Origin of the sequence: Bradyrhizobium betae (genome assembly GCF_004123905.1) — a bacterium.
Lineage (GTDB): Bacteria > Pseudomonadota > Alphaproteobacteria > Rhizobiales > Xanthobacteraceae > Bradyrhizobium > Bradyrhizobium betae_A.
The window spans coordinates 1-57386 of record NZ_MZXW01000020.1 but is presented as its reverse complement, the minus strand read 5'-3'; the positions used below and the strand labels follow the sequence as shown (position 1 = coordinate 57386).

The 57386-nt window shown below is 65.1% G+C and carries 51 protein-coding genes (1 of these 51 running past the window's edge); 24 read left to right on the top strand and 27 right to left on the bottom strand.

Annotation, left to right across the window (positions count from 1 at the left end):
* Window positions 1–1725: the 3' portion of a bifunctional diguanylate cyclase/phosphodiesterase gene (locus B5V03_RS17520; protein WP_164988107.1), read on the top strand. The gene continues 1008 nt to the left of window position 1, outside the view; 1725 of the gene's 2733 nt are visible here — the last part of the coding sequence; its start codon lies beyond the left edge, outside the window; its stop codon occupies window positions 1723–1725.
* A 317-nt stretch (window positions 1726–2042) separates the two neighbouring features.
* Window positions 2043–2798 carry an SDR family oxidoreductase gene (locus tag B5V03_RS17515; RefSeq protein ID WP_129271654.1) on the top strand — a complete coding sequence of 252 codons (756 nt, stop codon included), beginning with the start codon at window positions 2043–2045 and terminating at the stop codon, window positions 2796–2798.
* A 75-nt stretch (window positions 2799–2873) separates the two neighbouring features.
* Here the strand turns inward: B5V03_RS17515 and B5V03_RS17510 are convergent, their stop codons facing one another.
* Window positions 2874–4211 (bottom strand): S41 family peptidase, encoded by a 1338-nt coding sequence (locus B5V03_RS17510; RefSeq protein WP_129271653.1) that lies wholly within the window; start codon window positions 4209–4211, stop codon window positions 2874–2876.
* A 307-nt stretch (window positions 4212–4518) separates the two neighbouring features.
* On the opposite strand from B5V03_RS17510, the gene B5V03_RS17505 reads away from it, so the two are divergent.
* From B5V03_RS17505 to B5V03_RS17470, 8 genes are all read left to right on the top strand, one after another.
* Window positions 4519–5652 carry an alpha-hydroxy acid oxidase gene (locus B5V03_RS17505; RefSeq protein ID WP_129271652.1) on the top strand — a complete coding sequence of 378 codons (1134 nt, stop codon included), beginning with the start codon at window positions 4519–4521 and terminating at the stop codon, window positions 5650–5652.
* A gap of 8 nt (window positions 5653–5660) precedes the next feature.
* The gene (locus tag B5V03_RS17500; protein WP_164988089.1) at window positions 5661–6293 is read left to right on the top strand and encodes an HAD family hydrolase; all 633 of its coding nucleotides are present in this window, start codon (window positions 5661–5663) and stop codon (window positions 6291–6293) included.
* A 147-nt stretch (window positions 6294–6440) separates the two neighbouring features.
* The gene (locus B5V03_RS17495; RefSeq protein ID WP_129271651.1) at window positions 6441–6623 is read left to right on the top strand and encodes a hypothetical protein; all 183 of its coding nucleotides are present in this window, start codon (window positions 6441–6443) and stop codon (window positions 6621–6623) included.
* Window positions 6624–6864: 241 nt separating this feature from the next.
* Complete coding sequence (locus B5V03_RS17490; RefSeq protein WP_129271650.1) at window positions 6865–8076, top strand: molybdopterin molybdotransferase MoeA; 1212 nt, start codon at window positions 6865–6867, stop codon at window positions 8074–8076.
* A gap of 176 nt (window positions 8077–8252) precedes the next feature.
* Entirely contained in the window at window positions 8253–8954 is a 702-nt protein-coding gene (lexA, locus tag B5V03_RS17485; RefSeq protein ID WP_129271649.1) for a transcriptional repressor LexA, read from the top strand.
* A gap of 183 nt (window positions 8955–9137) precedes the next feature.
* Window positions 9138–9341, top strand: coding sequence for a hypothetical protein (locus B5V03_RS17480; protein WP_129271648.1), 204 nt, complete (start codon window positions 9138–9140; stop codon window positions 9339–9341).
* 200 nt (window positions 9342–9541) lie between these two features.
* On the top strand, window positions 9542–9973 hold the full coding sequence (locus tag B5V03_RS41505; RefSeq protein ID WP_164988088.1) for a hypothetical protein: 432 nt from the start codon (window positions 9542–9544) through the stop codon (window positions 9971–9973).
* Window positions 9974–10186: 213 nt separating this feature from the next.
* A complete protein-coding gene (locus B5V03_RS17470) occupies window positions 10187–11146 on the top strand; it encodes a GAF domain-containing protein (protein WP_129271647.1) in 960 nt (319 codons plus the stop codon).
* A gap of 9 nt (window positions 11147–11155) precedes the next feature.
* Here the strand turns inward: B5V03_RS17470 and B5V03_RS17465 are convergent, their stop codons facing one another.
* From B5V03_RS17465 to B5V03_RS17450, 4 genes are all read right to left on the bottom strand, one after another.
* Window positions 11156–13435 carry a ComEC/Rec2 family competence protein gene (locus B5V03_RS17465; RefSeq protein WP_129271646.1) on the bottom strand — a complete coding sequence of 760 codons (2280 nt, stop codon included), beginning with the start codon at window positions 13433–13435 and terminating at the stop codon, window positions 11156–11158.
* 95 nt (window positions 13436–13530) lie between these two features.
* Window positions 13531–13764, bottom strand: a complete 234-nt coding sequence (locus tag B5V03_RS17460; protein WP_129271645.1) for a DUF2171 domain-containing protein — start codon at window positions 13762–13764, stop codon at window positions 13531–13533.
* Between the two features lie 88 nt (window positions 13765–13852).
* The gene (locus B5V03_RS17455) at window positions 13853–14239 is read right to left on the bottom strand and encodes a nuclear transport factor 2 family protein (protein WP_129271644.1); all 387 of its coding nucleotides are present in this window, start codon (window positions 14237–14239) and stop codon (window positions 13853–13855) included.
* 10 nt (window positions 14240–14249) lie between these two features.
* Window positions 14250–15926, bottom strand: coding sequence for a glutamine--tRNA ligase/YqeY domain fusion protein (locus B5V03_RS17450; RefSeq protein ID WP_129271643.1), 1677 nt, complete (start codon window positions 15924–15926; stop codon window positions 14250–14252).
* A gap of 143 nt (window positions 15927–16069) precedes the next feature.
* Between B5V03_RS17450 and gltX the strand changes: the two genes are divergently transcribed.
* From gltX to B5V03_RS17405, 9 genes are all read left to right on the top strand, one after another.
* Window positions 16070–17497, top strand: a complete 1428-nt coding sequence (gene gltX / locus B5V03_RS17445) for a glutamate--tRNA ligase (RefSeq protein ID WP_129271642.1) — start codon at window positions 16070–16072, stop codon at window positions 17495–17497.
* A gap of 167 nt (window positions 17498–17664) precedes the next feature.
* The gene (gene gltA, locus B5V03_RS17440) at window positions 17665–18969 is read left to right on the top strand and encodes a citrate synthase (protein ID WP_129271641.1); all 1305 of its coding nucleotides are present in this window, start codon (window positions 17665–17667) and stop codon (window positions 18967–18969) included.
* A gap of 90 nt (window positions 18970–19059) precedes the next feature.
* On the top strand, window positions 19060–19464 hold the full coding sequence (locus tag B5V03_RS17435) for a GFA family protein (RefSeq protein ID WP_129271640.1): 405 nt from the start codon (window positions 19060–19062) through the stop codon (window positions 19462–19464).
* 120 nt (window positions 19465–19584) lie between these two features.
* A complete protein-coding gene (locus B5V03_RS17430; RefSeq protein WP_206736160.1) occupies window positions 19585–20763 on the top strand; it encodes an ROK family transcriptional regulator in 1179 nt (392 codons plus the stop codon).
* A 59-nt stretch (window positions 20764–20822) separates the two neighbouring features.
* On the top strand, window positions 20823–22109 hold the full coding sequence (locus B5V03_RS17425) for an ABC transporter substrate-binding protein (protein WP_129271638.1): 1287 nt from the start codon (window positions 20823–20825) through the stop codon (window positions 22107–22109).
* Complete coding sequence (locus B5V03_RS17420) at window positions 22106–23026, top strand: carbohydrate ABC transporter permease (protein WP_164988087.1); 921 nt, start codon at window positions 22106–22108, stop codon at window positions 23024–23026. The genes B5V03_RS17425 and B5V03_RS17420 overlap by 4 nt, the downstream gene beginning before the upstream one ends.
* Window positions 23019–23876 (top strand): carbohydrate ABC transporter permease, encoded by an 858-nt coding sequence (locus B5V03_RS17415; protein WP_164988086.1) that lies wholly within the window; start codon window positions 23019–23021, stop codon window positions 23874–23876. The genes B5V03_RS17420 and B5V03_RS17415 overlap by 8 nt, the downstream gene beginning before the upstream one ends.
* Before the next feature lie 10 nt (window positions 23877–23886).
* A complete protein-coding gene (locus B5V03_RS17410; RefSeq protein ID WP_129271636.1) occupies window positions 23887–24996 on the top strand; it encodes an ABC transporter ATP-binding protein in 1110 nt (369 codons plus the stop codon).
* Window positions 24993–25760, top strand: coding sequence for an SDR family NAD(P)-dependent oxidoreductase (locus tag B5V03_RS17405; RefSeq protein WP_129271635.1), 768 nt, complete (start codon window positions 24993–24995; stop codon window positions 25758–25760). The genes B5V03_RS17410 and B5V03_RS17405 overlap by 4 nt, the downstream gene beginning before the upstream one ends.
* Window positions 25761–25845: 85 nt before the next feature.
* Here the strand turns inward: B5V03_RS17405 and lpxB are convergent, their stop codons facing one another.
* The 18 genes from lpxB to B5V03_RS17315 all read right to left on the bottom strand — a co-directional run bounded on the left by lpxB (window position 25846) and on the right by B5V03_RS17315 (window position 49470).
* Complete coding sequence (gene lpxB, locus B5V03_RS17400; protein WP_129271634.1) at window positions 25846–27033, bottom strand: lipid-A-disaccharide synthase; 1188 nt, start codon at window positions 27031–27033, stop codon at window positions 25846–25848.
* Complete coding sequence (locus tag B5V03_RS17395; protein WP_164988085.1) at window positions 27030–27887, bottom strand: LpxI family protein; 858 nt, start codon at window positions 27885–27887, stop codon at window positions 27030–27032. The genes lpxB and B5V03_RS17395 overlap by 4 nt, the downstream gene beginning before the upstream one ends.
* 19 nt (window positions 27888–27906) lie before the next feature.
* On the bottom strand, window positions 27907–28701 hold the full coding sequence (lpxA, locus tag B5V03_RS17390) for an acyl-ACP--UDP-N-acetylglucosamine O-acyltransferase (RefSeq protein ID WP_129271632.1): 795 nt from the start codon (window positions 28699–28701) through the stop codon (window positions 27907–27909).
* Between the two features lie 169 nt (window positions 28702–28870).
* Window positions 28871–29332, bottom strand: coding sequence for a 3-hydroxyacyl-ACP dehydratase FabZ (gene fabZ, locus B5V03_RS17385; RefSeq protein ID WP_008131325.1), 462 nt, complete (start codon window positions 29330–29332; stop codon window positions 28871–28873).
* The gene (gene lpxD / locus B5V03_RS17380) at window positions 29329–30396 is read right to left on the bottom strand and encodes a UDP-3-O-(3-hydroxymyristoyl)glucosamine N-acyltransferase (protein WP_129271631.1); all 1068 of its coding nucleotides are present in this window, start codon (window positions 30394–30396) and stop codon (window positions 29329–29331) included. The genes fabZ and lpxD overlap by 4 nt, the downstream gene beginning before the upstream one ends.
* 137 nt (window positions 30397–30533) lie before the next feature.
* Entirely contained in the window at window positions 30534–33071 is a 2538-nt protein-coding gene (gene bamA, locus B5V03_RS17375) for an outer membrane protein assembly factor BamA (protein WP_129271630.1), read from the bottom strand.
* A gap of 175 nt (window positions 33072–33246) precedes the next feature.
* On the bottom strand, window positions 33247–34398 hold the full coding sequence (gene rseP, locus B5V03_RS17370; protein ID WP_129271629.1) for an RIP metalloprotease RseP: 1152 nt from the start codon (window positions 34396–34398) through the stop codon (window positions 33247–33249).
* 43 nt (window positions 34399–34441) lie between these two features.
* Window positions 34442–35665: a 1-deoxy-D-xylulose-5-phosphate reductoisomerase gene (gene dxr, locus B5V03_RS17365; RefSeq protein ID WP_129271628.1), complete on the bottom strand. Its 1224-nt coding sequence runs from the start codon at window positions 35663–35665 to the stop codon at window positions 34442–34444.
* Between the two features lie 4 nt (window positions 35666–35669).
* On the bottom strand, window positions 35670–36512 hold the full coding sequence (locus B5V03_RS17360) for a phosphatidate cytidylyltransferase (protein WP_129271627.1): 843 nt from the start codon (window positions 36510–36512) through the stop codon (window positions 35670–35672).
* On the bottom strand, window positions 36509–37267 hold the full coding sequence (locus tag B5V03_RS17355; RefSeq protein WP_129271626.1) for an isoprenyl transferase: 759 nt from the start codon (window positions 37265–37267) through the stop codon (window positions 36509–36511). Before B5V03_RS17355 ends, B5V03_RS17360 begins: the two co-directional genes overlap by 4 nt.
* A 10-nt stretch (window positions 37268–37277) precedes the next feature.
* A complete protein-coding gene (frr, locus tag B5V03_RS17350; protein WP_129271625.1) occupies window positions 37278–37841 on the bottom strand; it encodes a ribosome recycling factor in 564 nt (187 codons plus the stop codon).
* A gap of 67 nt (window positions 37842–37908) precedes the next feature.
* The gene (gene pyrH / locus B5V03_RS17345) at window positions 37909–38625 is read right to left on the bottom strand and encodes a UMP kinase (RefSeq protein ID WP_129271624.1); all 717 of its coding nucleotides are present in this window, start codon (window positions 38623–38625) and stop codon (window positions 37909–37911) included.
* A 60-nt stretch (window positions 38626–38685) separates the two neighbouring features.
* Entirely contained in the window at window positions 38686–39609 is a 924-nt protein-coding gene (gene tsf / locus B5V03_RS17340; protein WP_129271623.1) for a translation elongation factor Ts, read from the bottom strand.
* Window positions 39610–39745: 136 nt separating this feature from the next.
* Window positions 39746–40738 (bottom strand): 30S ribosomal protein S2, encoded by a 993-nt coding sequence (locus tag B5V03_RS17335; RefSeq protein WP_129271622.1) that lies wholly within the window; start codon window positions 40736–40738, stop codon window positions 39746–39748.
* A gap of 208 nt (window positions 40739–40946) precedes the next feature.
* Window positions 40947–43514, bottom strand: coding sequence for a caspase family protein (locus tag B5V03_RS17330; protein ID WP_129271621.1), 2568 nt, complete (start codon window positions 43512–43514; stop codon window positions 40947–40949).
* Window positions 43515–43698: 184 nt separating this feature from the next.
* Entirely contained in the window at window positions 43699–44469 is a 771-nt protein-coding gene (locus B5V03_RS17325; RefSeq protein WP_129271620.1) for a carbonic anhydrase, read from the bottom strand.
* 309 nt (window positions 44470–44778) lie between these two features.
* The gene (dnaE, locus tag B5V03_RS17320; RefSeq protein WP_129271619.1) at window positions 44779–48282 is read right to left on the bottom strand and encodes a DNA polymerase III subunit alpha; all 3504 of its coding nucleotides are present in this window, start codon (window positions 48280–48282) and stop codon (window positions 44779–44781) included.
* Window positions 48283–48744: 462 nt separating this feature from the next.
* Complete coding sequence (locus B5V03_RS17315) at window positions 48745–49470, bottom strand: outer membrane protein (protein ID WP_129271618.1); 726 nt, start codon at window positions 49468–49470, stop codon at window positions 48745–48747.
* A gap of 254 nt (window positions 49471–49724) precedes the next feature.
* Here B5V03_RS17315 and B5V03_RS17310 point away from each other — a divergent pair, with 254 nt between their 5' ends.
* The 3 genes from B5V03_RS17310 to B5V03_RS17300 all read left to right on the top strand — a co-directional run bounded on the left by B5V03_RS17310 (window position 49725) and on the right by B5V03_RS17300 (window position 51752).
* Window positions 49725–50033, top strand: a complete 309-nt coding sequence (locus B5V03_RS17310) for a DUF3551 domain-containing protein (RefSeq protein WP_129271617.1) — start codon at window positions 49725–49727, stop codon at window positions 50031–50033.
* Between the two features lies 1 nt (window position 50034).
* Complete coding sequence (locus B5V03_RS17305) at window positions 50035–50283, top strand: DUF3551 domain-containing protein (protein ID WP_129271616.1); 249 nt, start codon at window positions 50035–50037, stop codon at window positions 50281–50283.
* 155 nt (window positions 50284–50438) lie between these two features.
* A complete protein-coding gene (locus tag B5V03_RS17300) occupies window positions 50439–51752 on the top strand; it encodes an MFS transporter (protein WP_164988084.1) in 1314 nt (437 codons plus the stop codon).
* Window positions 51753–51760: 8 nt separating this feature from the next.
* Here B5V03_RS17300 and B5V03_RS17295 read toward each other — a convergent pair whose 3' ends face one another.
* Both B5V03_RS17295 and B5V03_RS17290 read right to left on the bottom strand, forming a co-directional pair.
* Entirely contained in the window at window positions 51761–52399 is a 639-nt protein-coding gene (locus B5V03_RS17295; protein ID WP_129271614.1) for an HD domain-containing protein, read from the bottom strand.
* Between the two features lie 46 nt (window positions 52400–52445).
* Window positions 52446–52907, bottom strand: coding sequence for a carboxymuconolactone decarboxylase family protein (locus tag B5V03_RS17290; RefSeq protein WP_129271613.1), 462 nt, complete (start codon window positions 52905–52907; stop codon window positions 52446–52448).
* A 118-nt stretch (window positions 52908–53025) separates the two neighbouring features.
* On the opposite strand from B5V03_RS17290, the gene B5V03_RS17285 reads away from it, so the two are divergent.
* The gene (locus B5V03_RS17285; RefSeq protein ID WP_164988083.1) at window positions 53026–54432 is read left to right on the top strand and encodes a PLP-dependent aminotransferase family protein; all 1407 of its coding nucleotides are present in this window, start codon (window positions 53026–53028) and stop codon (window positions 54430–54432) included.
* Window positions 54433–54481: 49 nt separating this feature from the next.
* Here the strand turns inward: B5V03_RS17285 and map are convergent, their stop codons facing one another.
* Complete coding sequence (map, locus tag B5V03_RS17280; RefSeq protein WP_129271611.1) at window positions 54482–55231, bottom strand: type I methionyl aminopeptidase; 750 nt, start codon at window positions 55229–55231, stop codon at window positions 54482–54484.
* A gap of 69 nt (window positions 55232–55300) precedes the next feature.
* Window positions 55301–56119, bottom strand: coding sequence for a transglutaminase-like domain-containing protein (locus B5V03_RS17275; RefSeq protein WP_129271610.1), 819 nt, complete (start codon window positions 56117–56119; stop codon window positions 55301–55303).
* A gap of 299 nt (window positions 56120–56418) precedes the next feature.
* Here B5V03_RS17275 and B5V03_RS17270 point away from each other — a divergent pair, with 299 nt between their 5' ends.
* Window positions 56419–57381 carry a hypothetical protein gene (locus B5V03_RS17270; protein ID WP_129271609.1) on the top strand — a complete coding sequence of 321 codons (963 nt, stop codon included), beginning with the start codon at window positions 56419–56421 and terminating at the stop codon, window positions 57379–57381.
* The last annotated feature ends 5 nt before the right edge of the window (window positions 57382–57386 follow it).

Sequence of the window (57386 nt, the reverse complement as noted above, 5' to 3'; positions counted from 1 at the left end):
CGGGAGCGGCTGACGCTGGAAAAGCTGCGCCTGGACCGTGCCGTCAACAACATGACCCAGGGCCTGTTGCTGTTCGACGCCGAGCGGCGGCTCGTCGTGTGCAATCACCGCTACATCGAGATGTACGGCCTGTCGCCCGACGTGGTGAGGCCCGGCTCGAGCTTCCGCGACATCATCGCCCATCGCAAGACGACGGGATCGTTCACCGGCGACATCGACGACTATGTCGTTCGTGTGCTGCGCGACATCCATGTCCGCAACTCCATGGTGGTCGACACCTCGGACGGGCGCTCGATCCAGATCCTCAACGAACCGCTCGCGGACGGCGGCTGGGTGGCGACGCACGAAGACATCACCGAGCGCAGGCGCATCGAGGAGCGCATCACCCACCTCGCCCATTACGACGCGCTGACCGACCTGCCCAACCGCGCCATGTTCCACGAGCATCTGCGGCAGGAGCTGGCCGCCATCGCCGGCGGCGAAGAGATCGCGGTGCATTACATCGACATCGACGAGTTCAAGGGCGTCAACGACGCGCTCGGCCATCTCGTCGGCGACGAGCTCCTGAAGTCGGTCGCGGAGAAGCTCAGCTCCTGCGCGGGCCCGGGGGATTTCGTGGCGCGGCTCGGCGGCGACGAATTTGCCGTCGTGCAGAGCGCGGTGACGTCGCAGGACCAGGTCAACGATCTCGTCGCCCGGGTCTTCCACGCCATTCGCACGCCGTTCGACTGCATGGGTCACCATCTCACCATCGACGCCAGTATCGGCATCGCGCTGGCGCCGGGACACGGCACGGTGCTGGACCAGATCCTGAAGAACGCTGATATGGCGATGTACGCCGCCAAGGCCGCCGGTCGCCGCACCTACCGCTTCTTCGAGCCGGAGATGGATGCCAAGGTGCGCGAGCGGCGGCAGCTCGAGATCGACCTGCGCCACGCCATCGCCCGAGGCGGGCTCGAAGGCGGCCTCGAGGTCTATTACCAGCCTTGCCTCGGCCTGAAGGACGACCGCATCACCGGCTGCGAGGCGCTGGTGCGCTGGCACCATCCAGAACGCGGCATGGTCTCGCCGGCCGAATTCATCCCGATCGCCGAGGACACCGGCCTGATCAACGAGATCGGCGAATGGGTGCTGGCGACCGCCTGCCGCGACGCCGCGAACTGGCCCGACGACATCCGCCTCGCCGTCAACGTCTCGCCGGTGCAGTTCAAGAGCGGCACGCTGGCACTCAAGATCATGTCGGCGCTCGCCGCGTCCAATTTGCCGGCGAGCCGGCTCGAGCTCGAGATCACCGAGGCGGTGCTGATCCGCGACGACGACACGGCATTGGCGATCCTGCACCAGCTTCGCGCCATCGGCGTGCGCATCGCGCTCGACGATTTCGGCACCGGCTATTCCTCGCTGAGCTACCTGCACCGCTTCCCGTTCGACAAGATCAAGATCGACCGCTGCTTCGTCAACGACATCGCCGGCCCCGACGGTTCCGCCAGCATCGTGCAGGCCGTCGTCAATCTGGCGGCCGCCCGCCGCATGACCACCACGGCCGAGGGCGTCGAGACCGAGGAGCAGCAGCGCCTGCTGCGCGCACTCGGCTGTTCCGAGATGCAGGGCTATCTGTTCAGCGCCGCAAAGCCGGCCGACAAGGTGCTGGAGCTGTTCGCGCTGCATCGCAGCCGTCTCGCCCAGCGCGGCGGCGAGGGAAGCCGCCGCCGCGAGGCGAGCTAGGTCCTCGGCCCGCCCGTTGCGCTTGACGGAGACATCAGGCCCAAGTATTTCAGCACTTGCAGCTGCGTGAGACGCCGCTGCCGTAGGCGTTACCGTCATCCAACGCGTCCTTTGTCGAGAGGATCCCGGCTGGGAGTTCTCGATTCACGAGACGCCACGGTCATGCCCTCACTCTCCCTGTTTGCGAATCCTCGTCCGTTCAAGACGTCTATTCTGGCGAAGCTGACGCGCGCCGGGAATGTTTGCCGTCTTCTCCGGGCTGCCCGCCGCTGGGGTTTCCAAGGTTGCCGTGGCTTCAACTCCATTGAGAGGCAACCATGAAGATGACCGGCAACACGATCCTCGTCACCGGCGCGACCAGTGGCATCGGCCGCGCGCTGGCCGAGGCTTTCCACGATCGCGGCAATCGCGTCATTGTCACGGGGCGACGGCAGGCCCTGCTCGATCAGATCACGGCTGACCGCCCTGGCCTGATCGGCCTGCCGCTCGACCTCGACGATCCCTCGAACCTGCCGCGCCTGTCGGTCGAGGTTCGACAACGCTTCCCCGAACTCAACGTGCTGATCGCCAACGCCGGCATCTCGCGGCCGGAGGACATGACAGCCGAGAGCTGGAACGCCGCCGATGCGGAAGCCATCGTCGCGACCAACATTCTCGGCGTGCTTCGCGTGACCGCAGCCTTCCTGCCGCTCCTGAAGCGGCGGCCAAACGCGACGATCATGGCGACCAGCTCGAACCTCGCCTTCGTGCCCCGCGCCGACTTCCCGGCCTACTGCGCCAGCAAGGCGTTCCTGCACTCCTGGCTCCAGTCGCTGCGGCACCAGCTCCGCAAGATCCCGGTCGAGGTGCTGGAGCTCGCACCACCTTATGTGCAGACCGAGCTCACCGGCGAGCAACAGGCGAGCGACGCGCGCGCAATGCCGCTCGATGCGTATATTGCCGAGGTCATGCAATTGCTGGAGCTACGCGTTCATCCCCGCAATGAAGTGCTGGTCGAACGCGACCGCGCCCGCCGCTGGGCCGAGCGCGACGGCCGTTACGAGGCGACCTTTGCGGCGATGAATCCAGGCTGAGGCAACGTCCCGAAACGAAATCGCCCGGGAGCGGTGATCCACTCCCGGGCGATCGGTGTCTTGAGGTCGTAAAGCCTAGTTCGGCACCGCACCCTTCGGCGCGGGCTTGGCGGCCACCGCATTCGCGGTCTGGCCGTGAAGGAAGTCGTAGGCCGTGTGCAGGGCCTTGTCGTCCTTCTCTTCCGGCGGGACGTAGGACTGCGATCCGGTCTGCTCGGTGCCGTCGGCGGCCTGCAGATGGCCGCGCATCTGCGACTCCGCCATGGTGTCCATGCGGCCCTTCAGCTCCGCCGGCACGTCCTGGAGGATCTCGATGTCGGGCGCGATGCCCTGGGCCTGGATCGAGCGGCCCGACGGCGTGTAGTAGCGCGCCGTGGTCAGCGCCAGCGCGCCATTGCCGGCGCCGAGCGGAATGATGGTCTGCACCGAGCCCTTGCCGAACGAGCGCGTGCCGATGATGGTCGCGCGCTTGTGGTCGTGCAGCGCGCCGGCCACGATCTCGGAGGCCGAAGCAGAGCCGCCGTTGACCAGAATCACCAGCGGCTTGCCCTTGGTGAGGTCGCCCCCATGGGCGGTGAAGCGCTGGGTCTCTTCCGGATTGCGGCCGCGGGTCGAGACGACCTCGCCGCGCTGAAGGAAGGCGCTCGACACCGACACGGCCTGATCGAGCAGACCGCCCGGATTGTTGCGCAGGTCCATCACGTAGCCGACGAGCTTCTCCGGCGGGACATCCTTGGAGATCGACGCGATCGCCTTCTTCAGGCCGTCGGTGGTCTGCTCGTTGAACGAGGTGACGCGAATATAGCCGATGTCGCCGTTCTCGACGTGGAAGCGCACCGGACGCACATGAATGATCTCGCGCTTGATCGCGACATCGAGCGGGGCGTCGGCGCCCTTGCGCACGATGGTGAGCTTGGTCTGGGTGTCGACCGGGCCCTTCATCTTGTTGACGGCCTGCTCGAGCGTCATGCCCTGCACGGCCTCGCCGTCGATCTTGCTGATGAGGTCGCCGGACATGATGCCGGCCTTCGAGGCCGGCGTCTCGTCGATCGGCGAGACGACCTTGACGAGGCCCTCCTCCATCGTGACCTCGATGCCGAGGCCGCCGAACTCGCCGGAGGTGGTCTCCTGCATTTCGGTCCAGGCCTTGTCGTTCATGTAGCGCGAATGCGGATCGAGCGAGGTCACCATGCCCGTGATCGCGCCTTCGATCAGCTTGGCATTATCGGGCTTCTCGACATAGCTCGCCTTCACCCGCTCGAACACTTCGCCGAACAAATTGAGCTGGGAATAGGCATCGTCCGCGCCTGCCGCCGCCCTCGCCGCCCATAGTCCGCCCTGCGGACCGGATACCAGAAGGGTCAGACACACTCCGGTGAGCGCGCCCAGGGGGAACAGCAGGGTTTTCCGCATGGATAGGCTGGCCTTCTTGCTTGGAGCTTTGCTTGGGCTTGCGACGCGCAATGCAAATGGCGATCCAGCCCGTTGTTCACAATACCATTCAGGTTTCTTCAAGGCCGGGATGCCACGCCGGCGGGTGCACCGCAAAAATCCCTTCGCCCGGGCCTAAACTTTTGGCAACGTTCCGAACCGTTTCGCGCAAAGCGGGAAACGATCCGGCCCGACCCACGCTTCTCAGCTATGCGATTTTAGGATGGTTTTGGAGGGCCGGACGCGATAGGCGATGACAATAAGGCTTCAAATTCTCGGGAGGACAACAATGAACGAAGCGGCCCGCATCCAGCCGGAAAGGAATGTCGAACTCGGCGCCAGCACCGAGCCATTCCAGAACCTGCACGAATTCATCCGGAAAGCGCGCTCCAACCTCAACCAGAACGCCTGGGACTATATCGTCGGCGCCGCCGAGACCGAGACCACGATGCGCCGCAACCGCATGGCGCTGGACGAGATTGCCTTCCGGCCCCGTGTGCTGCGCGACGTGCGCAAGATCGACGGCTCGGTCGCGCAGTTCGGGCGCACGATGCGCCTGCCGGTGATGCTGGCCCCTGTCGGCGCACTCGAGATCTTCGATCCGGATGGCGCCGCCAGCGTCGCGCGCGCCTGCGGCACCTTTGGTGCGGCGCACATGCTGAGCTCGGTGTCCGAGCCGGGCCTGGAGAAGACAGCCGAGGCCGCCCCCGATGCGCTGCGCCTCTATCAGCTCTATGTCCGCGGCGATGACGCCTTCGTCGCCGATGTCGTCAGCCGCGCCGAGAAGAACGCCTATGCCGCGTTCTGCCTGACCGTCGACACCGCCCATTACAGTCGTCGCGAACGCGACATCGCCAAGCGCTATGTTCGCGAGAGCCGCCTGCGCGCCACCGGCGGCGACTTCCAGAAGGGCCTGGAATGGCGGACCGTGAAGATGATCAAGGACAAGTTCAAGATTCCGCTGATCCTCAAGGGCATCGCCACGGCCGAGGACGCCCAGATCGCGGTCGATCACGGCGTCGAGTGGATCTACGTCTCCAACCATGGCGGCCGTCAGCTCGATCACGGCCGCGGCGCCATGCACGTGCTCCCCGAGATCGTCGACGCGGTGAAGGGCCGAGCAAAAATCATGGTCGATGGCGGCATCTGCCGCGGCACCGACATCGTCAAGGCGATCGCCGCGGGCGCCGACCTCGTCGGCATCGGCCGGCTGCAATGCTGGGCCCTTGCGGCCAACGGCGAAGCCGGCGTGACGCGGATGCTGGAGCTGCTGGAGGACGAGGTGCTGCGTTGCCTCGGCCTGTTGGGCGCCACCTCGTTCGCCGAGGTCGACAAGGCCTGCCTGCACCCGGCCGCCGCGACGAATGCGCCGAGCGTGTTCAGCGCGTTCCCACTGTTCGACCACGACCCGTATCGCTACTGAGTGAAAGGATGCAGGTGACCTCGCTCTCTCCCGGCAGCGCGGATGCGCTTCTGTTCGATCTCGGGCGCGTCGTGCTCGACATCGATTTCTCCAAGGCGATCGCCTGCTGGGCGCAACATGCGGGCTGCAAGCCAGAAGCCATCGTCGCGCGCTTCGTGCGCGACAGCGAAGCGTATCGGCTGCACGAGATGGGCAAGATCAGCGATGCGGACTATTTCGCCTCGCTGCGCTCATCGCTCGGAATCGGCATTTCAGACGCGCAGTTCCTGGAGGGCTGGAACGCGATCTTCGCCGGCGAGATGCCTGACATCGCCGAGTTGCTGCCGCGTGCGGCGAAGCGAATGCCGCTCTATGCCTTCTCCAACACCAACCGGCCGCATGTGGACCATTTCTCGAAGGAATACGCCGACCTGCTCGGCCATTTCCGCAAGCTGTACCTGTCGTCCAGCATCGGCCTGCGCAAACCGGATGCGGAAGCTTTCGACCACGTGGTCGCCGCCATGGGCGTGCCGGCGCATCGGATCGTGTTCTTCGACGACCTCGCCGAGAACATCGAGGGCGCGCGGGCACGCGGCTTGACCGCGGTGCATGTGACCTCGCCGCGCGATGTCGGGAACGCGCTCCGGGCCCTGGGCATCTGACGCAGGCCTCCGGCGGGCCTCCCGGAACTATTTCACCGGGAGCCACGGAACCAAGGCCCTTTGTGCATTTTTATACAAAGTTCCGGGAACGAATGCCCCTCTCAGGACTCATGAGTCCGTTGGGAATTACACATCGGGTCTATCGTCGTGTTGGGCAAAACCTACCTCACCAAGCAGGCCTCCCTGCTGATGAAATTCGCCAGAACCACTTCGGATTCTGAGCTTTCCGCTAAGCTGATCAGCAAGGCCGCCGACCTGAAATCGCAGGCCGATCCGCTGCCCGACAAAGATCAAGGCCCCGCGGCGCCGGACGTCAGTCCGTACAAGTAGCCAGGGACCGACCGATGCTGGCCGTGGCGCTCGTTTTTCTCGTCCTCGCCGTGGCCATCCTCGTGCCGGTCTGTCTCGCCTTCCGGATCATGCCGCGGCGGAGTTGACGCTTGCCCTCCCCGCCGAACAGCTGATGCAGGATAAATCATCCTGCGCGCGCCCCGTTTTGCCTCCGCGCCTGCACTCGGCTAGAACTCTCGCCGCCGATTTGCCCGAACGGGCCAAGCAGGAGTTTTCACCCGTGGCCCTGATGCCGGTTTCTGACGCGCTTGCCGCGGTGCTGGCTGGCGCAGAACCGCTGCCTGAAGAGACCATTGCCCTCGACGCTGCCTTCCATCGCGTGCTCGCGCGCGACGTTGCGGCGCGGCGCACCCAGCCGCCGCAGGCGATGTCTGCGATGGACGGCTATGCGGTGCGCGCGGCCGATGCGGCGAAGATCGATGCCCAACTGACGATGATCGGCGAGGTTGCGGCGGGGCGGCCGTTTGCGGGATCGGTCGGCACAGGCGAAGCGGTGCGGATCTTCACTGGTGGCGTCGTTCCCGATGGCGCCGACGCGGTTGTGATCCAGGAGGACACGGTCGCCGACGGCAAGCGTATTACGATCAAGGAAGCCGCCGTCACAGGGCGGCACATCCGCCCTGCGGGCGTCGATTTCTCGGAAGGCGACGTGCTCTTGCGCAAGGGCGCCCGGCTGACCGAGCGCGACCTCGCGCTCGCCGCAGGCATGAACCACCCGTACCTCGCTGTCCACCGCCGTCCGAAGGTCGCCATCCTCGCCACCGGTGATGAGCTGGTGATGCCCGGCGCCGCACCGGGTCCCGGCCAGATCGTCTATTCCAACGGTTATGCCCTGCACGCGCTCGCGCGCAGCGAAGGCGCCGACACCATCGATCTCGGCGTTGCTGCCGACACGCTGGACGCCACCACCGCCGGCATCCGCCGCGCCCGCGAGAGCGGTGCCGATATCCTGATCACGACCGGGGGCGCTTCGGTCGGCGACCACGATCTGGTCCAGCAGGCGCTCGGGGACGAAGGCACCGCGATGGCGTTCTGGAAGATCGCGATGCGGCCGGGCAAGCCGATGATGCACGGCCGGCTCGGCGAGATGCGCGTGATCGGCCTGCCCGGCAATCCCGTGTCATCCTATGTTTGCGGCTTCCTGTTCATGGTGCCGCTGATTCGCGCGCTGTCGGGCCGTTCAATGATTCATCATCGCCGCGAACGCGCGGTGCTCGGCCGCGACGTCGGCGCCAACGATCAGCGCGAGGACTATCTGCGCGCGCGCCTGGAAGAGCGCGACGACGGCACGCTCATCGCCCTCCCCGTCAATCACCAGGATTCCTCACTGCTTGCGAATCTCGCTGCGGCACAGGCACTTCTCGTGCGCGCGCCGTTTGCGCCCAAGGCCGCGGCCGGCACGCCTTGCGAGGTGTTGCGCCTGCCCGTCTGAGCACTTCGTTCGCGTGCGTTCCGCGAACTTTGTCGCGTTCACGGTAAATTAAGCAGTTGCGGAACATGTATCGAACATATAGTGTCCGTTCATGATTTGTTTCGAGCATGTAGCGGCTTATTGCCGAATTCAGCGTCTCGGAATCGAACGACATCAACCGGGGGATTTTGGTCGAGATGTTAACGCGCAAACAATACGAGCTCCTGCGGTTCATCAGCGAACGGCTGAAGGAAAGCGGCGTGCCGCCCTCCTTCGACGAGATGAAGGACGCGCTCGACCTGCGCTCGAAGTCGGGCATCCATCGCCTGATCACCGCGCTCGAGGAACGCGGCTTCATCCGCCGCCTGCCCAACCGCGCCCGCGCGATTGAGGTGATCAAGCTGCCCGAGCTGCAGGCCGCCGCCGGCAGCCGCCGCGGCTTCACGCCGAGCGTCATCGAGGGCAATCTCGGCAAGGTGCGCACGACCTCCAGCCCGTCCGCTGACGAGGGCGAGCGTCCCGTCGCCGTGCCGGTGATGGGCCGTATCGCGGCCGGCACGCCGATCGAGGCGTTGCAGACCCGCAGCCACACCATCAGCGTGCCGCCCGACATGCTCGGTTCGGGCGAGCATTATGCGCTCGAAGTCCGCGGTGACTCCATGGTCGAGGCCGGCATCCTCGACGGTGACATGGCGCTGATCCAGCGCAACGAGAGCGCCGACACCGGCGACATCGTGGTGGCGCTGATCGACGACGAGGAAGCGACCCTGAAGCGTTTCCGCCGCCGCGGCGCCTCGATCGCGCTCGAGCCGGCCAACGCCGCTTACGAGGTCCGCATCCTGCCGCCCAACCGGGTGAAGATCCAAGGCAAGCTGATCGGGCTGTACCGAAAATACTGAGCGCGTCCGCGCGCTTTCGATCGGCATCGCCGATCCAAAATTGGCGCGGACGATTGTCCGCTCCGGCTGGATAGTCTTTCTGGTTTTGCACAGATTATCCGGCCACCTCTCCAGCGCTACATCCTCGGCACACCGCAAGAAGCACCCGTCGCTTCGCGGGCTTCAGAGACCGAGGAGACAACCATGCGCGAGATCGTTTTGAGCACAGTCATGATGGCGCTGATCGCAGCATCAGCCCCCCAAGCCTTCGCCGCGCAGTCGCAGCACCGCGCTCGCAAGGCACCACAGGCGACCGGCGAGCAATTCCGCAGTGCCCGCAATGCGATTGAACAGCCGTCGCAGCCGGCCTGGCAATATTCGGGCTGGTCGGCGCCTGCTGGCCGCTGACGTCAAGGCTCGCAAAATGCGCGGGAGCAGGCTTTGTTCCTCGCGCATTTGAAAAAGATATTGTGATTGCAGACGACGGACCCAAGCCGCAGATTTGCCCTCAAAATCGCATATGATCGGAGGCTTCCACTCTGATAGAGGCCTGCGCCTCGAGACTCGAGAGGAGGCGCGGGTTGCTATCTTCGAATGAGGAGCACCCGATGTGTGACTACAGCCTGCACGCCGTCGCGACGCGTCCCGCAGAAGTCGGCGAGACCATCGTCACGACAACCTTCCGCGGCACCTCGACGCGCGGCTTCGCCTCCGAAGTCGACATGTCCGTCGCGGTCTGCCTGCTGCCGGGAACGGAGCTCGCTTTCGCCGACAACGTCCGTTACGACAATCGCTGGATCTGGACGCGCACCATCAATTCGCGCGTCGGCAAGTTCGGCAAGATCGATCCGCACATTCCCGATCGCCATCACGATGCGATCGAATTCCCCGACGGCAAATACGTGCTGGTGACCCAGCTCGTCGAAGGCCAGCGCGCAACCGTGCTGCAATTGCCGGTGACCCAGCCACTCGGCGAGCGCGAGCAAAAGCCTGAGATCATTGCCGACAGGCCGACGATCCCACGCCTGCCGATCGGCTGACGCTGCTACCCCGGCTCACTGGTCGGGGCCAGGATTGAAATCGCCATCGCCGGCCGTGGCCGGCGACGTGGTGGTTTTTATGTCTCCAGGAAATCCCGGTCCGCCGCGCCTCCCGATCGCACGAAGTTTGCGCGGCCCTGCCTGAATTTTGAACGTCCGCTCCGCCAGCAAATGGCTGATGCTGTCGCAAGTTTGAGGCGGCGGGCACGTTCGATGAAAACCTTCATTCGCGTCGTTGAACTCTGGGTGCCTGATAGCACGCGCACGCGGCTGGAATTCGGCGGGGGCCTCTACGGCGACGAGGGCCTCTCCGCCTTCAAGGCCGTGAGCGAGGGCTTGCACTTCGGTTATGACGAGGGCCTTCCCGGCAAGGCCTGGGCAAGCGGCCACCCCGTGATCCTCACCAAATTCGCCAACTCCTACTTCAAGCGGACCGACCAGGCGCTCGCGGCTGGCCTCACCTGCGGCGTCGCGGTGCCGGTGTTTGCAGGCGAATTCCTGCAAGCCGTGATGGTGCTGTTCTGCGGCGATGACGCGGCGCATGTCGGCGCGATCGAGCTCTGGCACAACGACCCCGATACCTCCCACGAGATGGCGCTCGTGGATGGCTACTATGGCACCGCCGACATGTTCGAGTTCAACTCCCGCCACACCAGATTTCCACGTGGTTTCGGCCTGCCCGGCCGCACCTGGAAAGCCGGCCTGCCGCTGATCATCAGGGATCTGCACAACGCCAAGAGTTTCCTGCGCTGGGAAGAGGCCGCCGAGGTCGGGATCAATCTCGGCGTCGGCGTGCCCTACCGGACCGGCAGCGAGAAGACTGACACTGAACAGACTTGGGTGCTGACCTTCCTCTCTGCGCAGGCAACGCCAATTGCGCGGCGCTTCGAGATCTGGGTCCCGAACGAGGCCCGCTCGGTGCTGGTCTATCGCGACGGCGATTGCAGCGCGCAGACCGACCTTGCCGCGCTCTATGCGAACAAGTCCATCGCCAAAGGCGACGGCAGCATCGGCGGCGCCTGGGCCACCGGCATGCCTGCGCTCAACGACGATCTCGCGCATGACGGTTCGATCGCGGCGGCTAAGGCTCGCGCAGCCGGCCTGAGCCAGATGGTGGCCCTTCCGGTGATCGGAAGCGCCGGGCTCGATGCGGTGCTGGCCTGGTACCTGTAGCCGATCGGCTCAATCCTCGGCCTGCAAATCGGCCTCTGACGGCGTCGCGTCGCGGTTGCGGGGCACCGCAGCCTGCGGCGCTAGGCTTACGCCGAAACCGGCCTCGCCGGCGACAGCCGGCGACCACGGGCGATCCGTGCCTCTTGCTTTCACCGCCTGAACCGCAAAGCCATCGCCGTGCTGCGTCAGCGCCAGCGCCCCCTGCGCGGCAAGACGCTGCCGATCGACGACCATTGCCGCGCAATTCGGTGGCGCCGGGCGCACCGTCACCACCAGCGCGGCACGGCTGCAATCGTCCGCCAGCGCATCGACGCGCAAGGCCAGCGCGACCAGCCGCCCATCGGCGAGCGGGGTCACGCAGCCGGCCTCGTCACACGACACGCCGTCGGCGAGCGCGCTGCTACCGGCATCGCGCCGATCGGCGTCGGCGGCCAACCACTCCTTCAGCAGAAAGCTGTCCTTGCTCGCCCTGATCAGATGCAGGTGCCCGTCCCTGCCCCGCACCGCGACGCTCTGGCCGTCCCCGGAAATCAGGATGTCGGGCTGCCGCACCGACAGCCCGCAGACGATCGCCACCAGCAGCACCAGCGCGCCGGACCAGCGCAAGGGCGTGCGCAGCAGACCCATCACGATGATGCCGAGGCTGGCCGCGATCAGCGGCGCGATGCCGAAAGCCGGCAGGCTGCCGATTGCGCCGGGCAACGCCGCCACCCAGCGCGTGACCGCGATCATCCAGTCGATGCCGATCCCCATCAGCCACCAGAACGGGCTATCCAGCCCGAACGGCGCGGCGAGCAATCCCAATAGCCCTGCCGGCATCACCAGCGCCGAGACTACCGGCATTGCACCGAGATTGGCGAGCACGCCGTAGGGCGTGACGCGGTGGAAATGGAAGGCGGCATAGGGCGTGGTCGCAAGCCCCGCGATCAGCGAGGCCAGAAACAGCATGGCGATCTCGCGGCCGCCCCACATCGCGATGCGCGCCGTCGCCGAATGATCGGGCGAGGCGAACAGGTTCGGCATGCCGATCTGCACCAGCGCGACCAGCCCAAGCGTTGCCGCAAACGACATCTGAAAGCTCGGATGCACCAGCGCCTCCGGCGCCACCGCCAGCACGATCAGGGCAGCCACCGCCAGCGTGCGAAAAGTGATGGCGCGGCGATCGACCATCACGGCGATCAGCACCACCGCTGTCATGAAGAACGAACGTTGCGTCGCGACCTCCGCGCCCGATAGCAACAGGTAGAACGCAGCCGCAACCAGCGCCGCAGCCGCCGACCATTTCTTGATGGCGAAGCCGACCGCCAGTCCCGGGATCAGCGCGAGCAGCGCGCGCACCGCGAAGAACACGACGCCGGCAACGACCGCCATGTGATAGCCGGAGATCGAGAGCACGTGGCCGAGGCCCGAGACGAACATCGCGTCGTTGACGGGCGCGGTGATTGCATCCCGCCGGCCCGTCAGCAGCGCGGTTGCGATCGCGCGGTTGTCGCCGTCGAGCGTGGCACGGATGCGCGCGTCGATCGCATCGCGCAGGCCCTGCATGATCGCGGCGTAGCGCAGCCTGATGCCACCGGTCTCGGGCGGCGCCGCCACCGTGATCGCGCCCATGGCAAAACCAGAGGCGCCGATGCCCTGGAAGAACATGTCGCGGGAGAAATCGTAGCTGCCGGGCCGCGAAGGCGAGAGCGGCGGCATCAGCCGCGCCTTCAGCTGCACGAAGCTGCCGACCTCGGGCGCTGTCCCCTTGCGCACCGACAGGCGCACGCGTTCGAGCTTCACGTCGCTGCGCTGCGCCTCCATCGCGGTGACGCGCAGCACGAACCGATCGGTGCGCTCGCGGATATCGCGGGTCTCGACGAAGCCCGACAGCGAGACGGAATACAGCGGCTTTGCCAGCACGGTGTGCGCGATGCGCGCCGTCTTCCAGGTCGCCATGGCAAAACCGGCCGCGACCGCCGCAATCATGATTGCTGGGGCAAACAACCAGCTTCGCCGCAGCAGGACCGCGCCGAGCATGAGTGCTACCGCCGTCGCGGCGACGACCCACAGCACCGGCTCGTGGTCAGCGGCAAAATAAAGCGCAATGCCGCAGCCAAAGGCCACGGGCACCCACGGCAACAGCCGCCCGGCGCCCGCTTCGGCGCGCGCCCATTCGCGTAGCGTCTCGGTCAGCGACGTCCAGAGGTCGAACCCCGCCGGCACGAAGCCACCGGCAGGCGCAGCCCGGCCAACGGGCCAAGTCCCCGCGACACCCTGGGACCGTACTGGCCGGCCCGGCTCCGCCATTCCCTGCACCTTACGATATGCGACTGGCCTGGAGGCTACCGGAACGTGCGGCTGCGCGAATAGCGGTACGGATCAGGAACGGAGAGGACGAAACCCTACTTTTCCTCTTCCATCGTCACGGCAACGGCCGCCTTGGCTGATAGCCGGACCTTGTTGCCCTCGACATCGGCGACGAGGCCCTTGTCGATAAAGTGATGGTGCCCTTTGTGGCTACCCTCGCCGCTGTCCTTCTTGGTCAGCTTGATGCGGTTGCCTTCGACCTTGTCGACCGTGCCGACATGGACGCCGTCGGCGCCGATGACTTCCATATGCTCTGCGATGTTCTGCATGGTGGGATCCTTGCTTGAATCCACCTCAACGCGCCGGAAGCGCGTTCGTTGCTTTCGCGAGATGACGACGCCGTGTGCGGCGGGCCCGTCAGATCAGCGGCGCCTTCGCCGAGGCGTGGTGATTGACGATCTTCCAGTCGCCGTCCTCGCGAATGATGACCCAGCTCATCTTGACGATGAGATCGGGGCGCTCGCCAGCGAGGTCGAACGTAACGATCGCGCCCATGTTGATCAGGTCAGGGCCGGCCTGCGCCGCGTTGACCTCGGAAAACACCGCGCTGGGCTGGCGCCAGCGCGGCAGGCCGTTGAAATAGTCGGCGACGCCGCCCCTGCCCCGATAGAGTTTTGGATTGGAGCCGAAGAAGAACGCGTTGTTCGCATAGAGCGACGAAAGCGAGGTCGCATCGAGCGTCGCGAAGCCGGCGCACCATTTCGCGATGACGGCGGAAACGATGGCGTCGGCCTCACTGCACATGCCTCAATCCTCAGCCCTTGGCGACTTCCTTCGCGAACGTGTCGCGCAGACCGATGGTGCGCGAAAACACCGGCTTGCCCGGCAACGAGTCCTTGTCGCGCACGAAATAGCCCTGGCGCTCGAACTGCATCGGTTCGGTCGCATTGCTCTCCGCAACCGAAGCCTCGATCCGCGCGTCAGCCAGAATTTCCAGCGAATTCGGATTGAGGTCGGCCGCGAAATTCGAGGCGTCCGGGCTCGGGTTCGCAAAGAGCTGGTTGTAGATGCGGATTTCCGCAGGCACCGAATTCGCCGCCGGCAGCCAGTGCATGGTCGCCTTGACCTTGCGGCCGTCGGGCGCGTTGCCGCCCTTGGTCGCGGGGTCGTAGGTGCAGCGCAGCTCCACCACTTCGCCGGCATCGTTCTTGATCACGCCTGTGCACTTGACGAAATAGGCATAGCGCAGCCGCACCTCGTTGCCCGGCGACAGGCGGAAGAATTTTTTGGGCGGGTTCTCCATGAAATCGTCCTGCTCGATATAGAGCTCCCGGCCGAACGTGATTTTCCGCGTGCCCGCGCTGGGATCGTCCGGATGGTTGATCGCCTCGAGCTCCTCGGTCTGCCCTTCCGGATAGTTCTCGATCACGACCTTCAGCGGCTTCAGCACCGCCATACGCCGCTGCGACGTCCGGTTCAGCTCCTCACGGATGCAGAATTCGAGCATGCCGACATCGACCACGCTGTTGGCCTTGGCAACGCCGATGCGCTTGATGAATTCGCGCAAGGCGGCCGGCGGTACGCCACGGCGGCGCATGCCGGCCATGGTCGGCATGCGCGGATCGTCCCATCCGGCGACATGGCCGTCGCGGACGAGCTGAGTCAGCACACGCTTCGACAACACGGTGTAGGTCAAATTGAGCCGTGCCATTTCGTACTGGTGCGGCTTCGACGGCACTGGCAGCTTCTCGATGAACCAGTCATAGAGGGGACGGTGGTCCTCGAACTCCAGCGTGCAGATCGAGTGCGTGATGCCTTCAATGGCGTCCGACTGACCGTGGGCATAGTCGTAGCTCGGATAGATGCTCCACTTGGTCCCGGTGCGCGGATGGTGCGCATGCAGGATACGGTACAGCACGGGATCGCGCAGATTGATGTTGCCCGAGGACATGTCGATCTTGGCCCGCAGCACGCGCGCGCCGTTCGGGAATTCACCGGCTTTCATGCGGCGGAACAGGTCGAGGTTCTCGTCCACCGAGCGGTCGCGGAACGGCGAGTTCTTGCCGGGCTCGGTCAGCGTGCCGCGCGCGAGACGGATCTCCTCCTGGGACTGGTCGTCGACATAGGCGAGCCCGTCGCGGATCAGCTTCTCCGCCCATTCATAGAGGCGGTCGAAATAGTCCGAGGCGTAGAACAGGTTCTTGCCCCAGTCGTAGCCAAGCCAGTGCACGTCGGCCTGGATGGAATCGATATATTCCTGCTCTTCCTTGACCGGATTGGTGTCGTCGAAGCGCAGATGGCAGCGGCCCGGAAATTCCTGGGCGATGCCGAAATTGAGCGCGATCGACTTGGCGTGGCCGATATGGAGGTAGCCGTTCGGCTCCGGCGGGAACCGGGTCACGATCTCCTTGTACTTGGCCTGATCGAGGTCGGCCTGGATGATGTCACGAATGAAATCGCGCCCAACCTCAGCAGCCACCGGTTCTGTCATTACGAAAATCCTGTAGGGAAATCAGCGGCTCTTCTGCCAAATTCGCGTGGCCGCGCCAAGGCCTAGCAGGTCCGCTGCCGGGCTTTAGTTATGCGCCGGTCCTGCTATATACCACCGCCTCCAATGCATAGGCCCTGCCAAGAATGACCTCTCCCGTCGTCACCCGCTTTGCTCCTTCCCCGACCGGCTTCCTCCATATCGGGGGTGCCCGCACGGCGCTGTTCAACTGGCTCTACGCGAAAAAGCACGGCGGCAAGATGCTGCTCCGGATCGAGGACACCGACCGGGAGCGCTCCACCGAGGCCGCCATTGGCGCCATCCTCGACGGATTGAAGTGGCTGGAGCTCGGCTGGGATGGCGATGTCATCTACCAGTTCAGCCGCGCCGCCCGTCACCGCGAGGTCGCCGAGCAGCTGCTCGCCGATGGCAAGGCCTACCGCTGCTACGCCACCGCCGAGGAGCTCACCGCCATGCGCGAGAAGGCGCGTGCCGAGGGCCGCACCCGCCTCTATGACGGCCTGTGGCGCGACCGCGACCCGGCGACTGCACCTTCCGACGTCAAGCCGACCATCCGCCTGCGCGCGCCGCAGACCGGCGAGACCGTGATCGAGGACCAGGTCCAGGGCCGCGTGGTCTGGCAGAACGAGAACCTCGACGACCTCGTCTTGCTGCGCGGCGATGGCAACCCGACCTACATGCTCGCGGTGGTGGTGGACGACCACGACATGGGCGTCACCCATGTCATCCGCGGCGACGACCATCTGATCAACGCCGCGCGCCAGAAGCAGATCTACGATGCGATGGGCTGGGCGCTGCCGAGCATGTCCCACATCCCGCTGATCCACGGACCGGACGGCTCAAAGCTGTCCAAGCGGCATGGCGCGCTCGGCGTCGATGCCTACCGCGCCTTGGGATACCTCCCGGCTGCGGTCCGCAACTACCTCGTCCGACTCGGCTGGAGCCATGGCGACCAGGAGATCTTTTCGACCGAGGAGATGATCGCCGCGTTCGACCTCGCCAATGTCGGCCGCGCCGCCGCCCGCTTCGATTTCGCCAAGCTGGAAAACCTCAACGGCCATTACATCCGCCACGCCGACGATCAATCACTCGTGAAGGCGTTCGAGGACGTGCTCGACCACGTCGTCCCCGCTCGCGACGAGCTTAAGGCCAAGTTAAACGACGCCACGCGGGCGCAGCTGCTCAAGGCCATGCCGGCCCTGAAGGAGCGCGCCAAGACGCTGATCGAACTGATCGACGGCGCCTATTTCATCTTCGCCGACCGGCCGCTGGAGCTCGATCCGAAGGCGGCAGCGCTGCTGACGGGCGAGAACCGCAAGCTGATTGGCCAGCTTCATTCCGCGCTGGAGAAAGTCGAGACGTGGAGTGCGGCCAATGCGGAAGCCGCGCTGCGCGCCTTTGCCGAGGAAAATAGTCTCAAGCTTGGCGCGGTCGCCCAACCCTTACGGGCGGCGCTGACTGGCCGCACCACGTCGCCTGGTATATTTGAGGTTTTGGACGTGCTGGGACGCCAGGAAAGCCTGGGCCGGCTTGAGGATCAGGCCAAGGACTAGGCAAGGACTAGCTACGACGTAAGTCGACCATGCGCGGCGCCATCTTGCAGCGCACACAGCAATAATATACCCATCTCACCCGTACCTTCTGGAACATCCGGCCTGCCCCACTATCTCATCGGGGCCTTCCGGGTCCGGCCCGTTTCACCACACATCGGGGACCTCTGATGGACGCAAAATCAAGCAATAAGACCGCCACGCTGACGGTCGGAAACAAGAACTACGATCTCCCGATCCACAGCGGCAGCGTCGGGCCTGATGTCATCGATATCGGCAAGCTCTATGGCCAGTCCGGCCTGTTCACCTACGATCCCGGCTTCACCTCGACCGCGAGCTGCCAGTCCAAGATCACCTATATCGACGGTGACGCGGGCGTGCTGGAATACCGCGGCTACCCGATCGAGCAGCTCGCCGAGAACGGCGACTTCCTCGAGACCTGCTACCTGCTGCTCTACGGGGATCTGCCGACCGCCGCGCAGAAGAAGGACTTCGACGACCGCGTGATCCATCACACGATGGTGCACGAGCAGATGGCCCGCTTCTTCCAGGGCTTCCGCCGCGACGCCCACCCGATGGCGGTGATGGTGGCCTCCGTCGGCGCGCTCGCCGCGTTCTACCACGACAGCACCGACATCAACGATCCCAAGCAGCGCATGATCGCTTCCATGCGCATGATCGCGAAGATCCCGACGCTCGCGGCGATGGCCTACAAGTACACGGTCGGCCAGCCCTTCGTGTATCCGAAGAACTCGCTCTCCTTCGCCGAGAACTTCCTCAACATGTGCTTCGCCGTGCCTTGCGAGGAGTACAAGATCAACCCGGTGCTGGCTGACGCGCTGGACAAGATCTTCATCCTCCACGCCGACCACGAGCAGAACGCCTCGACCTCGACGGTGCGCATCGCCGGCTCCTCCGGCGCCAACCCGTTCGCCTGCATCGCCGCCGGCATCGCCTGCCTGTGGGGCCCGGCGCATGGCGGCGCCAACGAAGCAGCGCTCGCGATGCTCGCCGAGATCGGAACCGTGGACAAGATCCCCGAGTTCATCGCCAAGGTGAAGGACAAGAACTCCGAAGTCCGCCTGATGGGCTTCGGTCATCGCGTCTACAAGAACTACGATCCGCGCGCCAAGATCATGCAGAAGATGTGTCACGCCGTGCTCAAGGAGACCGGCCATGGCGACGATCCGATGCTGAAGGTGGCGCTCGAGCTCGAGAAGATCGCGCTCAGCGACCCGTACTTCATCGACCGCAAGCTGTACCCGAACGTCGACTTCTATTCGGGCATCACGCTGAAGGCGATGGGCTTCCCGGTCTCGATGTTCACCGTGCTGTTCGCGGTCGCCCGCACCGTCGGCTGGATCAGCCAGTGGAGCGAGATGATCGAGGACCCGCAGCAGAAGATCGGCCGTCCGCGCCAGCTCTACACCGGCGTCACCCGCCGCGACTACGTCGCGATCAAGGATCGCAAGTAAGACTGCAATCGCAGCGCCAATAAGATCCCGCCGACCATCACGGTCCGGCGGGATTTTTTTCGGCACAAACATCCAGATCGGGAGAACCTCATGCTTAGCGGAAGCTGTCTCTGCGGAGGCGTTGCCTACGAAGTCGATGCGTCTCCGAGTATGATCGTCCACTGCCATTGCCAGACCTGCCGGAAGACGCACGGCTCGGCGTTCTCAACTGTCACCAACGTTCCGCGCGACAGCTTTCGCTGGACCAAGGGCGAAGAGCTGCTGCGCGGTTTCGAATCCTCACCGGGCAAGACTCGTTACTTCTGCTCGCAATGCGGATCGCACGTCGTCGCTGCACGCGACGGAAAGGACACGGTCCTGCTGCGGATGGGTTGCCTGGACACACCGATTGCCGAACGGCCCGAAGTCCACATCTGGCGATCGGATGCCGCCAACTGGTACGACCCGAAGGTCGAACTGCCGGAGTGGATGGAAGGCAGGCCGCCGAAATCCTGATCGGGTCACGGCTGTTCTTGCTGCCGCGCACAACAACAAGTCGATGCGTCGCGCCGGCGAGTGCTTGACAGCCGAAATGCTCCGCGCGCATTCTTACACTAAGTAAGAATGACGACAGGGATGGAAATGCCGGAGCAGCCGAGAAGTCGGCGGCAGACGCGTGCTGCCATTTTGACTCACTTGCTCCAGTCCGGCGGCTCGTTCCGGCCGCCGCTGGCCAAGGCCGTGCGCCTGTCCGAGGCGAGCCTGTCGCGCATCCTGTTTGACCTGAAAGCCGAAGGCCTGATCGAGGAAGTGCGGCGCCCTGCCCCTTATGTCGGCGGCCCGACCGGTCTCGTGTCGCTCGATGGCACCGTAGCGCTTGCGGCCCTCGAGCTGAACAGTCAGTGGCTTAGCGTCGGCGTTGGCGGCCTGTCGGGCGAACTGCATTACACCGAGCGCGTGCCGCTGCCGAAGAAGCCGACCGTCGAGACCGTCGGCCGGGTGTTTCGCGAAGCGCTGACCTTGCTGCGCGACTGGACGCGGCGGCGCCGCATCACGCTGGCGCAGATCGGCATCACCATTCCCGGCCTCGGCCGCCTGAGCGAGTTTGGCAATCCGATCATCCCCTGCGATGTCGGTCGTATCAGCGACGTGCTCGGTGAGATGTTTGCGGAGGTCCCGGCCGAGTTCACCAATTCGGTCGTAGCGCACGCCACCTTTCACCGCTGCCGGGCGGAAAATTATCCATTCAGCGATGCGCATCTGTTCGTCTTTGTCGGCCAGGGTGTTGCCGGCGCCTGGATGGATGATCCGAACGAAGCTGATGCGCTGCAACCGGTCGAGCTCGGCCATATGGTGTTCGGCACCGACGGGCCGCGCTGCCGCTGCGGCCATCGCGGCTGCGTCGAAGCCTATACGTCGCTGCCGGCGCTGGCCGAGCTCCTCGGTGTGACCGAGCAGGAGCTGCTCCAGCTTGGCAGCGATTGGGTGACCGCGATCCCGATCTCTTCGCGCGTGCGGCAGGAGCTGCGGCATCGCCTGTATCGCCTTGGTCTTTCGATCGGCAACACGCTGAACGTCAAGCCCAGTCACGGCGTCGCCGTCTCCGGCTGGCCATCGCTCCTTGCGGAGGACGATCGGAAGGCGCTCGTCGACGGCGTCGATGCCAGCCTGCTCGGCGGCCGCAAGCATGCGCAAGTGTCGCTCGCTTTCGTGCCCCCCTCGAACGGCAATGATCCGCAGGCCGCGCTGGCGTTCGCCGCGTTCTGCCTTGCCAGCCGCGGCGGAATGCCCGCCGCATCGACGGAGGCCGCCTGACATGCGCTGAACCGCGCGGCCTCAACACGCAAAAAAAGTTCACACCGGGAGGAACTGCCATGCCGATCACGGCAACAAGGCGCCGTCTGCTCGCTGGATCCGCAGCCGCGCTCGCGCTGCCGGCCTTTGCCCGCGCGCAAGGCGCGCCCAAGCCGCGCCTGACCGCGATCTCGCAATGGTCCGCAGGCAGCGACGGCGCGGCCATCACCGCGCTCGGCAAGAAATTCGAGGAGAAAGGTGGCGTCTGGCAGCACTCGCCTGTCCCCGGCTTCACCACCGAGATGATGAACAAGCTGCGCGCCCAGATCATCGCCGGCGATCCGCCGGCCTGTTCGCAGCTCAAGGGCCCCGAGATCGCGGCCTGGTCGAAGATTGCCCCGACCGTGGATCTCGACAGCATTGTCGCTGCCGCTGGTTACGAGAAGGTGGTCGCGCCGGACCTCGCAAAATTGCACAAGCCGGGCGGCAAGTGGATTGCGCTGCCGTTGCAGATCTACAGCACCAATATGCTGTTCCTCTCCAAGCGCGCGATGGACAAGGCCAAGGCCGACAAAATCCCCGTGACCTGGGCTGATTTCAACGATCTCGCCGAGAAGATGAAAGCGGGCGGGATCACTTACCCCGTCGCCAACGGCGGCACCCGCCCCGACGACGGACAAAAATTCGAGGCCTCCTTGGCCGGCATCAGTCCGACGGCCTACCGCGCAGCCATCATGAATCTCGACAAGATGGCCCTGGAGGGACCCGAGATCAAGGCTGCGTTCGCCCAGGCGCGCAAGATCTCCAACTGGATGGATCCCAACGTCGGCGCCCAACCCTACGCCACCAATCTGAAGCGCTTCGTCGACGGCGACATGGGCATGATGATCATGGGCGGCTGGGCGCAGGGCGTCTTGCGCAACGCCGGATTCAAGTTCGACGACTTCATGATCGCGCCGGGCCCCAGCGACAACGGCAAGCCGGTGTTCCTGTTGAATGCCGATGCCTTCATCTTCTGGCAGCGCAAGGAGCCCGATCTGCAGGCCGGTCAGGCCCTGATGGCCCAGCTGGTCATGGATCCCGCGATCCAGACCATGTATTCGCAGATCACGGGATCAATCCCCGTGCGCACCGATGTCGACCTCTCCGGCGAGGGCTGGTCGGATGGCCAACGGCGGACCGCCGCAGCCCTGAAGGACGCGATCGCCAGCAATCAGGCCGTCCTGAGCCTCGCGCACAACATGGCGCAGGAAAACGGCCTGACCGCCGCGATGATCGACGTCATCACCGAATACGTGAAGAACAAGACGATCACGCCGGACCAGGCCGTCACCCGCCTCGCCGAGGCCGTCGAGGGCTCACGTTGACCAACGCCGTCTCGACAGCAACGCGGCCGGCAACCTCTGACATGGTACGCCGGCTGCCGGAATATCTGATGATCTGGGTGCCGCTGCTATTGTCCGCAGCGCACCTCATCTCGTTTTCGATCTGGACGATCTGGATTTCGTTTACGCCGTCCACCCTCGTTCCTGTTACGGGCTGGGTGGGCTTGCGCAACTACACCTCAGTCCTGGCGTCGCGGAACTGGCAGATCGCCTTCGACAATCTGCTGCTGTTCGGCAGCGCTTTCGTGCTGCTGAGCCTGATCACCGGCCTCATGCTTGCGATCCTGCTCGATCAGCGCATTCGCGGCGAGAATGTGCTGCGATCGATCTTCCTGTACCCGCTGGCGGTGTCGTTCGTCGTCACCGGCACGGTCTGGAGCTGGCTGCTCAATCCCGGCATCGGGATCGAGAAGCTCGCCCATGATCTCGGCTGGGCCTCCTTCCATTTCGACTGGCTGGTCAACCGCGACATGGCGATCTGGACCATCGTCATCGCGGCGATCTGGCAATCCTCGGGCTTCGCCATGGCGCTGTTCCTCGCCGGCCTTCGCTCTGTCGATGCCGACATCATCAAGGCCGCGCAGATCGACGGCGCCGGGCCGATCCGAACCTATTGGCGCGTCATTCTGCCGACGCTGTGGCCGATCACCATCACCGTCGTCGTCATCCAGTTGCAGTTCGCGATTTCGGCCTTCGACCTCGTCCGCGCGCTCACCAATGGCGGGCCCGGAATCGCGACCCAGCTGCCGGCCCTTGTCGTCTACGATCTGATGTTCCAGCGCAGCCAGCTCGGCCGGGGTGCGGCGGCGGCGGTGCTGATGTTGCTCATCCTTCTCGCGGTGCTGCTGCCCTATGCGGCGTGGCGCTATGTCCAGCGACGGCAGGCCACTCATGCGTGACCGAAGCTTCGCGCCGAGCCGGATCCTGATCTATCTCGTCGTGTCACTCTTCGCGGCCGCCTACCTCGCGCCGCTGGTCGTCGTCGTGCTGAATTCGCTCCGCACCAACGAGGAGATCGCACAGGGGTCGATGATCGGCTGGCCGCAACATCTGGCCTGGGGCAACTACGCCCTGGCCTGGAGCGGTTTCTGCGTCGCCGAGACCTGCGCCGGCATCCGGCCGTACATGCTGAACTCCGCGCTCGTCACGATCCCAGCGACGATTTTCTCGACCCTGCTCGGTGCGATCGCCGGTTACGCCGTGTCGCTCTGGCGTTTTCGCGGCGACAACTGGATCTACGGTATCGTGACCCTCGGCCTCTTCCTGCCCCAGCAGATGCGCCTGTTGCCCTGGACCATCGTGCTGCGTGATATCGGGCTCATCAATACGCTCTCGGGTCTCGTGCTGATCCACACCATCCAGGGGCTGTCCTTCACCGTGCTGTTCTGCCGGAACTATTACATCGCCATCCCGCATGAACTGATCAGGGCCGCGCGCATCGACGGCGCCGGGTTCTTTCGTATCTTCTGGCGCATCATCCTGCCGCTCTCGGCTCCGATCCTGATCGTCACCGTGATCTGGCAGTTCACGCATATCTGGAACGAGTTCCTCTATGGCGTGACATTCACGACCGGCCAGCAGCAGCCGGTCACAGCCGCGCTCATCGCGCTGTCTGCGGCCATCGCGGATATCCCGCAGCATGGCGTGCAGAGCGCCGCGGTGATTATCGCAGCCCTGCCCACTCTGCTGATCTATCTCTTCGGCGGCAGGTATTTTGTACGCGGCCTCACTGCCGGGGCCGTGAAATGATGGATGTGTCATGGCAGCACTGAGCATTCGCGCTTTGTCGAAGCGCTACGCCAATCTGGAGGTGCTGAAGGGCATCGATCTCGACATCGAGAGCGGAGAGTTCACCGTGCTGGTCGGGCCGTCCGGCTGCGGCAAGTCCACCCTGCTCAACATCATCGCCGGGCTCGATCGTGCGAGCGACGGCACGATCGAGATCGGAGGGCGCGTCGTCAACGACGTCCCGCCCAAGGACCGCGACATCGCCATGGTGTTCCAGTCCTATGCACTCTACCCGTCGATGACGGTGCGCCAGAACATCACGTTCGGCATGGAATGCCGAGGCGTAGCCAAGCCTGAGCAGGAGAAGGCGCTGGCGAACGTGGCGAGGCTGCTCCAGATCGAGCCGCTGCTCGGCCGCAAGCCGTCGCAACTGTCCGGCGGCCAGCGCCAGCGCGTGGCGATGGGCCGGGCGCTGGTGCGCGACCCCCTGCTGTTTCTGTTCGACGAGCCGCTCTCCAACCTCGATGCCAAGCTGCGGGTCGAGATGCGGATGGAGATCAAGCGGCTGCACCAGCGCATCGGCGCCACCATCGTCTATGTCACCCACGACCAGATCGAGGCGATGACGATGGCAACCCGTATCGCCGTGATGCATCGCGGCGTGGTGCAGCAATTCGCCGACCCAGACACGGTCTATCGCTATCCGGCCAATCTGTTCGTGGCCCGTTTCATGGGCTCGCCGCCGATGAACACGATGCCGGCGCGGCTCGAGGCCGACGCCGATGGGCCGATAGTCGTGATCGGCGCCGGGCGGCCGGACGAGGTTCGCCTGCGGCTCCGGGGCTATGATGCGGCGGCTCCCTATGTCGGCCGCGAGGTGGTGTTCGGCATCAGGCCGGAATGCATCGCCGAGGGCGACCGCGTATTCTCCGGCGAGGCGCCCATCGTCGTCAACACACCGGTCGAGATGGTCGAGCCCACCGGCGCCGAGACCATCGTCCTGCTGCGGCTCGGTGGCGAAGCGGCGCTTGCGCGCATCTCGCCGGACATCCGCCCCACACCGGGGACGCAAGCCCCCTTCGCGCTCGACACCCGCCGCATCTGCCTGTTCGACCCCGAGACGGAGCGACTGATCGCATGACCCAGACGAGCTATGCCGACCTCGCCGACCGCGTGGTGCTGATCACCGGTGGTGCCAGCGGCATCGGCGCCGCCTTCGTGCGCGCCTTCGCGGCCCAGGGAGCCCGCGTCGCCTTTCTCGATATCGACGAAGCCGCCGGCACGGCGCTGGTCGCGGAGGTGGCGGCGGCATCGGGCACCGCGCCGCTGTTCGTACCCTGCGATCTCCTTGATATCGACGCGCTGCGCGCCGCGATGACGCAGGTCCACCGAACGCTCGGCGATGCCGCGGTCCTCGTCAACAACGCCGCCAACGACCAGCGCCAGGTGCTAGCCGAGGTGACGCCGGCCGAGTTCGACTGGACGATCGGCGTCAATCTCAAGCACGTCTTCTTTGCCGCCCAGGCAGTGGTGCCGCAGATGCGAGCGCGCGGCGGCGGCTCGATCATCAACATGTCCTCGATCGCCTGGATGCGCGGCGCGCCGGCACTGCCGGTCTATGCCGCCGCGAAGGCGGCGATCGTCGGCTTCACCAATTCGCTGGCACGGTCGGTCGGCCCCGACCGCATCCGCGTCAACGCCATCGCGCCGGGCATGGTGATCACCGAACGGCAGCGCCGGCTCTGGTATCCGAACGAGCAGACCATTGCCGAGCTGCGCACGCGCCAGGCCGTTCCTGATGCGGTGACGCCCGAGGACATCGCCAGCATGGCGCTGTTTCTCGCATCCGACGAGAGCCAGCGCATCACCAGCCAGTGCTTCCGGGTCGACGGCGGCTTGGCTTAGTCTCGTAGCGTAGGCAAAGCGCAGCGTGCCCACCGTCTCTCCGCGACCGAGCAAACATGGTGGGCACGCTTTCGCTTTGCCCACCCTACGTCGCCTGCCGCTTGCCCTTCCGCATCGTCGCGAGCACGACGTCGGCCGCGAGCACGCTCGGCGATTTGTTGTCGGTTGACATGATGGTGTCGAGCTGCGCAAAGGCCTCGACCTGCCGCTTGCGCAGCGGCGTGTCCGTGAGCAGCTCCGTCAGTGCCGGCGCCAGCTTCTCCGGTACGCAGTCCTCCTGCAAGAACTCCGGAATGACGTCCTCACCGATCACGAGATTGGCGAGGATCACTGAGGAGACGCGGATCGCGCGGCGGAGGATGAAGGCCTCGATCGCGCCGACGCGATAGGCCGTCACCATCGGAATGCCCGACAGCGCGAGCTCCAGCGTCACCGTGCCGGATTTCGCCAGCGCGGCATGCGCGATGCGGAAGGCAGCGCGCCTCTCGTTTTCGCCAACCACGATCTGCGGCTTGACCGGCCAGCTCGCGATTCCTTCGCGGACGGTTGCTTCGAGATGCGGCATGGTCGGCAGCACCAGTTCGAACGCGCGGCCCTCGGCCTGCAAGCGGCCGAGCGTCGCCCCGAATATGTCGAGATGATGCCTGACCTCGCTGCGGCGGCTGCCGGGCAGCACCAGCAGCACCGGCGGCTCGCCATCGCGGCGCTTCTGCTCCTCCGCGTTCGGCCTCAGCGACGGCAACTGCTCGATCAGGGGATGGCCGACATAGCTGCATGGCGGCCCGCCGAGCTTGCGGTATTCCTCCGGCTCGAACGGCAGCAGGCCGAGCACGTGGTCGACATAGCCGAGCATCGCCCGCGCCCGACCCGGCCGCCAGGCCCAGACCGAGGGCGAGACGTAATCGACGACCGGGATCGCTGGATTCTTCGCGCGCACGCGGCGGGCGACACGATGCGTGAAATCGGGACTGTCGATGATGACGAGCGCGTCGGGCACGGCTTCGAGCACGGCGTCCGCAGTCTCGCGGATCAGCCGCAAGATCTTTGGCAATTGCTGCGCCACCGCAGCGAAGCCGACGATCGACAGCTCCTCGATCGGAAACAGCGTCTCGAGCCCTTCGCGCGCCATGGTGCGGCCGCCGACGCCGACGAACTGCACGCCGTCGCCGAGGCGCTGGCGCAGCACCTTCATCAAGGCGCTGCCGAGCCGGTCGCCGGATTCTTCCGTGGCGATCAGGAAAATCTTTCGCTTGGGATCGCGGGTCTGCATCACGCCGGCAAGCCGATGACGAAGAGATATTTGGCGTCGGCAAATGAGATCATCGCCTGCGGCTCGGCGGCGATGGTGTTGCCGGCGATGACGGCGATGCCGGCAAGGCCGGCCTTGGCGACGCCGTCGAGCGTGCGCGGGCCAATCGTCGGCAGGTCGAAGCGCAGATCCTGGCCGCTCTTCGGCGCCTTCACCAGCACGCCGCGGCCAGCAGCTGCGCGAATGCGGCCTTCCTCGCGCAGCCGCGCGACCCGCGCCAGCAGCGCGTCGGTGCCCTCGATGTCCTCGACCGCCACCACATGACCATCGATCACGACTACAGCTTGCCCGATGTCGAACGGGCCGAGCGCGGTCAGCACAGCGCGGCCGCGCGCGATGTCGGCCTTGCTGTTGTCGTTCGGCCAGGCGCGGCTGATGCAGCCCTCGGGCATCAACAAATCGGGCGCGACATCCTTGATGCCGACCATGCGAAAGCCGCCCTGCTCGAGGATGCGGCCGACCCCGGACAGCAAATGATCGTCGCCGCCGCGAAAGGCGCGGATGACATTACCGAGCAGGCGCAGCGTCGTGACGTCGAACCGGATCTCGGACAGCGCAGGCCGTACCAAGGTGCCGATGAAGATCAGGTCGCGGCAGCCCTCCTCCCGGAACAGCCGCATGGCACGGCCGAGCTGGCCGACCGAGATCCAGCGGTGACGGAATTTTTCCACCTGCGCCGGATCGCAGGCCCCGCGCAGCGGAAACAGCACCGGCGTGACGCCGCGCGCTGCGAGCGAGTCGGCAACCGCAAACGGCATGGCGCCGCCGCCGGCGACCACGCCGACCGGTGATGAAACTTGCGAAGCCGCCGATGTCATGTCCGCGGCCATCCCGAATTCACTTCTCGATGGCGGGAAGACAGAGCGGGCGATGCTTGCCCTTACCGATGAAGTCGAGGATTTCGGCAATCGCGGGATCTTCGCCCGCGAGCGGCTGCGCCGCGGCGAGCCGTTCGGCAAACATGCCCGGCCCGTGGAAGAGCTTTTGGTAGAACGCGCGCACGGTCGCGAGCCGCTGCTTGGTGAATTTGCGCCGCTTCATGCCGATGATGTTGAGGCCCTCGAGCGCGGCGTACTGGCCGTTGACCAGCCCGAACGGAATGATGTCGTCGCGCACGCCGCACACGCCGCCGACCATCACCTGCGGTCCGATACGGGTGAACTGGTGCACCGCGGACAGGCCGCCGATGAAGACGAAGTCGCCGATCTCGGCGTGACCGCCGAGCGTTGCCGACGTCGCGAAGATCACGTCGTTGCCGACATGGCAGTCATGGCCGACATGGCTGCAGTTCATGAAGTAGCCGCGATCTCCGACCGTGGTGATGCCGCCGCCGGCGACAGTGCCGGCGTTCATGGTGACGGATTCGCGGATGGTGCAACCCGAGCCGATCTGGAGCTTCGTTAGTTCGCCCCGATAACTGAGCGACTGCGGCGGGGTGCCGAGCGAAGCAAAGGGGTAGATGGTGCAACCGTCGCCAATGGTGGTCTGCGCCGTGATGTGCACATGCCCGATCAGCTTGCAGTTCGCGCCGATCACGGCATTCGGGCCGATGATGCAAAAGGGTCCGATCTCGGTGCCCTCGCCGATCACGGCGCCGTCCGCGACGCGTGCGGTGGGATCAATCCTGCTCATCAAAAAGGTCTGCTTATGTGTTGAAGTCGCTTGCTTTTCCGGTGGTTAGCGCGACTTCGCCCGATCTGTCCAGTGACGTATCATCTCGGCGTATTTCAGATGCCGGTCGAACCAACCGCCCCGCGACTTCAACGACTTCATCCAGCACCTTAAGTGCGGGAGCGCCGCCTCAGTCCGTCAGCATGGCGCCGACGTCGGCTTCCGCTACGACCTGGCCGTTGACCTTGGCGTCGCCGTGAAACCACCACATCGCCTTGCGGCGGCCGATCGAACGCATGTGATACTCGATGGTATCGCCGGGCAGCACGGGCTTGCGAAACTTGCACTTGTCGATGGTGAGAAAGTACACCGCGCGCGGCTTCTCGGTGCCCTCGACCGAGGTGATGCCGATCACGCCGGCGGTCTGCGCCATCGCTTCGATCATCATGACGCCGGGATAGACCGGGCGCTCCGGGAAATGCCCCTGGAAGGCCGGCTCGTTGAAGGTGACGTTCTTGATGCCGATGCCGCTGTAATCGGCGCGGATGTTGATCACGCGGTCGATCAGCAGCATCGGAAAACGGTGCGGCAGCGTCCGGAGGATCGCATTGATATCCACCAGTTCGAACTTGATTGGTGATTCCGCCGTCATTCCCGTCCCTCGTTCTTCGGATCGGCCTTGCTGTCGCGTACCAGGCGCTCCACCGCGATAATTTCCTTGAACCACTGCTTGGTCGGTTTGGCAAAAAAGCCACCCCAGCGACCGTTCGGCGGGATGTCGTCCTTGACGCCGCTCATCGCGGTGACCTGGGCCCCGTCGCCGATCTTGAGGTGGTTGTTGATGCCAACCTTGGCTCCCAGCGCCACGTTGTCGCCGATCGTCAAGCTGCCCGCGAGCCCGATCTGGGCCGCCAGCAGGCAGTTCCGGCCGATCGTCACATTGTGGCCGATCTGGACCTGATTGTCGATTTTGGTGCCCTCCCCGATCACGGTGTCGCGCAGGGATCCGCGATCGATGGTGGTGCCGGCACCGACCTCGACGTCGTTCTGGATCAGCACGCGCCCGGTCTGCGGCACCTTCAGATGGCCCTCGGGGCCGAAGAAGATGAAGCCGTAGCCGTCCTGGCCGATCGAGCAGCCGGGATGGATCAGCACGTTGTTGCCGATCAGCGCGCACTGGATGGCCGTGCGTGCCCCGACATTGCAGTCCCGGCCGATCTTGACGCCGGGGCCGATGACCGCACCGGCGCCGATCACGGTGCCACTGCCGATCTCGACGTCGGGACCAATGACAGCCAGAGGCTCGACGATGACGTCGTCCTCGAACCGCGCCGAGGGATCGATAATGGCCGACGGCGCAATGCCGTCATTGCCGAACCAGGACTGCGGGCGCAGCGCATCGCCGTGCCATTCCCTCGAGATCCTGACGAAGGCCCGGAACGGCTGTGCCACCCGGAGCACGGCCACATGCGCAGGCACCTGGGCTTCGAAGCGCGGGCTCACCAGGCAGGCACCGGCCTTGGTCGCCTTGAGCTCGTCGGCATATTTGAGGTTGTCGAAGAACGCCAGATGCATCGGACCGGCTTCGTCGAGCGAAGCCAGGCCCGTGATCACGTGGCCGCCCCTGGTGGGATCGACCAGCTCCGCCTTGGTCAGCGTGGCAATGTCGGCCAGCGCTGAGGCAGGCGGTTTTTTGAAGAAGGTCGGCTGAGCCATTCCACCCCGTCGCGGTCCGGCTTCGGCATGAAGCGGCCTGACCGCATCATGCCTCATCTCATGGATTGAGCACGATCTTTTTGGAAACCGCCCCCCGGGAGAAACTCTGGGGGACGGATCATGCCCTGCTGATCGAATTAGAAGGAGGTGCCGCCGCCGAACCGGAACTCCTGCGTGCGGTCATTCTTGCCCTTGGTGAGCGGCACGGCGTAGTCGAAGCGCAGCGGGCCAAACGGCGACTGCCAGATCAGACCGACACCGACCGACGAGCGGACGACATTGCCGTTGTCATACACCAAGCCCGTACAAGTTCCAGGCGTGACAGCCGGGCTGATCGTCGAGGGCGTACAGTTCGAGTTCTTGGTCGTGGTCATTTCGTTGGTCACCGACCACGTCGTCGGGCCCTGGTAGTCGTACAGGCCGCCGGCATCGGCGTAGACCGCGCCCTTCAGACCCACTTCCTTCGGCAGGAACCAGAACGGCATCTGCAATTCGAGCGAAGCGCCCCAATATTTGGTGCCACCAAGCGCGTCCTGCGTGCCGTAGGGATTCAAATCACGCGGGCCGATGCCGTTCGGGGCAAAGCCGCGGACGAGGTTCGGACCCATCTGGAATTGATCGAGCATGCGCAGCTCGTTGTTGCCGATCTTGTTCAGCATGCCGCTCTGGACGTGCACGAGGCCGACGATGTCAGACACCAGCGGAGCGTAGTACTTCGCGTCGATGACCGACTTCAGGTAGGAGACGTCGCCGCCGACACCGGCGAAGTCCTGGCGGAAGTCGACAAGCAAACCGTCGGTGGGGTTCTTGTTGTTGTCCAGCGTGTTGTAGGTCAGCGTGTAGCCGAGCGCCGAGGTCAGTGTCTTGCCGCCGGCAAGCTCCTTGCGCACCGGCAGCGAGGCTTCACCGTCGCTGTAACAGCCGAGGCCGTTGGTCGCGCTCAGGTCGATGCCATTAGCGTTGGCGAAGGCCGGGCTCGGGTTGAATGCTGACGAACCGACGACGTTGTTACAGTTCGCCAGGTAGTACGGCAGCGTGATCTCTTGCTGGTAGATCGAGTAGCGCAGCTGCAGCGCCAGATCTTCACGCAAGGAGAAGCCGAGGCGCGGCGAGAAGCCGAGCGTCTTGGTGCCGTAGGAGATGTAGCTGTTGGACAGCTGCTGGCGTTGATAGAGGTCGAGGCCCAGCGCGACACGGTAGTCGAGCAGATACGGTTCGACGAACGACAGCGAGTAGCCGCGCGCGTACTGGCCATAGGTCACCGCTGCCTTGGCGAACAGGCCGCGGCCAAGCAGGTTGCGCTCGGAGACCGAGACTTCGGCAAGCGCACCGTCGGTCGTGGAGTAACCGCCCGAGATCGAGAAGTCGCCGGTCGATTTCTCTTCCATGTCGACGATCAGGATGACGCGGTCGCTCGAGGAGCCGGGCTCCGTCGTGATCTTCACGGTCTTGAAGTAGTCGAGGTTCTTCAGGCGCCGCTCGGCACGATCGACCAGCGCGCGGTTGTAGGCATCGCCCTCGGAGATGTCGAATTCGCGACGGATCACGTAGTCGCGCGTGCGGGTGTTGCCGCGCAGGTTGATGCGCTCGATATAGGTGCGCGGGCCCTCGTCGATGTTGAACACGACGGAGACGGTGTGCGCCTCAAAATTGCGGTCGCCGCCGGGACGGACCACGGCGAAGGCATAGCCGCGGCGCGAGGCCTCGATCTGCATCTCCTCGACCGACTTCTCGACCGATTCGACGTTGTAGAGCGAGCCGACATTGACGCGCGAATAGTTGCGCATCGAGGAGGGATCGAAGTTCGGAATGCTGGAGCGGAAATCGATGGCGCCGACGCGATACTGCGAGCCTTCCTCGATCTTGAAGGTGACGTTGAAACCCTTCTTCTCCGGATCGTATTCGGTGAGCGCGGCGACGACCTGGACGTCGGCGAAACCGTTCTTGAGATAGAAGCGGCGAATCAGGTCGCGGTCGGCTTCGACGCGATCGGGATCGTAGATGTCGCTGCTGGCGAGGAAGCTCAGCAGATTCGATTCATGGGTCTTGATGACGTCGCGCAGGCGATAGGACGAGAACGCGCTGTTGCCGACGAACTCGATCGACTTGACGCCGGTCTTGGCGCCCTCATCGATCGTGAAGATGAGGTCGATGCGGTTGTTCGGCTGCTCGATGATCTCGGGCGTGACGCGCACGTCGTAGCGGCCGGAACGGCGATAGATCTCGGCGATTCGCAGCGTGTCGGACTGCACCATGGCGCGGGAGAAGGTGCCGCGCGCCTTGGACTGGACTTCAGTGGTGAGCTGCTCGTCCTTGATCTTCTTGTTGCCCTCGAAGGCGATACGGCCGATCACCGGGTTTTCCACCACGGAGACGACGATCTGGCCACCGGCGCCACGGTTGATGCGCACGTCCTGGAACAGGCCGGTCTCGATCAACGCCTTGAGACCGTCATCGATGGCGCCCTGATCCAGGCGGCCACCCGGGCCGGGTTTGAAATAGGAGCGGATGGTCTCCACCTCGACGCGGCGATTCCCTTCGACGGAAATCGACTGGACGGTCTGAGCGAGCGCAGACGAAGACACAAAAGCAGCCCCAACCGGGGCAAGCACCGGCGCGCCGAACATGATCAGGGTTGCGAGCAAGCCCCCCCGGAGTCGCAGTCCAAACTTCATGCGCAACGCGCCCTTATCATTCCGTGCCAGACCCACCCCAACGCCGGTCCGGAGATTCCCCAAGTTCGAAGCCGCTTGTAGCCAATTTCCCCGGTGCCGCAAACGGCAGCAGACACCGTAATTTCAATTTCATTCCAAGACGTTGCCCAAGAGCAACGCCACAAAAAAGCCCCTATCAGGAAGCGGCCATCCGCAGGATGTCGTTGTAGGTGGCAAACACCATCAGCATCAGCACCAAGCCCAGCCCGATTCGGAACCCCATCTCCTGAGTCCGCTCGGACAGGGGCCGGCCGCGAACCACTTCCGCCGCATAGAACATAAGGTGACCGCCATCGAGCAGCGGGATCGGGAACAGGTTCAAGAGGCCGATCGAGACCGACAGCACCGCACACAGGTTGATCACGAACTGGAACCCGGCGCTGGCCGCCTGCCCCGACATCTTGGCGATGCCGAGGACGCCGCTGACCTCGTTCGGATTGCCGTTTCCGACAAACAGCGAGCCGAGGAACTTGAAGGTGCTGGTGATGATGAACCAGACCTGCTCGACGCCGATCTTCAGCGCCTCACCGACGCCGACCGGAGCGGTCGAGGTCTCGCCGGCCTGCGACTTGTGCTCGACACCGAGCACACCGACACGGTGGCTGTTGCCGAACGGATCCTTGCGCTCGAGCAGCGCCGGCGTCGCGGTCAGCGCCACGACGGCGCCGTCCCGCTTCACCTGGAACGCAAGCGCCGAACCAGCGTTCATGGCAACGATTCGCTGCATGTCGGCAAAGCTCTCGATCGGCTTGCCGTCGATCTGGACCACGACGTCCCCGATCTTGAAGCCGGCCGCAGCTGCCGCGCCGTCGACAACGACGCCATCGACGCGCGCGATCGTGCTCGGCTTGCCGTAGTACAGCGCCATGCCGGCGAAGATCAGCGCGCCCAGGATGAAGTTGGCGATCGGGCCGGCGGCGACGATGGCCGCGCGCGGGCCGACCTTCTTGTGGTGGAAGCTGCCGGCGCGCTCTTCGGCCGTCATGGCCGCGAGCGTCTCGGACGACGGGGTCGAGGCCTCGCTCTCGTCGCCGAAGAACTTGACGTAACCGCCGAGCGGGATCGCCGAGATCTTCCAGCGGGTGCCATGGCGGTCGTTGAAGCCGACCAGCTCAGGCCCGAAGCCGAGCGAAAAGGTTAACACCCGAACGCCTGCCCAGCGCGCGACCAGGAAATGGCCGAGCTCATGGAAGAACACGACGATCGTCAGGACGAACAGGAAGGGAACCGCGTAGCCAAGGAGCCCATGGCTCAACGTATTGAAACTATGGACAAAAAAGTCGATCATCGAATTCCCTCATCCAGTACCGCAAGGCCCTGGCCGCGACCGTCTAGGATGCCTTTAAGGCAATTTGAGGCAATAGGGCGGCAGCTCTATTTCGCGCAACATGGTCAACGGAGATTGCATCATCCGCCGAGGTCATGGGGGCCTGGTTCCCGCCCCGGATCCAGTCATCGAGCGTCGCCTCCACCAGCCGGGCGATGGCGCCAAACCGGATCTTGCCGGCGATGAAGGCGGCGACCGCGACCTCGTTGGCGGCGTTGTAGACGGTGGTCGCCCCCTTCCCGGTCCGGAGCGAATCGTAAGCCAGCCGCAGTCCCGGGAACCGCTCGAAATCCGGCGTCTCGAAGGTCAGCTGACCGATCTTGGCGAGGTCCAGCTTGGCCGCCGGTCCCTTGATCCGGTCGGGCCAGCCGAGGCAATGGGCGATCGGCGTGCGCATGTCGGGCGAGCCGAGCTGGGCCATCACCGAGCGATCGGAGAATTCCACCATGCCGTGGATGATCGACTGCGGATGCACGAGCACATCGATCTCGTCGGGCGAGAGCGCGAACAGATAGGACGCTTCGATCACCTCGAGGCCCTTGTTCATCATCGAGGCGGAATCGATCGTGATCTTCTGGCCCATGCTCCAGTTCGGATGCTTCAGGGCCTGCTCGAGGGTCGCCTTCTCGATGTCGGCGGGCTTCCAGGTGCGGAACGGACCGCCCGAGGCGGTGATGATGACGCGGACAAGCTCGTCACGATTGCCCGATGCCAGCGCCTGGAACAGCGCGTTGTGCTCGGAATCGGCCGGCAGGATGCAGGCGCCCGCCTTCGCCGCGCGCTGCATGAAGAAATCACCGGCGCAGACGAGGCATTCCTTGTTGGCGAGCGCGACATGCGCGCCGCGGTCGACCGCCGCCAGCGCCGGCTTCAGTCCGGCAGCGCCGCTGACCGCAGCCATCACCCAATCGGCGGGACGCGCACCGGCTTCGATCACGGCGCTTTCGCCGGCACCGCATTCGGTGCTCGTTCCCGCAAGTGCGGCCTTAAGCTCGGCGAACTTCGATGTGTCGGCGATCGCAACGAAGCGCGCGGAAAATTCCTTCGCGAGCTTGGCCAGCGCCTCGACATTGCTGTTCGCCGTCAAGGCTTCGACGCGATAGCGCTCGGGCGAAGCGCGCAGCAGATCCATCGTGCTGTCGCCGATCGAGCCGGTGGCACCGAGGACAGTGACGCTGCGGATGTCGGACGCAGCAAGCCTGTTATTACGCAAGGGGACGGCGCTCATATCCTCACCAAACCATAAGACCGCTTCCGGCGCTATGCACACCATGGCGGAGGAAGCCGATAATCCATGCCACCAGGATGGCGGCGACAAAACCGTCCAGACGGTCCAATAGACCGCCATGGCCGGGAATTAAGTGACTGGAATCCTTGACATCGAAGCGCCGCTTCACGGCGGATTCGAACAGATCACCGAGTGCCGACACCACAGACAGGATGGCGCTGACGAGCAGAAGTGGGACCAGCTTTCCGATCCCGCAAGCGGCAAAGCCGGCGGCCACCGCGAGGCTTGCGGCAAAACCGCCGAGCGCTCCGGACCAGGTCTTCTTCGGGCTCACGCGCGGCCACAGCTTCGGTCCGCCGATGCTGCGCCCGGCGAAATAGCCGCCGATATCGGTCGCCCATACCACCAGCAGCACGAACATCAGCGCCGCAAAACCGTTGACCAGATCCTTTCGCACCAGGATCGAGGCCAGCAGCGCCGCCGACGCATAGGCAAAGCCCGTCGCGGCCCAGACGAACTTGCCGCGCGCGATCAGCGTCACGATCGCGCCGCCGACACAGCCGACGATGATTGCGGTCTTGAGCGCGCCGAAGGCAACGCACAAGCCCATCGTGGCGATGACGATCGTCCCTGCCCCGGTCAGCGCGGTCGAAGCTGCGCCCACCACCGTCAGCCATTCCGCGAACAGCCCGATCGAGACAAGGGTCACGAGAAACGCCCACAACCAACCACCGGCGTAAGCGATCGCAATGGTCAGCGGCGCCAGCACCAGCGCCGCGAGGACCCGCATCACCAGATTGCTCGGGGCAGGCTTGGCGCCCGCCGGTGCGGCGTCGGGTTCGCTCACGAGGCGGTTTTCGCGACCAGGCCGCCGAAACGGCGCTCTCGCCTGGCAAATTCAGCGATCGCGCCTTCCAGCGCCGCCTTGTCGAAATCGGGCCAGTGGATCGGCACGAAGACCAGCTCGCTATAGGCGGCCTGCCACATCAGAAAGTTGGACAGGCGCTGCTCGCCGCTGGTGCGAATGATGAGATCCGGGTCGGGAATGTCGGGCGCATCGAGATGCGCCCCGAGCGTGTCGGCGTCGATCGAACCAGGATCGCGCCTGCCCTCGGCGACCTCGCGCGCGAGCTTCTGCGCCGCCTTCGCGATCTCCTGCCGCGAGCCGTAATTGAAGGCGACGACGAGCGTCAGGCGCGTGTTGTCGCGCGTCAGCTCCTCGGCCTCGTTGAGCAGCGCGCAGATGTCGCTCTCGAGCCCGTCGCGCTCGCCGATGATGCGGACCTTGACGCCGTCACGATGCAGGCTCGCCAGATCATTGCGGATGAAGCGCTTGAGCAGGCCGAAGAGATCGCCGATCTCGGTCGCCGGGCGCGACCAGTTTTCCGAGCTGAACGAGAAGATGGTGAGATAGCGGATGCCGAGCTCGTGGGAGGCGCGCACCACGCGGCGCAGCGCCTCGACGCCGCGGCGATGACCTTCAGCCCGCGGCAGACCGCGCGCGGCCGCCCAGCGCCCGTTGCCATCCATGATGATGGCGACATGCGCGGGCGCGTCGGACCGGTCGGGTCCTTCCGTTGCGGGCGCGGCGGCGTTGGACATGATGGCGGCCTTAGACAGTCAGGATTTCTTTTTCCTTGGTGGCCAGCAGCTGGTCGATCTCGGTGATGGTGCCGTCGGTCGCCTTCTGCACCTCGTCGGCGTGACGCTTCTGATCGTCCTCCGACATCTCATGGTTCTTCTCGAGCTTCTTGAGAACGTCGAGACCGTCGCGGCGGACGTGACGCACCGCGACCTTGGCAGCTTCGGCGTATTTGTGCGCGACCTTCACCAGCTCCTTGCGGCGCTCTTCGTTGAGCTCGGGAATGCGCAGGCGCAGCACCTGGCCTTCGGTCGCGGGCGACAGGCCGAGATTGGAATCGACGATCGCCTTCTCCACCGGCTTGACCATCGTCTTGTCCCAGACCTGCACCGAGATCATGCGCGGCTCCGGCACGCTGACGGTCGCCAGCTGGTTCAGCGGCATGTGGCTGCCGTAAGCTTCGACCTGGACCGGGTCGAGCATCGAGGCCGAGGCCCGGCCTGTGCGCAAGCCGCCAAGCTCGTGCTTGAGCGAGGCGACGGCGCCCTGCATGCGGCGCTTGACTTCGTTGAGGTCGAAATTACCCGTGGCCATCACGTCTCTCCTTCAAAATCCCGGCGACTTCTCCGCGCCCCTCCCTTGGGGGCGCGACCAATGAGCGTCAGCCGGCGACGATGGTTCCGTGGCCAACGCCACGCAGTACAGCACCGATCGAGCCCGGCTCCGCGATCGAGAACACGATGATAGGCAGCGACGTCTCGCGGGCAAGCGCGAAGGCGGTCGCATCCATCACCTTGTAGCCGCCCTCGATCGCCTGCGAGTGCGTCAGGCGGTCGAATCGCGTGGCGGACGGATCCTGCTTCGGGTCGGCCGAATAGACACCGTCGACATTGGTCGCCTTCAGCACCACCTGGGCGCCGATCTCGGCGGCGCGCAGCACCGCGGTGGTGTCGGTGGTGAAGAACGGATTGCCGGTTCCGCCACCGAGCAGCAAGATCCGGCCCTCGGCGAGGTATTTGTGCGCCGCGGTGCGGGTGAACAGCTCGGAAATCTCGGGCATGACGAAGGCCGACAACGCCCTCGCCGGCGCGCCCTTGCGCTCGATCGTGGCTTCGAGCGCGAGGCAGTTCATCATGGTGGCCAGCATGCCCATGGTGTCGCCGGTCGTGCGCGACACGCCGCGCGAGGAGACCTCGACACCGCGAAAGATGTTGCCGCCGCCGATCACGACCGCAACCTCGCATCCGAGCTGACGGGCGGCGATCAAATCGTCCGCAACCCGGTCCATGGTCGGCTGATCGATGCCAAAACCCTGCTGTCCCGCGAGATACTCGCCGGACAGCTTGATCACGACGCGACGATAGACCGGATCAGTCATGAGCACTTTCCTCGTCCGGGCGCCGCTTCCGGCGGTACGCCGGAAGGAACGTTCCGGCGCTTACTTCTTGCCGCTGGCCGCAGCGACCTCGGCCGCGAAGTCGCTTTCCTGCTTCTCGATTCCCTCACCGAGAGCATAGCGCACAAAGCCGGCAATCTTGATCGCGCCGCCAACCTTGCCTTCGGCTTCCTTCACCGCCTGCGCCACCGACTTGCCGGTGTCGTGGATGAAGGCCTGCTCGAGCAGGCAGACTTCCTTGTAATAGGTCTTCAGGCCGGACTCGACGATCTTCTCGATCACGTTCTCGGGCTTGCCCTGCTGGCGATATTTGTCGGCGAGCACGTCCTTCTCGCGCTTGACGACCGCCGGATCGAGGCCGGTCGGGTCGAGCGCGAGCGGGTTGGTGGCCGCGATATGCATCGCGATCTGGCGGCCGAGCGTGGCGAGCTCGTCGGCCTTGCCCGGCGATTCCAGCGCCACGATCACGCCCATCTTGCCGGCGCCGTCGATGACGGCACCATGGACGTAGTGCGACACCACGCCCTGGCCCACTTCGAGGGAAGCTGCGCGACGCAGCGTCATGTTCTCGCCGATGGTGGCGATCGCGTCGTTGATCGCGGTCTCGACCGTGACGTCACCGACCTTGGCGGCCTTGATCTTCTCGACATCGGCGCCGACGTCGAACGCGACCTGGGCGATCATCTTGACGAGGCCCTGGAACTGGCCGTTCCGGGCGACGAAATCGGTCTCGGAGTTGACCTCGACCACGACGCCCTTGTTGCCCTTGGTGAGCGCGCCGATCAGGCCCTCGGCCGCGACGCGGCCCGACTTCTTGGCGGCCTTGGACAGGCCCTTCTTGCGGAGCCAATCCTGCGCCGCTTCCATGTTGCCATCGTTCTCGGTCAGCGCGGCCTTGCAGTCCATCATGCCTGCGCCGGTGGACTCGCGCAGATCCTTGACCATCGCAGCAGTGATCGTTGCCATCGTTGAAAATCCTTCTTGCCTGCCGGTTTGCCGCGGCGCGGCTCCAATTGCCCCGCCGCGGTCCATCTCAGGAATTCGCGTCAACTGAATGAAATGGTGGCCGGATCCACTCCGGCCAGCCGATCGCTCGTTTTGACTATTCCGCTTCCGCGGTCAGCGCCTTGGCCTTGGCCACCCACGCATCCGCGCGGCTCGGCAGACCGACTTCTTCGCCGATCTTGTGCGCGGTGTCGTGATCGAGCTCGGCCAGCTGCCAGAAGTGGAAGATGCCGAGGTCGTTGAACTTCTTCTCGATCGCGCCCGAGACGCCCGGGAGCTTCTTGAGGTCGTCGGAGGTGCCGCGCGGACCGGCGAGGCCCTGGAAGCCGCTGGTCGCGGTCGGAAGCTCTTCAACAACCGGCCGGGTCGATGCACCGATGTCGATGCCGGAATCGCCCTGGGCGCGCCCGATGCCGTCGATCGCCGCGCGTGCGATCAGATCGCAATAGAGCGCGATCGCACGACCCGCGTCGTCATTGCCGGGGACCACGTAGGTGATGCCCTTCGGGTCCGAATTGGTGTCGACGATCGCGGCGACCGGGATGTTGAGCCGCTGGGCTTCCTGGATCGCGATGTCTTCCTTGTTGGTGTCGATCACGAAGATCATGTCGGGCAGGCCGCCCATGTCCTTGATGCCACCGAGCGAGCGGTCGAGTTTGTCCCGCTCGCGCTGAAGCGTCAGGCGCTCCTTCTTGGTGTAGGAGGAGGCATCGCCGCCGGCGAGCACGTCGTCGAGGTGACGCAGGCGCTTGATCGAGCCCGAGATCGTCTTCCAGTTGGTCAACGTGCCGCCGAGCCAGCGCGAGTTGACGAAATACTGCGCGCAGCGCTTGGCAGCGTCCGCGACGCCGTCCTGCGCCTGGCGTTTGGTGCCGACGAACAGGATGCGGCCGCCCTTGGCGACGGTGTCACTGACGGCCTGGAGGGCCGTGTGCAGCATCGGCACGGTCTGGGCGAGGTCGACGATGTGGATGTTGTTGCGCGCGCCGAAAATGAAGGGTGCCATTTTCGGATTCCAGCGGTGAGACTGGTGACCAAAGTGCACGCCGGCTTCGAGCAGCTGACGCATAGTGAAATCGGGTAGTGCCATCGTTCTAGTTCTCCGGTTGGTTCCTCCGGAAGCGTGTGAGCAAAACGGAGCGTTGTCGCCCCGGCTGCCACCGGACGGCCTTGTGAGCCATGCTTCCGTGTGAGATGGCGCGGTGTATAGCGCGATTTTGGCCAGAAGCAAGGAAATAAGGGCCTTTCGGGGGCGGCTTTCGCCCGCGAGAGCCCCATCCCGTAAATACCCCTGCCCCCTAGCACCTCGGCTGGTTGGGTGGGCACTTCTTGGGCGCCGGCGCCGGCGCCGCCGGGCGTGGTGGCGGAGCTACCGGACGCGGCGGGGCGACAGCCACCCGGGGCGGCGGCGGTGGCGGAGCCGGCCGGGCCACTGGCGGCGGCGCGGGCCGGGCTGCAGCGACCGGAGGAGCCGGTCGTGGCGGCGGAGGCGCAGCCACCCGTGGTGGCGGAGGCGCAGCCACCCGTGGCGGCGGAGGCGCAGCCACCCGGGGCGGCGGAGGCGCAGCCACCCGGGGCGGCGGTGCCGACACCCGCGGCGGAGGTGGCGGCGTCGGCCGCGCCACAGCCTGGGGCCGCGGTGGCGGGGCAGCCGCGGGTCTGGCCGCTTGGGGCGGTACAGTCGGATGTGTCTGCGGTCTGACCGGCTCGCGCGCGGCCGAGGGCGACGGAGCGACCGGTCGTCCAGCTGCGGCGGGCGGTGTACCGGCCGGCTCACGGGTTGCCGACTTGGCACGGTCGGCAGGCCCGGCTCCAGACGGCGCCTGTCCAACCGCCGGCTTCGGCGGCTGGCCGGGCGCGGCTGCCGGACTTTGGGGCGAGCCCGTTGCCGGCGCTGCGGCCGTCGGCGCGCCCGGATGCGTCGGCGGCGTTGCACCGGGTGCCGTCGCGGTCGGTGTGGGCCTGCCGCCCGGCAAAGGCCCTGCCCCCGCCGGTGGCGCCGGCGGACCGCCATGGGCCCCGGGAACCGGCAGCGTGTTGGCGGCGGGCAGCTTGGTCTGTGGCGTAACGTTCGGAGCAGCACCCGGCACCGCAGCCGGGGCTGCGCTTGGCGCGGTGCCTGGCACCGCATTTGGCCTCGAACCCGGGCCCGTACCCGGTCCCGTGCCTGGCCCCGTGCCTGGCCCCGTCACTGGCCCCGTGCCTGGCGCGACATTCGCCGGCGTGGCCGGAGGCGTCCCGGGCCTTGCTGTCGGCTGCATCGTCGCACTCGGCGGCATCGGCGCCTTGCCTTGCTGGATCAGCGCAGCGCGCTGCGTCACCGCCTGCGGTAAGGCTGGACCCGCCGGGTTGGCGCGGCCGGCAACGGCTGGCGCCAGATTGCCGGGTCCCGCTCCCGAACCGGTCGGCGGTGCCGGCGGCCGGTTGATCACGGTGTTGATGACCGTGGTGTTGTGGATGTTCTGGTAGATGATGTTGTTCGGCGGCGGGGCGACATAGACCGGCGGCCTGACGAACACCGGGATCGGCACGAACAGCGGCTGCGGCAGCACGAACAATCCGACCACCGGCAACGGCGGCTCCAGCACGACGAAGTCCGGCGGCGGCGGCGGCAGATAGTAGACCGGTGGCGGCGGTGGCGGCGCGAAGCCGAACACGGGATCGCCGAACAGCAGCACCGGACGGTCGACATAGACGATCTCCTCCGGCGGCGGAGGCGGCACGTCATAGTCGATCATCGCAAAGCTCGGCGGCGGCTCGACCGGCGCGGTCAGGATCGCCAGGCGACGGCGCGCGTCGGCCGCATGCGGCCCTTGCGAATAGCGCCGCAGATACGACCAGTACGCCTCCGGCGTGTCGGTGCGATAGGTCCGCCGCCAGGTTATCGCCTCGCGCCGCGCCGCGACGATCGCCATCACGCGCTTGGACATCGGATCATTTGGATAGGCGCCGAGAAACTCCTCATAGGCCGGCAGCGTGTCGCGCGCGAGCGCGGCCGCATAGGCATCCTGCGCGCCGAGATCGCGGATCGGCTTGCTCCTGATGGCGGCGACCTGGTCCGGTGCCGTCTCTGGCGGCGGCGCGTCGGGCCCGCGCTCGAAGAACGAGAACGGCGCCGAAATCTTCTGCTCGTTCCACGGCACCTGCGCGCCCTTGCTGGCTTCGTTGACGCGGAGGCGGAGGCGGTCGAAGACCTCAGGCAGCGGCAGGCCGCCGGTGCGGATCATCTCCGCCAGCGACTGCGCATAGATGCCGTACGGACCGGGCTCTTCCGGCGCCACCGTCCCGGGTGCGGCATTGAACGCGATCAGCATGTTCGGATCGGGCTCGACCAAAGCCAGCCCGCTCGCGATCGGCTGGCCGCCCTCGATGAAGGGCTGCGCACGCGCGGCATCGAGCACGACGATGTTGGCCTTGAGCGGAATGGAGGCGAGCTGGCGGGCATAGTCGCTGATGCGCAAGGCCTCGGTCGGAATGTCGGTGTCGCGCGCGATGTTGGAATCGACCGGGATGAAATAGTTCTCGCCGGCAAGCTGCACGCCGTAGCCGGCGAGATAGATCATCGCGACGGTGCCGGGTCCCGAAGCCTGCGCCTTCTGGATGAAGTCGCGAAAACTCTTGCGCAGCGTGTCGCCGTCGAGATCGCGCGCGCCGACCACGTCGAAGCCCGCCGCCTGCAGCGTCTGCGCGATCAGGCCGGCATCGTTCGCGGTCGTCGCCAGCGGCGACTTGGCATAGGCGCCGTTGCCGACCACGAGCGCGATGCGCTTTTCCTGCTGCTGCGCACGCGCCGGATCTGGCGCGCCTGCGGCGAGAAACAGGATCGGCAGGAGAAAACAGAGGAAGGCCTTGAGCGTCCCACGCATGGCTTGTGCCCGCTTTTGTCGTTGAGGTGCCACCGCGCATAAGACGCGCGGCTGGCTGAATGGCACTTGAACGAAAAGCGCGGATTGAGGCGGCGGCATGGCGCCCCCGCCCCCTGATCAAACCCCTGCGTCAGGCCTGCGTAAGGCTCGCGACCGCACTGCGGCGCGAGCGCCCTCGGGTCGTTCAGCCCTGCGCGATCAGATCGACCGTGCCCGTCGTGAGCCGATAGATGCCGCCGACGACCTTCAGCTTGCCCTGCTCCACGGCGGCATTGAGGATCGGCGCGGCCGTCTTCAGCTTGGCGATGTTGTCGATCACGTTCTGCCGGATCGCGTTGTTGAGGACGTCCCCGCCCTGCTGCATCGCAGCCTTGGCGGCCGGTGCGATCGCGTCGACCAGCGAGGGAATGTGTCCCGGCGGCGGTTTGTCGTCCTTGATCGCCTTCAGCGTCGCATCGACCGCGCCGCAGGCATCATGGCCGAGAACGAGGATCAGCGGCGCGTTGAGCACGGCGACCGCATACTCCATGCTGGCAATGGTCTCAACGCCGGCGAAGTTTCCGGCGACGCGGCAGACGAAGAGATCGCCGCGGCCGGTATCGAAGGCATATTCCGGCGCGATGCGCGAATCTGCGCAGCTCAGCACGGCCGCGAACGGGTTCTGTCCGCCGGCCAGTGCTTCGCGCTCGTGCTTGAAATCATGCCGCCGTGACACGCCGGCGACGTAGCGCGCGTTGCCCTCCATCAATCGCTTCAACGATGCGTCGGGCGACAGCACGTTCTGCGGCTTCGGTGGCTGCTTGGTTTCCTTTGCCAAGGCGCCGTTGGCGAAAGCTCCGCCGGCGAAGGCCATGCCGAACGCAGCGGCGCCAAACAGCATCGCGGATCGCCGCGACGGCGCGGTGTCTTGATGTCGAGATTCATGATGCAGAGAGTCAGAGCACCTGTCGCACATGTGACTATTCCCCAAAGTCCGTGGACGAATGGAAGCATCGCGATCATAGGTACGCCGATGTGAAGAAATAACAAATGATAAAGTGATGCAACCGGTGATTGCTGCACCGCGAACCATGCCGCGAAGCCGAAACGATCGCTCATCGCCAGCCTGACGACCGCACGGACTTGCGTCCGCCTGCGTGCATTCGAAATCGATCGCTAAGGCCCGATCCGACAAGATGCGCAGAAATTTTCCTCGCGACAAACGCGGCACGCGTTTGCGCGGACATCACGGTCCAGCGACGATTCGGCTAGATTTCGCCGCGCGCTAGATCTGCTGCACGTCCACCACGCCCGCGACCGCCTTGATGGCACCTGCGATCTGCGGCGAGACCTTGAAGCGGCCCGGCAGCTTCATCTCCACCTCGGTTTCGAGGTCGAGCATCATCACCAGCGAGACCTCGCCGTCGCCGTTGGACCGCGGCGCAATCCCCGGGCTGCCGACTTTTGGCGCGGCGCCGTTCGCGCCCGCCGCTTCCGGTCCGGCGAGACGCTTGGCGATCGAGTCCAGCGGCTTGGTGTCGCGCACGAAGATGCGCAGACCCTTCTGCGTCTTGGCGGCCGCGTCATCGAGCGGCTCGGCATGCAGCACGCGGGCGCGCACGTCCTCGCCCTGCAATTCTGCGCCGAGCTGGAGCAGCACGGCCGCGCCCGGCTCGAGCACGTCGCGATATTGCGCGAGGCCTTCGGAGAACAGCACCGCCTCAAAGTGGCCCGTGGGATCGGAAAGTCCCATGATGCCCATCTTGTTGCCGGTCTTGGTGCGCCGCTCCATGCGCGACACGACGGTGGCCGCGACCTTGCCGGCGGTGGCGCCGGTCTTCACCGCGCGCGAGAACTCGGCCCATGACTGCACGCGCAGGCGCTTCAGCACCGTCGCGTAATCGTCGAGCGGATGTCCCGACAGGAAGAAGCCGATCGCATCATACTCGCGGCGCAGCCGCTCGGCCGGCAGCCACGGTTCGATCTGCGGCAGCATGATGGTCGGCGCATCCGCCGAGCTGCCGAACATGTCGTTCTGGCCGATGGTCTCGGCCTGATGCGCGCGCTGGCAGGCGGCGAGGATCGCATCCGCGCCGGCGAAGACGCGGGCGCGGTTCGGCTCCAGCGTATCGAAGGCGCCGGCGGCGGCAAGACTTTCAATGATGCGCTTGTTGACCGCGCGCGGATTGACCCGCGCGGCGAAGTCGGCGAGCGAGGTGAACAGGCCCCGCTTGGTGCGCTCCTCGATGATCTGGTCGATGGCCTGGATGCCGACGCCCTTGAGTGCTGCGAGCGCATAGTAGATGACCTTGTCGCCGACCTCGAAGGTCGCGCCGGACCGGTTGATGTTCGGCGGCTCGACCTTGATGCCGAGGCGCTGCGCCTCGGAGCGGAATTCGGAGAGCTTGTCCGTGTTGTTCAGATCGAGCGTCATCGACGCCGCGATGAACTCCACCGGGTAATGCGCCTTCATGTAGGCGGTGTGATAGGACACCAGCGCATAGGCCGCCGCGTGGCTCTTGTTGAAGCCGTAGTCGGCGAACTTGGCCAGCAGCTCGAAGATGGTCTCGGCCTGCGCTTTCGGCACGCCGTTCTTGACTGCGCCCGCGACGAAGATGTCGCGTTGCTTGTCCATCTCGGCGCGGATCTTCTTGCCCATGGCGCGGCGCAGGAGGTCGGCGTCGCCGAGCGAATAGCCCGACATCACCTGCGCGATCTGCATCACCTGTTCCTGGTAGATGATGACGCCGAAGGTTTCTTTAAGGATCGGCTCCAGCACGGGATGGAGATATTCCGGCTCCTCGTCGCCGTGCTTGCGCGCGCAATAGGTCGGGATGTTCGCCATCGGGCCCGGGCGATACAGCGCGACCAGCGCGATGATGTCCTCGAAACGGTCGGGGCGCATGTCGACCAGCGCGCGCCGCATGCCCTGGCTTTCAACCTGGAACACGCCGACCACCTCGCCGCGCGCCAGCATCTGGTAGCTTTCGGCATCGTCGATCGGCAGCGTCGCGAGATCGACATGGATGTCGCGCGGCTTGAGCAGTTTGCACGCGACGTCGAGCACGGTCAGCGTCTTCAGGCCGAGGAAGTCGAATTTGACGAGGCCAGCGGGCTCGACCCATTTCATGTTGAACTGGGTCACCGGCATGTCCGACTTCGGATCGCGGTACATCGGCACGAGTTCGCTCAAGGGGCGATCGCCGATCACGATGCCGGCCGCGTGGGTCGAGGCGTGACGCGTCAGGCCTTCGAGACGCTGCGCGATGTCGAAGGCGCGCGCCACCACCGGGTCTTCATCGCGGAAGGCCTGAAGCTTCGGCTCGCTCTCGATCGCGGCAGCCAGCGTCACCGGCGCGGCTGGATTCTGCGGCACCAGTTTCGTCAGCTTGTCGACCTGGCCATAGGGCATCTGCAGAACGCGGCCGACGTCGCGCAGCACGCCGCGTGCCTGCAGCGTACCGAAGGTGATGATCTGCGCGACCTGGTCGCGGCCGTAGCGCTCCTGGACGTATTTGATCACCTCGCCGCGGCGGTCCTGGCAGAAATCGATATCGAAGTCCGGCATCGAGACGCGTTCGGGATTGAGGAAGCGCTCGAACAGCAGGCCGAACTTGATCGGGTCGAGGTCGGTGATGGTCAGCGCCCACGCCACCAGCGAGCCCGCGCCGGAGCCGCGGCCCGGCCCGACCGGAATGCCCTGGCCCTTGGCCCATTTGATGAAGTCCGACACGATCAGGAAGTATCCCGCGTACTTCATGCGCATGATGACGTCGAGCTCGAACGCCAGGCGCCTGTTGTAGTCTTCTTCGGTCGTGCCCTGCGACAGGCCGTGGACGCGCAGGCGGTTGGCGAGCCCCTCCTCCGCCTGCCGCTTCAACTCGGCCGCCTCGACCGAGGCGGCATCGGAGCTGGCGGCGGCACCCACGGTGAAGAACGGCAGGATCGGCTTGCGCGTCATCGGGCGGAACGAGCAGCGCTCGGCGATCTCCACCGTCGAGGCCAGCGCCTCCGGAATGTCGGCGAACAGCACCGCCATCTCGGCGCGGGTCTTGAAGCGGTGATCGGGCGTCAGTTGCACGCGATCGGTCTCGGCGATCAGCCGGCCGCCGGCGATGCACAGCAGCGCATCGTGCGCCTCGTAATCGTCGGTCGACGCGAAATACGGCTCGTTGGTCGCAACCAACGGCAGGCCCTTTGCGTAAGCGATGTCGATCAGGGCGCTCTCGATGCGCCGCTCCTTGTCGAGATTGTGCCGCTGCAATTCGATGTAGAGCCGGTCGCCGAACAGGCCGGCGAGACGCTCGCAGCGCGCGGCCGCAACCTCGGTCTGACCGCTCGCAAGCGCGAGCGAGATCGGCCCGTCCGGGCCGCCGGTCAGCGCGATCAGGCCTTCGGTCTCGCCGTCGAACCAATCGAATTTGATGAACGGCGCGTGGCTGTCGGGCGATTCGAGGAACGCGCGGGAATTCAACCGCATCAGGCTGCGATAACCGCGCTCCTGCGCGGCCAGCAGCACCACGCGCGCGGGCGGAAGCGCGTTGCGCGCGTTGGGATCCTGGTCGCCGAAATCGATCGCGAGCTCGCAGCCGACGATCGGCTGGATGCCGGAGCCCGCCATCTTGTCGGAGAATTCCAGCGCGCCGAACAGATTGTCGGTGTCGGTCAGCGCCAGGGCCGGCTGGTGGTCTTTCTTCGCAAGCTCGGCCAGCTTGCCGATCTTGATCGAGCCCTTGAGCAGCGAATAGGCCGAGTGAACGTGAAGGTGGACAAATCCGGCGCTCGGCATGGTCGCGTGACGGCCTCTTGCAGATGGGATGGAGCGGTTGCCGGCGCCTGGAGATCACGGGAACACTCTGCCCCACCCGGCCGACTCGCCTCACAATGGTGGGGCGTCGCGCTGCGAGAGTCCACGCCCGAGCGGCTGATCAGCCGCGTCGTCCCGCTTTTCCCCAACCAGGCCCGCGCAGGACCGTGGCATCAGAGCTGCGGTATGACCTGCGCCCAGATCGCGATCATCCCGACGAACAGCGAGATCGAGGCGAGTGCGGCGGCTTCTTCGACGAAAATCCTGAACATGGCTTGCTCCATCACCAGAACGTATGAAGAACATTGTTCTCATTTCGTTCTAGAGAGTCAAGCGCTCTCATCCATCTCGGAATGAAATGGTTAACTCGCTGAATTCAAACAATAAAAAAGCCCCGGCCAGCGGCCGGGGCTTTCGACGATCGCTCGAAATGAGCGATCAAGCTCAGTAGCGGCCGAGCATCTGGCCGGGGCCGAACTTATAGTTCAGGCGGACGAGGCCCATGTCGACGTCCTGACGGATGCGATCGGTCGACGGCACCAGGGCGAAGCTAACGTCCTTATCCTGCAGGAAGATGTGGTTGTACTCAACGCCAAGCGACCAATTCGGCGCGAAGCCGTACTCGATACCGGCACCGACCGTACCGCCCCAACGGGTCTGGTCGTTCGAGGCGAGCAGCGCGCCCGATGCGGTGCTGAACACATCGTACTTGGTGCCTGCAACCGCCGCACCACCCTTCGCGTAGATCAGCACGTTGTTCCAGGCATAGCCGATCTGACCGGTGATCAGACCGAATGAATCGATCTTCGACCGGTTGCGCGTGGCGAACAGCGCGCTGACGTTGTCGCCGGAGAAGTCAGCCCAGTTGCCCTGGCCTTCCACGCCGAACACCCACTGGCCGGACTGCCAGCGGTAGCCGATCTGGCCACCGACCGTGCCACCCGTCGCATCGTGGGAACCCTCGCGGCCGCCGCCGACGAGATCCCAGGTCGAATGCGCGGAACCGCCGCCGCCGTTGATGCCGATGTAGAAGCCGCTCCAGTCGTAGATCGCGGCGACCATCGCAGGCGCCTTGGTATAGGGCCGAGCCGCGAGATCAGCAGCCAGCGCCGGTGCAGCCGCGCTGAGCGCGATGAGGCTCACAGCAGCAAGCAACAAGTTCTTCTTCATTTGAGTCCCGTTCCAGTTTCTTCAGTAGGCCCCCGGGCCGTGACGTCGTCATAACAGTGCACAACGGAATTGCTGTAACCCCGACGCAACAGTCACAGCCAAAGGCCCGCGCTTCGTTAATGAAGATTGAGAAGGGCGCGCCGGAAACCCTTTGAAACAAGAGTTTTCAGCAATTCCAATGTCGATTACACGAGATACACTGCGTGCGCGCGTAACATCGTCGCGCGCACGATCGTGTGATTGGAGAAACTGAAATGCGTGCATTGTTTGCCCTCCCCATTGTTGCCACATTTTCGCTCGCAATCGCCACATTCGCGCTCACGCTGAACGCAAGCACACCCGCACGCGCGTTCGGGACGCATCACGCGTTCTGCATCACCGGCAATGAATGGCCGGGCCTGAGCAATTGCACGTTCGACACTTATGCGCAGTGTCAGGCGAGCGCGTCGGGCCGCGCGCTCAGCTGCATCGCGAATCCGTATTTCGCAGGTGAGAGCGATGATCCCTACGCCTATCAGAATCGTCCGCGCGCGCAGTCGCCGGGCTACTACGTGCCGCGCTGAGATGCGCAGCGCCCGTCTCGCGCTCATCGCGATCGGCCTGCTCTTCGCGGGCGCGTCTGCGCACGCGCAGACCTACGATCCGAGCTATCCCTTCTGCATGCAGATCTACGGCCCCGTCGGCTATTTCGATTGCCGCTACGTCTCGCTCGAGCAGTGCCGATTTCTCGCCGTCGGGCGTTCCGCGAGCTGCGCCGTGAATCCGTATTTTGTGCAGAGGAAGCCCCCTCGCCGGTCGAGGCGCGCCGATTAGGGTTGGCATACGCGGGACGCAGATATGCGGCATGCCTTGCGGCGCGCCTGCGGTGTTGACGCAGACTGATGCGGGTTTAAGTACGACAGACAAATCTTGCAGGGATGGCGACGTTCACTGGGCTGGTTCCCGTTGACGCCACCAATGCAGGACACATGACGATCTCGCCTCAAGCGACCTCACGCAGAGCAAAATCGAGTTCGGCCTCGGCGCCCCCTCACCTCGCCATCGTCCTGTTCTCGCTTGCGATGGGCGGCTTTGCCATCGGAACCACCGAATTCGCATCGATGAGCCTGCTGCCGTTCTTCGCCGCCGACCTCCACATCGACGAGCCGACCGCGGGGCACGCCATCAGCGCCTACGCGCTCGGCGTCGTGCTGGGCGCACCCCTGATCGCCGTGCTTGGCGCGCGCTTTGCCCGGCGCACACAGCTGCTGGTGCTGATGGCCGTGTTCGCGATCGGCAATGCGCTCACCGCGCTTGCACCCGGCTTTGGCTCAATGATCGCGGCGCGCTTTCTGTCAGGCTTGCCGCATGGCGCCTATTTCGGCATCGCCGCGCTGGTCGCGGCCTCGCTCGTTCCGCAACAGCGCCGCTCGCAGGCGATCGGCCAGGTCATGCTCGGCCTGACCACCGCCACCATCATCGGCGTGCCCTTGGCCAATTGGATCGGCCAGGCGGTCGGGTGGCGCGCGAGTTTTGGCCTCGTGTCGGTGCTGGCGCTGCTCACGGTGCTGCTGTGCGCCCTTTTCGCGCCGCGCGACCAGGCCGGCCGGTCGGATCCGCTGCGCGAGCTTGGGGCGCTCCGAAGCGGCCGCGTCTGGATTACGCTCGCGATCGGCGCCATCGGCTTCGGCGGCATGTTCGCCGTCTACACTTATCTCGCGACGACGCTGATCGAGGTCACCAAGGTGAATGCGGAGGTCATCCCGTTCTTCCTGGCCGTGTTCGGCGTCGGCGCCACGCTCGGCAATCTGTTCGTACCGCGTTTCGCGGACCGCGCCCTGATGCCGACGGCGGGCGTCATCCTTCTGTTTGCTGCGGCCGCGCTGCTGGTGTTTCCGCTCGCCGCCGGCAATCCCTGGCTGCTGGCGATCGACATTTTCGCGATCGGCGCCAGCGTCTCGCTCGGCGCCATCCTCCAGACACGCCTCATGGACGTCGCGGGAGACGCGCAGGCGCTCGCCGCCGCGCTGAACCATTCGGCATTCAACACCGCCAATGCGCTCGGCCCGTTCCTGGGCGGGCTCGCCATTCGCGAAGGCCTCGGCTGGACCTCCACCGGCCCCGTCGGCGCTGCGCTTGCGCTGCTGGGCTTCCTGATCTGGATCGTCGCCTGGCGCGACGCCCAGACTGCCGCAATCACCGTTGCCTCAGGCGGTAGTGCTGCTTCGCTGAAGAACGCGCCGACACCGCCGGCGCCGGACCGTCGCAGCCGCACGGAGTCCGCCCGTGAGCCGGTGGCGTAGAAGCCGGCTCAGGTTTGCCAAGGCGTATTGCGGATGCGGGTGCACGCGTTCGGCTTGCGGAAGGTCGGATCGTGATCCTCGATGTAGTCGAAATTGACCGTCCCGAACGTCGTGTGGGGCTTCTTCAGCGCTGAACAGGTCTGGACCTTCAGAAACTCGTTCTTGAAGTCGCCGCGGGGAAGCGCGGAGATGACCTGATCGCGCTGCTCTGGCGTGTATTCGTCAAACCCGACGCCGACGACATCGACCAGAACGCCGGCGTTGGTCAGCGCAATCTCCGGCCGCATATATTGCGGAATCCCGGGCGTGGTGTGCAGCGCGATCGCCTCCCACACCAGATCGGCTTGCGGCTCAGCGATGCCGCGCGCCCGGAGGAAGTCGCGTGCGGCGTCGGCCCCGTCGACCTCAAATCGCTTGGTCTCTGTGTGGTAGTGATCGACCAGGCCGAGGTCGTGAAACAGCGCCGCGACATAGAGAAGCTCGGAATCGAATTTCAGCTTCTGCCGCAGCCCTTTCATCGCGCCGAACACGTAGACGCGTACCGAATGGTTGAACAGCATCTCGTCCTCGTAACTGCGCACCAGCTCAGCGGCCTCGCGCGCCAGCTTGCTGTCGGGAATTTTGATGCCGGAAATCACGTTCGTCATTTTAAGCTCCTGCTTTGCATTTCCGCTGACGCGGTGCCGCGGTCCGTCAGGCGGCCTTCTCAATGGCGGCCTGGGGCGTATTTCGGAAGCTGATCGACATGCGATTGTACGCATTCATCAGGCTGATTGCGATCGTGAGATCGACCAGCTCGCGCTCGCCGAAGATCTTGCGGGCTGCCTGATACGCCTCATCCGGCACGCCGGTCTCGGCGACGCGGGTCACCGTCTCCGCCCATGCAAGCGCCGCACGCTCGCGTTCGTCGAACAGAGCACCAGCCTCGGCCCAGGCCTGCAGCAATGCGAGCTTTTCAATCTTCACCCCGAGCTTGAGCAGGTCGCGCGTATGCATGTCGAGGCAATAGGCGCAGTTGTTGATCTGCGAGACGCGCAAGTAAGCGAGGGTCACCAGAGTCGCGGGCAGTCCGCTCTGCATGACGTAGCCGTAGACCCCACCCAGCGCCTTCGCACCTGCCGGTGCGATGTGATTGTAGTCGAGACGTTCACTCATCTGCCTTCTCCTTGATGATCGATGAGGAGCGGAGCGCTCCCCCTTTGCCCCTGAGATGTCCTTTCCATGGTTCATAAAAAAGCACCAAGAAGGCGCAAAACTCGTGTACCAAGGAAGCATGATCAAACCGCTGCGGCTGGAACTCGATCGATCAGCGAAGGCGTCGCTGGCTGAACAGATCCACAAGGGGATCAGGACCGCCATCGAACGGGGTGTGCTGGCGCCGGGCTCGCGCCTGCCGTCCTGGCAGGATTTGGCAGCCCAACTTGGCGTAGCGCGCGGCACCGTGCGCTCGGCCTACCAAAAGCTCTCCTCCGCCCAATTGATTGTCGCGGCCCGCGCGACCGGAACGCATGTCGCGGACCGGCCGTCCTTCCCGATCCGGCGGGAGAGAGCGCCGGATCTCGGCTCGTTCATGCAGATGTACCAGGAGCTCACGGCAGGTCCGGCCATCTTCCAGATGGGAGTGCCGGCGCAGGAGACCTTTCCTGCCAAGCTTGTCGCGCGGATGCGCGCGCGGGCCGTTCGCGTCGAGGCGAGTGCGCCGGCAATCTATCCCGACCCGCGCGGCGAACCGGAGTTGCGCCGCGAGATTGCGGGCTACCTGGCGTTGGCGCGAGGGATCGCCTGCGCGCCGTCCCAGATCATCATCACCGGCGGTTTCAGCGGTGGCCTCGGCCTGGCACTTCGTGTGCTCGGCCTCGAGCAGAAGAAGGCGTGGGTCGAGGATCCGGGCTTTCCGTTCACACGGCACGGCCTCCAGCTTGCGCGGCTGTCGCCCGTGCCGATTCCGGTTGACGTCGATGGCATCGATGTCGGCTACGGACTGCAACATGCCCCTGACGCCGCGCTGGTTGTCGTGACACCCGGACAGCAAGCGCCGCTCGGATCGACGCTTTCGCTGGAAAGACGTTCACGCCTGCTCGACTGGGCCGCACAGAACAAAGCGTGGGTGATCGAAGATGACTATCTCAGCGAGCTTCAGCTCAAGGGCCGGGCCACGCCTGCGCTTGCCTCGCTCGACCGCGCCGGCCGCGTCATTCACATCGGCTCCTTCAGCAAGACCGTAACGCCCGCCTTACGGCTCGGCTTTGTCGTCGCGCCCGCGGCTCTCGTATCGCGTTTTGCCGAAGTTGCGGCATGCCTTGCGCCGGCGCCCGGGCCCGCGGTGCAACTCGCGACGGCCGATTTCATCCGAGACGGCCATTATCTGCGGCATCTGAGACGCACCAAGCGAGTCTACGCCGCGCAAGCCGATGCGCTGCTGAAATACCTTCGCCCGCGCGCCGCAAACGTTGAGCTTGCCGGATTGGCGGCGGTCTTGCGATTGCCCAAGAGGGCGCCGGACCTCTCCATCGCCAGGCAAGCGATGTCGTTCGGACTGGCGCCTACTCCACTCTCGCTCTGGTACGCCTCGAAGGCTTCGTGCCGCCCCGGTCTGTTGCTGGGCATCGCGACAACCCCGCACAAGAAGATCGAAGCGGCTTCCGACCGGCTGCTTCAGATCATCAACGATCTGACGTGACCGGGTGTCACGACAAATTCTGCCGCGTCTTGCTCTGATCCAGGCGGCCTCAACCGGCCAGCGTGACGATCAACGGCCCGTTTCGGGTTGCGATCACGGTGTGCTCGTATTGAACGGTCGGCGCCTCGGGGCTGCTGTAGAGCGTCCAGGGATCATCGCCATCCTGGGCCCACTCGGCGCCCAGGGACAGGAACGGCTCGACGGTGAACACCAGGCCGTCGATCATGACGCGGCGTTCGGAGCGGTCGGGCCATGTTGCGATCTCCGTCGGCTCCTCATGGAGCGACAGGCCGACACCGTGGCTGGCGAGATTCCTGACCAGGCTATAACCGTTCTTCTGCGCAAAGGTCCCGATCGCCTTGCCGATGCCGGCAATCGGTCTGCCGGCGCCGACCTGCTGAAGGCCCGTCCACATCGCGCGACGGCCGTCCCTGCAAAGCCGTTCGATCGCGCGCTTCACCGGCGGAACGGCGAACGAGGCGCCCGTATCGGCAAAGAAGCCGTTCTTCTCGGCTGACACGTCGATGTTGACGAGGTCGCCGCGCCCGATCATTCGGTCACCCGGAATGCCATGAGCGATCTCCTCGTTCACGCTGATGCAGGTCGCTCCCGGAAAGTCATAGGCCAGCTCCGGCGCCGAACGGGCGCCTGCGGCCTCCAGCAGCTTTCGTCCGATCAGGTCCAGCTCGGCTGTGGTCATGCCCGGCTCGAGCGCCTTCGCCATCGCCTCCAGGGTGTTGGCGACGATGCGGCCGATCTCCTTCAGGCGCGCGAGATCGTTGTCGTCAGAGATCGTCATAGCGGGGCTCTTTCCGAAAGGACCGGACATAACGCTTGTGAGCCCGGCTTGCAAACGAGAGCCCGGCGCTTACTGCCAGGGTGGCGCGGCCAGCGATGGCGCGATCTCGATGGCCCCCTCCTCACCACCCTGCGCTAGGCCGTCACAGAGCGACAAGGCAGCCTCATCCAGGGCGCGGTGCGGTTCGCCCGCCGCGCGCCATGTATCCCATGCCGAGGTTTCGACACCTGCGAGTGCGAGCAGATCGCGCGCCAGGTTGACGCGGGCAAAGAACAGACCGGTCGTCGGCCCATGACCGAGCTGCGCCGGATCGATGGTCCCGCTGCGGCATCGCTGCCATGCCTCGATGCCCGTGATGAACTCGGTGCGCGGCACATCCGCCGGATCGAAATCGAACTTGAGCAGGCTGCGGTGCAGCTCGTCGAGCTCGGCATCGACCAGCACCCAGCGCTGCTGATCCCGGGCCCAATACTCGCACACCCAATGATCGTGATAGGGATGCCCGGTAAAATATCTGCCGAAGCCACAGCGTATCCGGGCAGGCACGCCGTGATGCCGCAGCACGGCGCACATCATCAGTGAAAAGTCCCGGCACGTCGCCAGGGCCCTCGACGCACCCGGCCGGGCGATGCTCAGCGGCCTCGGGGCGATCGTCAGAAGCTGCTCCAGGCGCCGGGCCACGGGCAACGTGGCTCGGCTTTGACCGGAGAAGGCAGCGGGGTCCAACCCCTGCCTCTCGATCCATGCTTCGTGGATCAGGAGCCCCTGCAAGGTGCGGCACAACGCTGCAATGTCCAGCGGCAAGCCGCCGATCAGGGCGGCGTAAGCGCCGGGATCGGTGAACACGCTGTGATTGACGTAACGATCGGGCGTTGCGGGCTCCGTCATGGATCACTTCATGCCGCCCGGTCCGCCAGCCAACAGCGCGTGCCTTGCGGCGAAGCAGCGCCGGAATGCAATTCGGCAACAGCTGTCAGAAAATCCGTGGCGCGCGACCATCATTGTGTGGGCCTCAACCGAACGGTTGATGTGCGGCGCGCGATCTCCCTCCACCTTCGCGCAGCGTGCAACGAATGGGAAGATGCGCGTCAAATGGCTGATTGCCGCTCATTTTATGTCAACGGCGGGGAACGCGGCTCTGCGCCCCGTTACGTCGTCCAGGCCTCCGAGCGTGAGCGATTGATTTCATGCTGTTCGTGGAAAGGCATTTCATGAAAAAGATTACACTGTTTGCCGGTCTTACGCTTGCGCTCGCGGCGTTGACTACAACGTCCGCCTCCGGAGGATCAATCTACATTTCGCGGACCGGGAGTGACAGCGCCAGTTGCGGGCCGACACAGCCGTGCGCCTCCATGGCCAAGGCCCTCTCGGTCGCCGGCGACAGGGACGAGATCATCTGCATGGACAAGAGCGCCTATGGCGCCCTCGTCACTATCCAACAATCGGTCACGATATCGTGCGCCGGCGATCTTTGGGAGGCTCCGGCAGGGTCGATTCGTATCAACCTGCCCGCTGGGGCGATCGTATCCATCGAAGGTCTCGTGATCGATGGTACAGGAGCTCCCGGAACCGCTGTCTCGTTTACCGGTCAAGGAAGCCTTCAGCTTCATCGCGTTCGCATTGGCAACAACCCCGGCTCAAGCTCTTCCGGCCTGTTTTTCGCGCCCAATGGGCCTGCGAAACTGCAAGTGAGTGACTCCGTTTTTTATGCCAATGGCACAGGTACCGGAGGTGGCCTTGTGATCAACCCGCAATCTGGCGGCACCGCTCAAGTCGCGCTGGAGCGCGTCACCGTCGTCGACAACGCATTCGGCGTCGCCGTAGACGGCAGCCGCAGCACGGGCGGCATTAACATGACGATTGCGGACAGCATGGTAGCCGGCAACTTCCAGGACGGCATCGTCGCCACGACATCCGGCAGCGGCGCTCCGATCGGCATCTATGTCAAGAACACCAGGTCAGTGACCAATGCCATTGGCATTCGGTCGATCGGGCCGAACGTGACAGTGCGCGTCGACGGCTCCTCCGTAATCGGAAACGGTACCGGTCTGAGCTTCTCCGGAGGCGGCATATTGGCCACCTACGGGAACAATGCCGTCAGCGCCAACGGCAGCAATGGCGCATTTTCCGGATCAATCCCGCTGCAGTAGCGAGC

What these genes read in the sequence shown, in the direction of transcription:
- B5V03_RS17515 (WP_129271654.1), top strand. Translation starts at nt 2,043, where the DNA reads ATGAAGATGACCGGCAACACGATCCTCGTCACCGGCGCGACCAGTGGC.
- B5V03_RS17510 (WP_129271653.1), bottom strand. Translation starts at nt 4,211, where the DNA reads ATGCGGAAAACCCTGCTGTTCCCCCTGGGCGCGCTCACCGGAGTGTGT.
- B5V03_RS17505 (WP_129271652.1), top strand. Translation starts at nt 4,519, where the DNA reads ATGAACGAAGCGGCCCGCATCCAGCCGGAAAGGAATGTCGAACTCGGC.
- B5V03_RS17500 (WP_164988089.1), top strand. Translation starts at nt 5,661, where the DNA reads ATGCAGGTGACCTCGCTCTCTCCCGGCAGCGCGGATGCGCTTCTGTTC.
- lexA (WP_129271649.1), top strand. Translation starts at nt 8,253, where the DNA reads ATGTTAACGCGCAAACAATACGAGCTCCTGCGGTTCATCAGCGAACGG.
- B5V03_RS17480 (WP_129271648.1), top strand. Translation starts at nt 9,138, where the DNA reads ATGCGCGAGATCGTTTTGAGCACAGTCATGATGGCGCTGATCGCAGCA.
- B5V03_RS41505 (WP_164988088.1), top strand. Translation starts at nt 9,542, where the DNA reads ATGTGTGACTACAGCCTGCACGCCGTCGCGACGCGTCCCGCAGAAGTC.
- B5V03_RS17470 (WP_129271647.1), top strand. Translation starts at nt 10,187, where the DNA reads ATGAAAACCTTCATTCGCGTCGTTGAACTCTGGGTGCCTGATAGCACG.
- B5V03_RS17465 (WP_129271646.1), bottom strand. Translation starts at nt 13,435, where the DNA reads ATGGCGGAGCCGGGCCGGCCAGTACGGTCCCAGGGTGTCGCGGGGACT.
- B5V03_RS17460 (WP_129271645.1), bottom strand. Translation starts at nt 13,764, where the DNA reads ATGCAGAACATCGCAGAGCATATGGAAGTCATCGGCGCCGACGGCGTC.
- B5V03_RS17455 (WP_129271644.1), bottom strand. Translation starts at nt 14,239, where the DNA reads ATGTGCAGTGAGGCCGACGCCATCGTTTCCGCCGTCATCGCGAAATGG.
- B5V03_RS17450 (WP_129271643.1), bottom strand. Translation starts at nt 15,926, where the DNA reads ATGACAGAACCGGTGGCTGCTGAGGTTGGGCGCGATTTCATTCGTGAC.
- gltX (WP_129271642.1), top strand. Translation starts at nt 16,070, where the DNA reads ATGACCTCTCCCGTCGTCACCCGCTTTGCTCCTTCCCCGACCGGCTTC.
- gltA (WP_129271641.1), top strand. Translation starts at nt 17,665, where the DNA reads ATGGACGCAAAATCAAGCAATAAGACCGCCACGCTGACGGTCGGAAAC.
- B5V03_RS17435 (WP_129271640.1), top strand. Translation starts at nt 19,060, where the DNA reads ATGCTTAGCGGAAGCTGTCTCTGCGGAGGCGTTGCCTACGAAGTCGAT.
- B5V03_RS17430 (WP_206736160.1), top strand. Translation starts at nt 19,585, where the DNA reads ATGGAAATGCCGGAGCAGCCGAGAAGTCGGCGGCAGACGCGTGCTGCC.
- B5V03_RS17425 (WP_129271638.1), top strand. Translation starts at nt 20,823, where the DNA reads ATGCCGATCACGGCAACAAGGCGCCGTCTGCTCGCTGGATCCGCAGCC.
- B5V03_RS17415 (WP_164988086.1), top strand. Translation starts at nt 23,019, where the DNA reads ATGCGTGACCGAAGCTTCGCGCCGAGCCGGATCCTGATCTATCTCGTC.
- B5V03_RS17410 (WP_129271636.1), top strand. Translation starts at nt 23,887, where the DNA reads ATGGCAGCACTGAGCATTCGCGCTTTGTCGAAGCGCTACGCCAATCTG.
- B5V03_RS17405 (WP_129271635.1), top strand. Translation starts at nt 24,993, where the DNA reads ATGACCCAGACGAGCTATGCCGACCTCGCCGACCGCGTGGTGCTGATC.
- B5V03_RS17395 (WP_164988085.1), bottom strand. Translation starts at nt 27,887, where the DNA reads ATGACATCGGCGGCTTCGCAAGTTTCATCACCGGTCGGCGTGGTCGCC.
- lpxA (WP_129271632.1), bottom strand. Translation starts at nt 28,701, where the DNA reads ATGAGCAGGATTGATCCCACCGCACGCGTCGCGGACGGCGCCGTGATC.
- fabZ (WP_008131325.1), bottom strand. Translation starts at nt 29,332, where the DNA reads ATGACGGCGGAATCACCAATCAAGTTCGAACTGGTGGATATCAATGCG.
- lpxD (WP_129271631.1), bottom strand. Translation starts at nt 30,396, where the DNA reads ATGGCTCAGCCGACCTTCTTCAAAAAACCGCCTGCCTCAGCGCTGGCC.
- bamA (WP_129271630.1), bottom strand. Translation starts at nt 33,071, where the DNA reads ATGAAGTTTGGACTGCGACTCCGGGGGGGCTTGCTCGCAACCCTGATC.
- rseP (WP_129271629.1), bottom strand. Translation starts at nt 34,398, where the DNA reads ATGATCGACTTTTTTGTCCATAGTTTCAATACGTTGAGCCATGGGCTC.
- dxr (WP_129271628.1), bottom strand. Translation starts at nt 35,665, where the DNA reads ATGAGCGCCGTCCCCTTGCGTAATAACAGGCTTGCTGCGTCCGACATC.
- B5V03_RS17355 (WP_129271626.1), bottom strand. Translation starts at nt 37,267, where the DNA reads ATGTCCAACGCCGCCGCGCCCGCAACGGAAGGACCCGACCGGTCCGAC.
- frr (WP_129271625.1), bottom strand. Translation starts at nt 37,841, where the DNA reads ATGGCCACGGGTAATTTCGACCTCAACGAAGTCAAGCGCCGCATGCAG.
- pyrH (WP_129271624.1), bottom strand. Translation starts at nt 38,625, where the DNA reads ATGACTGATCCGGTCTATCGTCGCGTCGTGATCAAGCTGTCCGGCGAG.
- tsf (WP_129271623.1), bottom strand. Translation starts at nt 39,609, where the DNA reads ATGGCAACGATCACTGCTGCGATGGTCAAGGATCTGCGCGAGTCCACC.
- B5V03_RS17335 (WP_129271622.1), bottom strand. Translation starts at nt 40,738, where the DNA reads ATGGCACTACCCGATTTCACTATGCGTCAGCTGCTCGAAGCCGGCGTG.
- B5V03_RS17330 (WP_129271621.1), bottom strand. Translation starts at nt 43,514, where the DNA reads ATGCGTGGGACGCTCAAGGCCTTCCTCTGTTTTCTCCTGCCGATCCTG.
- B5V03_RS17325 (WP_129271620.1), bottom strand. Translation starts at nt 44,469, where the DNA reads ATGTGCGACAGGTGCTCTGACTCTCTGCATCATGAATCTCGACATCAA.
- dnaE (WP_129271619.1), bottom strand. Translation starts at nt 48,282, where the DNA reads ATGCCGAGCGCCGGATTTGTCCACCTTCACGTTCACTCGGCCTATTCG.
- B5V03_RS17315 (WP_129271618.1), bottom strand. Translation starts at nt 49,470, where the DNA reads ATGAAGAAGAACTTGTTGCTTGCTGCTGTGAGCCTCATCGCGCTCAGC.
- B5V03_RS17310 (WP_129271617.1), top strand. Translation starts at nt 49,725, where the DNA reads ATGCGTGCATTGTTTGCCCTCCCCATTGTTGCCACATTTTCGCTCGCA.
- B5V03_RS17305 (WP_129271616.1), top strand. Translation starts at nt 50,035, where the DNA reads ATGCGCAGCGCCCGTCTCGCGCTCATCGCGATCGGCCTGCTCTTCGCG.
- B5V03_RS17300 (WP_164988084.1), top strand. Translation starts at nt 50,439, where the DNA reads ATGACGATCTCGCCTCAAGCGACCTCACGCAGAGCAAAATCGAGTTCG.
- B5V03_RS17295 (WP_129271614.1), bottom strand. Translation starts at nt 52,399, where the DNA reads ATGACGAACGTGATTTCCGGCATCAAAATTCCCGACAGCAAGCTGGCG.
- B5V03_RS17290 (WP_129271613.1), bottom strand. Translation starts at nt 52,907, where the DNA reads ATGAGTGAACGTCTCGACTACAATCACATCGCACCGGCAGGTGCGAAG.
- B5V03_RS17285 (WP_164988083.1), top strand. Translation starts at nt 53,026, where the DNA reads ATGATCAAACCGCTGCGGCTGGAACTCGATCGATCAGCGAAGGCGTCG.
- map (WP_129271611.1), bottom strand. Translation starts at nt 55,231, where the DNA reads ATGACGATCTCTGACGACAACGATCTCGCGCGCCTGAAGGAGATCGGC.
- B5V03_RS17275 (WP_129271610.1), bottom strand. Translation starts at nt 56,119, where the DNA reads ATGACGGAGCCCGCAACGCCCGATCGTTACGTCAATCACAGCGTGTTC.
- B5V03_RS17270 (WP_129271609.1), top strand. Translation starts at nt 56,419, where the DNA reads ATGCTGTTCGTGGAAAGGCATTTCATGAAAAAGATTACACTGTTTGCC.